This is a genomic window from Nostoc sp. XA010 (assembly GCF_020829625.1).
Lineage (GTDB): Bacteria > Cyanobacteriota > Cyanobacteriia > Cyanobacteriales > Nostocaceae > Nostoc.
Genome location: NZ_JAIVFX010000002.1, coordinates 517,893 through 575,563, shown reverse-complemented (window position 1 = coordinate 575,563; position 57,671 = coordinate 517,893). Strand labels below are relative to the sequence as shown.

50 protein-coding genes, 2 pseudogenes and 1 CRISPR repeat array (2 of these 53 cut by a window edge) are annotated in these 57,671 nt (G+C 42.5%); of the genes and pseudogenes, 24 read left to right on the top strand and 28 right to left on the bottom strand.

Annotated elements, in window-relative coordinates; translation table 11 throughout:
- The 3 genes in view from cobG to LC608_RS05475 are tightly spaced (at most 48 nt apart) and all read left to right on the top strand, a layout consistent with a single transcriptional unit that may run on beyond the window.
- Positions 1-932, top strand: partial view of a precorrin-3B synthase gene (gene cobG, locus LC608_RS05485; protein WP_374108370.1) — the 3' portion only. Its footprint begins 679 nt before the window's first position; the window shows 932 of its 1,611 coding nt (coding positions 680-1,611); the start codon falls outside the window, past its left edge; its stop codon occupies positions 930-932.
- A 48-nt stretch (positions 933-980) separates the two neighbouring features.
- A complete protein-coding gene (locus LC608_RS05480) occupies positions 981-1,607 on the top strand; it encodes a precorrin-8X methylmutase (RefSeq protein ID WP_229552550.1) in 627 nt (208 codons plus the stop codon).
- A gap of 2 nt (positions 1,608-1,609) precedes the next feature.
- Positions 1,610-2,314, top strand: a complete 705-nt coding sequence (locus LC608_RS05475; protein WP_229552578.1) for a precorrin-2 C(20)-methyltransferase — start codon at positions 1,610-1,612, stop codon at positions 2,312-2,314.
- Positions 2,315-2,761: 447 nt separating this feature from the next.
- Here LC608_RS05475 and LC608_RS05470 read toward each other — a convergent pair whose 3' ends face one another.
- From LC608_RS05470 to LC608_RS05455, 4 genes and pseudogenes are all read right to left on the bottom strand, one after another.
- A complete protein-coding gene (locus tag LC608_RS05470) occupies positions 2,762-3,769 on the bottom strand; it encodes an aldo/keto reductase (protein WP_229552549.1) in 1,008 nt (335 codons plus the stop codon).
- Complete coding sequence (locus LC608_RS05465; protein WP_229552548.1) at positions 3,736-4,107, bottom strand: hypothetical protein; 372 nt, start codon at positions 4,105-4,107, stop codon at positions 3,736-3,738. Before LC608_RS05465 ends, LC608_RS05470 begins: the two co-directional genes overlap by 34 nt.
- A 214-nt stretch (positions 4,108-4,321) precedes the next feature.
- Positions 4,322-4,495 (bottom strand): annotated as a pseudogene (locus tag LC608_RS36805) (SDR family oxidoreductase); the annotation flags it as partial.
- Complete coding sequence (locus tag LC608_RS05455) at positions 4,494-4,664, bottom strand: hypothetical protein (protein WP_229552579.1); 171 nt, start codon at positions 4,662-4,664, stop codon at positions 4,494-4,496. The pseudogene LC608_RS36805 and the gene LC608_RS05455, both read right to left, overlap by 2 nt.
- A gap of 181 nt (positions 4,665-4,845) precedes the next feature.
- On the opposite strand from LC608_RS05455, the gene LC608_RS05450 reads away from it, so the two are divergent.
- The 8 genes and pseudogenes from LC608_RS05450 (at position 4,846) to LC608_RS37470 (ending at position 10,259) form a co-directional block, all read left to right on the top strand.
- Positions 4,846-5,829 (top strand): AraC family transcriptional regulator, encoded by a 984-nt coding sequence (locus tag LC608_RS05450; protein ID WP_229552547.1) that lies wholly within the window; start codon positions 4,846-4,848, stop codon positions 5,827-5,829.
- Positions 5,830-5,928: 99 nt separating this feature from the next.
- Positions 5,929-6,255 carry a helix-turn-helix transcriptional regulator gene (locus LC608_RS05445; protein WP_229552546.1) on the top strand — a complete coding sequence of 109 codons (327 nt, stop codon included), beginning with the start codon at positions 5,929-5,931 and terminating at the stop codon, positions 6,253-6,255.
- Positions 6,256-6,374: 119 nt separating this feature from the next.
- Positions 6,375-7,146: pseudogene (locus LC608_RS05440) on the top strand (substrate-binding domain-containing protein).
- A 29-nt stretch (positions 7,147-7,175) separates the two neighbouring features.
- Positions 7,176-8,327 (top strand): ACR3 family arsenite efflux transporter, encoded by a 1,152-nt coding sequence (gene arsB, locus LC608_RS05435; RefSeq protein WP_229552545.1) that lies wholly within the window; start codon positions 7,176-7,178, stop codon positions 8,325-8,327.
- 176 nt (positions 8,328-8,503) lie between these two features.
- Complete coding sequence (gene arsC, locus LC608_RS05430; protein ID WP_229552544.1) at positions 8,504-8,917, top strand: arsenate reductase, glutathione/glutaredoxin type; 414 nt, start codon at positions 8,504-8,506, stop codon at positions 8,915-8,917.
- Between the two features lie 50 nt (positions 8,918-8,967).
- Positions 8,968-9,438: a dual specificity protein phosphatase family protein gene (locus tag LC608_RS05425; RefSeq protein WP_229552543.1), complete on the top strand. Its 471-nt coding sequence runs from the start codon at positions 8,968-8,970 to the stop codon at positions 9,436-9,438.
- The gene (gene arsH / locus LC608_RS05420; RefSeq protein WP_229552542.1) at positions 9,435-10,121 is read left to right on the top strand and encodes an arsenical resistance protein ArsH; all 687 of its coding nucleotides are present in this window, start codon (positions 9,435-9,437) and stop codon (positions 10,119-10,121) included. Before LC608_RS05425 ends, arsH begins: the two co-directional genes overlap by 4 nt.
- A 6-nt stretch (positions 10,122-10,127) precedes the next feature.
- The gene (locus tag LC608_RS37470; protein ID WP_374108375.1) at positions 10,128-10,259 is read left to right on the top strand and encodes a bluetail domain-containing putative surface protein; all 132 of its coding nucleotides are present in this window, start codon (positions 10,128-10,130) and stop codon (positions 10,257-10,259) included.
- Between the two features lie 127 nt (positions 10,260-10,386).
- Here the strand turns inward: LC608_RS37470 and LC608_RS05415 are convergent, their stop codons facing one another.
- The 6 genes from LC608_RS05415 to LC608_RS05390 form a co-directional block, all read right to left on the bottom strand.
- Positions 10,387-11,073 (bottom strand): PHP domain-containing protein, encoded by a 687-nt coding sequence (locus tag LC608_RS05415; protein ID WP_229552541.1) that lies wholly within the window; start codon positions 11,071-11,073, stop codon positions 10,387-10,389.
- A 466-nt stretch (positions 11,074-11,539) separates the two neighbouring features.
- Positions 11,540-12,676 carry an AIR synthase related protein gene (locus LC608_RS05410; RefSeq protein ID WP_229552540.1) on the bottom strand — a complete coding sequence of 379 codons (1,137 nt, stop codon included), beginning with the start codon at positions 12,674-12,676 and terminating at the stop codon, positions 11,540-11,542.
- A 69-nt stretch (positions 12,677-12,745) separates the two neighbouring features.
- Positions 12,746-12,952 carry a hypothetical protein gene (locus LC608_RS05405; protein WP_229552539.1) on the bottom strand — a complete coding sequence of 69 codons (207 nt, stop codon included), beginning with the start codon at positions 12,950-12,952 and terminating at the stop codon, positions 12,746-12,748.
- 297 nt (positions 12,953-13,249) lie between these two features.
- A complete protein-coding gene (locus LC608_RS05400; protein WP_229552538.1) occupies positions 13,250-13,852 on the bottom strand; it encodes a superoxide dismutase in 603 nt (200 codons plus the stop codon).
- Positions 13,853-14,588: 736 nt separating this feature from the next.
- Positions 14,589-16,193, bottom strand: a complete 1,605-nt coding sequence (locus tag LC608_RS05395) for a bifunctional pantoate--beta-alanine ligase/(d)CMP kinase (protein WP_229552537.1) — start codon at positions 16,191-16,193, stop codon at positions 14,589-14,591.
- 225 nt (positions 16,194-16,418) lie between these two features.
- Complete coding sequence (locus LC608_RS05390) at positions 16,419-17,522, bottom strand: septal ring lytic transglycosylase RlpA family protein (protein WP_229552536.1); 1,104 nt, start codon at positions 17,520-17,522, stop codon at positions 16,419-16,421.
- 898 nt (positions 17,523-18,420) lie between these two features.
- Between LC608_RS05390 and glsA the strand changes: the two genes are divergently transcribed.
- From glsA to LC608_RS05370, 4 genes are all read left to right on the top strand, one after another.
- Positions 18,421-19,404: a glutaminase A gene (glsA, locus tag LC608_RS05385; RefSeq protein WP_229552535.1), complete on the top strand. Its 984-nt coding sequence runs from the start codon at positions 18,421-18,423 to the stop codon at positions 19,402-19,404.
- Between the two features lie 494 nt (positions 19,405-19,898).
- Positions 19,899-20,216 carry a hypothetical protein gene (locus tag LC608_RS05380; protein ID WP_229552534.1) on the top strand — a complete coding sequence of 106 codons (318 nt, stop codon included), beginning with the start codon at positions 19,899-19,901 and terminating at the stop codon, positions 20,214-20,216.
- Between the two features lie 142 nt (positions 20,217-20,358).
- Positions 20,359-23,835 carry a PAS domain S-box protein gene (locus tag LC608_RS05375; RefSeq protein WP_308189835.1) on the top strand — a complete coding sequence of 1,159 codons (3,477 nt, stop codon included), beginning with the start codon at positions 20,359-20,361 and terminating at the stop codon, positions 23,833-23,835.
- 51 nt (positions 23,836-23,886) lie between these two features.
- Complete coding sequence (locus tag LC608_RS05370) at positions 23,887-24,273, top strand: four helix bundle protein (protein WP_229552532.1); 387 nt, start codon at positions 23,887-23,889, stop codon at positions 24,271-24,273.
- 41 nt (positions 24,274-24,314) lie between these two features.
- Here LC608_RS05370 and LC608_RS05365 read toward each other — a convergent pair whose 3' ends face one another.
- The 6 genes from LC608_RS05365 to LC608_RS05340 form a co-directional block, all read right to left on the bottom strand.
- Entirely contained in the window at positions 24,315-25,130 is an 816-nt protein-coding gene (locus LC608_RS05365) for a DUF1838 domain-containing protein (RefSeq protein ID WP_229552531.1), read from the bottom strand.
- Positions 25,131-25,234: 104 nt separating this feature from the next.
- Positions 25,235-26,419 carry an AbrB family transcriptional regulator gene (locus tag LC608_RS05360; protein WP_229552530.1) on the bottom strand — a complete coding sequence of 395 codons (1,185 nt, stop codon included), beginning with the start codon at positions 26,417-26,419 and terminating at the stop codon, positions 25,235-25,237.
- A gap of 41 nt (positions 26,420-26,460) precedes the next feature.
- A complete protein-coding gene (locus tag LC608_RS05355) occupies positions 26,461-26,616 on the bottom strand; it encodes a hypothetical protein (protein WP_229552529.1) in 156 nt (51 codons plus the stop codon).
- Positions 26,617-26,706: 90 nt separating this feature from the next.
- Complete coding sequence (locus LC608_RS05350) at positions 26,707-27,045, bottom strand: hypothetical protein (protein WP_229552528.1); 339 nt, start codon at positions 27,043-27,045, stop codon at positions 26,707-26,709.
- 651 nt (positions 27,046-27,696) lie between these two features.
- The gene (locus tag LC608_RS05345) at positions 27,697-28,065 is read right to left on the bottom strand and encodes a Lin0512 family protein (RefSeq protein WP_229552577.1); all 369 of its coding nucleotides are present in this window, start codon (positions 28,063-28,065) and stop codon (positions 27,697-27,699) included.
- A gap of 165 nt (positions 28,066-28,230) precedes the next feature.
- On the bottom strand, positions 28,231-28,599 hold the full coding sequence (locus tag LC608_RS05340) for a Crp/Fnr family transcriptional regulator (protein ID WP_229552527.1): 369 nt from the start codon (positions 28,597-28,599) through the stop codon (positions 28,231-28,233).
- Between the two features lie 316 nt (positions 28,600-28,915).
- Between LC608_RS05340 and ileS the strand changes: the two genes are divergently transcribed.
- Positions 28,916-31,798: an isoleucine--tRNA ligase gene (gene ileS / locus LC608_RS05335; protein WP_229552576.1), complete on the top strand. Its 2,883-nt coding sequence runs from the start codon at positions 28,916-28,918 to the stop codon at positions 31,796-31,798.
- Between the two features lie 648 nt (positions 31,799-32,446).
- On the top strand, positions 32,447-33,598 hold the full coding sequence (locus LC608_RS05330) for a histidine decarboxylase (RefSeq protein ID WP_229552526.1): 1,152 nt from the start codon (positions 32,447-32,449) through the stop codon (positions 33,596-33,598).
- Positions 33,599-33,671: 73 nt separating this feature from the next.
- On the opposite strand, the gene LC608_RS05325 is transcribed toward LC608_RS05330, so the two are convergent.
- Together LC608_RS05325 and LC608_RS05320 are read right to left on the bottom strand one after the other, a co-directional pair.
- Positions 33,672-37,052, bottom strand: coding sequence for an amino acid permease (locus LC608_RS05325; protein WP_229552525.1), 3,381 nt, complete (start codon positions 37,050-37,052; stop codon positions 33,672-33,674).
- A 279-nt stretch (positions 37,053-37,331) separates the two neighbouring features.
- Positions 37,332-38,216, bottom strand: coding sequence for a ParA family protein (locus LC608_RS05320; RefSeq protein WP_229552575.1), 885 nt, complete (start codon positions 38,214-38,216; stop codon positions 37,332-37,334).
- Between the two features lie 374 nt (positions 38,217-38,590).
- Between LC608_RS05320 and speY the strand changes: the two genes are divergently transcribed.
- Positions 38,591-39,766 carry a deoxyhypusine synthase gene (gene speY, locus LC608_RS05315; protein WP_229552524.1) on the top strand — a complete coding sequence of 392 codons (1,176 nt, stop codon included), beginning with the start codon at positions 38,591-38,593 and terminating at the stop codon, positions 39,764-39,766.
- A gap of 80 nt (positions 39,767-39,846) precedes the next feature.
- On the opposite strand, the gene LC608_RS05310 is transcribed toward speY, so the two are convergent.
- Positions 39,847-41,751 (bottom strand): adenylate/guanylate cyclase domain-containing protein, encoded by a 1,905-nt coding sequence (locus LC608_RS05310; protein ID WP_308189830.1) that lies wholly within the window; start codon positions 41,749-41,751, stop codon positions 39,847-39,849.
- 709 nt (positions 41,752-42,460) lie between these two features.
- On the opposite strand from LC608_RS05310, the gene LC608_RS36795 reads away from it, so the two are divergent.
- From LC608_RS36795 to LC608_RS05300, 3 genes are all read left to right on the top strand, one after another.
- Positions 42,461-42,592, top strand: a complete 132-nt coding sequence (locus tag LC608_RS36795) for a hypothetical protein (protein WP_267870963.1) — start codon at positions 42,461-42,463, stop codon at positions 42,590-42,592.
- Between the two features lie 299 nt (positions 42,593-42,891).
- Positions 42,892-43,251: a VOC family protein gene (locus tag LC608_RS05305; RefSeq protein WP_229552523.1), complete on the top strand. Its 360-nt coding sequence runs from the start codon at positions 42,892-42,894 to the stop codon at positions 43,249-43,251.
- Between the two features lie 89 nt (positions 43,252-43,340).
- Positions 43,341-44,657, top strand: coding sequence for a recombinase family protein (locus LC608_RS05300; RefSeq protein ID WP_229552522.1), 1,317 nt, complete (start codon positions 43,341-43,343; stop codon positions 44,655-44,657).
- Positions 44,658-44,808: 151 nt separating this feature from the next.
- Here LC608_RS05300 and LC608_RS05295 read toward each other — a convergent pair whose 3' ends face one another.
- On the bottom strand, positions 44,809-45,990 hold the full coding sequence (locus tag LC608_RS05295) for a hypothetical protein (RefSeq protein ID WP_229552521.1): 1,182 nt from the start codon (positions 45,988-45,990) through the stop codon (positions 44,809-44,811).
- 512 nt (positions 45,991-46,502) lie between these two features.
- On the opposite strand from LC608_RS05295, the gene LC608_RS05290 reads away from it, so the two are divergent.
- Together LC608_RS05290 and LC608_RS05285 are read left to right on the top strand one after the other, a co-directional pair.
- On the top strand, positions 46,503-48,122 hold the full coding sequence (locus LC608_RS05290) for a glycosyltransferase family 39 protein (RefSeq protein WP_229552520.1): 1,620 nt from the start codon (positions 46,503-46,505) through the stop codon (positions 48,120-48,122).
- Between the two features lie 258 nt (positions 48,123-48,380).
- Entirely contained in the window at positions 48,381-49,385 is a 1,005-nt protein-coding gene (locus LC608_RS05285; RefSeq protein WP_229552519.1) for a hypothetical protein, read from the top strand.
- A 140-nt stretch (positions 49,386-49,525) separates the two neighbouring features.
- Here LC608_RS05285 and LC608_RS05280 read toward each other — a convergent pair whose 3' ends face one another.
- The 3 genes from LC608_RS05280 to LC608_RS05270 form a co-directional block, all read right to left on the bottom strand.
- Positions 49,526-50,548, bottom strand: a complete 1,023-nt coding sequence (locus LC608_RS05280) for a zinc-binding dehydrogenase (protein ID WP_229552574.1) — start codon at positions 50,546-50,548, stop codon at positions 49,526-49,528.
- Between the two features lie 363 nt (positions 50,549-50,911).
- Positions 50,912-51,097, bottom strand: a complete 186-nt coding sequence (locus LC608_RS05275) for a hypothetical protein (protein ID WP_229552518.1) — start codon at positions 51,095-51,097, stop codon at positions 50,912-50,914.
- Positions 51,098-51,153: 56 nt separating this feature from the next.
- The gene (locus tag LC608_RS05270; RefSeq protein ID WP_229552517.1) at positions 51,154-52,224 is read right to left on the bottom strand and encodes a glycosyltransferase family 4 protein; all 1,071 of its coding nucleotides are present in this window, start codon (positions 52,222-52,224) and stop codon (positions 51,154-51,156) included.
- 458 nt (positions 52,225-52,682) lie between these two features.
- Between LC608_RS05270 and xth the strand changes: the two genes are divergently transcribed.
- Positions 52,683-53,465, top strand: coding sequence for an exodeoxyribonuclease III (gene xth / locus LC608_RS05265; RefSeq protein ID WP_229552516.1), 783 nt, complete (start codon positions 52,683-52,685; stop codon positions 53,463-53,465).
- A gap of 22 nt (positions 53,466-53,487) precedes the next feature.
- Positions 53,488-54,388: direct repeats of the CRISPR family, unit length 37 nt; unit sequence GTTTCAATCCCTAATAGGGATTTTGATTAATTGCAAT.
- 268 nt (positions 54,389-54,656) lie between these two features.
- On the opposite strand, the gene cas2 is transcribed toward xth, so the two are convergent.
- The 5 genes from cas2 to LC608_RS05240 all read right to left on the bottom strand — a co-directional run.
- A complete protein-coding gene (gene cas2, locus LC608_RS05260; protein ID WP_229552515.1) occupies positions 54,657-54,944 on the bottom strand; it encodes a CRISPR-associated endonuclease Cas2 in 288 nt (95 codons plus the stop codon).
- Between the two features lie 54 nt (positions 54,945-54,998).
- Positions 54,999-56,003, bottom strand: a complete 1,005-nt coding sequence (cas1d, locus tag LC608_RS05255) for a type I-D CRISPR-associated endonuclease Cas1d (protein WP_229552514.1) — start codon at positions 56,001-56,003, stop codon at positions 54,999-55,001.
- Between the two features lie 186 nt (positions 56,004-56,189).
- On the bottom strand, positions 56,190-56,783 hold the full coding sequence (cas4, locus tag LC608_RS05250; RefSeq protein ID WP_229552513.1) for a CRISPR-associated protein Cas4: 594 nt from the start codon (positions 56,781-56,783) through the stop codon (positions 56,190-56,192).
- Positions 56,784-56,814: 31 nt separating this feature from the next.
- The gene (cas6, locus tag LC608_RS05245) at positions 56,815-57,651 is read right to left on the bottom strand and encodes a CRISPR-associated endoribonuclease Cas6 (protein WP_229552512.1); all 837 of its coding nucleotides are present in this window, start codon (positions 57,649-57,651) and stop codon (positions 56,815-56,817) included.
- A protein-coding gene (locus LC608_RS05240) for a 2OG-Fe(II) oxygenase (RefSeq protein WP_229552511.1) crosses the window boundary here: on the bottom strand, positions 57,641-57,671 show its end. It continues 590 nt past the right edge of the window; 31 of the gene's 621 nt are visible here — the last part of the coding sequence; its start codon lies off the right edge, out of view; the stop codon is at positions 57,641-57,643. The genes cas6 and LC608_RS05240 overlap by 11 nt, the downstream gene beginning before the upstream one ends.

The following is a 57,671-nucleotide window of genomic DNA, read 5'->3' as shown; positions in this document are numbered from 1 at the left end:
GTAATACTACAGGTAAGCGTCGGCTACGTCTCTTAGAATTATTAAATACTTTGGGTTGTGAAAATTATCTCCAGGAAGTTCAGCAGCGTCTACCTTTTTCTCTTTTATGCAGTGAAACAATAAAAGACCTAACCCCCCAACCCCCTTCCCTAATAGGGAAGGGGGAGGAATTCTCTACTCTTTTGCAAGAAGAAGGGAAATATCAGCATATTGGCATCCATCCCCAACGTCAGAAAGGCTTATTTTACCTTGGTGTCGTATTACCCCTTGGGCGGCTGGAGAGTAGCCAAATGCAGGGTTTGGCAGATTTAGCAGCCAAATATGGTAGCGGCGCTTTTCGATTAACCCCCTGGCAAAATCTGCTCTTAACAGATATTCCTCAGCAATGGGTTGCTGATGTCCAGCGAGAAATTGCTTTCTTAGGATTAGATGCCTCAGCAAGCAACATCAAGAGTGCATTAGTTGCCTGTTCTGGAAAAAAAGGTTGCGCCTCTTCTGCCACGGACACCAAAAGTCATGCATTAGCATTAGCAGAGTATCTTGAAACTCGCGTTACTTTGGATTGCCCAGTTAATATCCACTTTAGCGGCTGCGAAAAATCCTGCGCCCAGCATAGCAAGAGTGACATTACTCTGCTTGGTGTCAGCATTGAGGCTGACAATGGAACTGTGGAAGGCTATCACGTTTATGTTGGTGACAGCAAGGAGAAATTCGGACGTGAACTATATCAAAATGTAACTTTTGCCGAACTACTGGCATTAATAGAGCGGATGCTATATGTATATAAAATTCAACGCCTAAATTCTGATGAGTCTTTTGGGAAATTTGCTAATCGATATGCGATCGCCCAATTACACCAGTTATTTAATATTATTCCTAAATCATTTGTAAACAACAAGATTCCCAACTTTTTAGAGAAGTCGGCAATCTGAACCTTTCGATTTTCATCAGTCAATCTAAAATCTAAAATCCCAAATCGAATGCCCGACTATATCCGAGATGCTAACGAAATTTACCGCAATTCTTTTGCAATCATCCGGTCAGAAGCGAACCTAGATGTGCTGCCGCCAGATGTAGCAAAAGTTGCTGTACGTCTCATTCATGCCTGTGGAATGACGGATATTGTCACTGACTTGGGATATTCACCAACAGCAGTACAATCTGCAAGGGCAGCACTGGCAGCAGGAGCGCCAATTCTATGCGATTGCCGGATGGTTGCTGATGGCGTTACCAGGCGGCGGTTGTCTGCAAATAATCAAGTTATCTGTACCCTCAACGAGCCGGAAGTGCCAGAAACTGCCCAGCGTCTGGGTACTACAAGGTCGGCAGCAGCTTTAGAATTATGGCGATCGCACCTCGAAGGATCGGTGATTGCAATTGGCAATGCGCCCACAGCACTATTCCGGCTATTAGAAATGCTTGATGAAGGAGCGCCGAAACCTGCAATTATCTTAGGCTTCCCAGTGGGGTTTGTCGGTGCAGCCGAATCGAAAGCAGCACTGGCAACAGATAGTAGAAATGTGCCATTTTTAACCTTACATGGTCGGCGCGGTGGAAGTGCGATCGCAGCCGCAGCAGTTAACGCCCTGGCAACGGAGGAAGAATGAATATGGAAACCAAAGGTCGTCTTTATGGAATTGGTGTCGGCCCAGGCGATCCCGAACTATTGACTCTGAAAGCACTGCGGTTATTACGTGCGGCTCCTGTGGTAGCCTATCAATCAGCCACAGATAAAGAAAGTATTGCTAGAGCGATCGTCGCGCAATATCTACCTGGGAATCAAATCGAGGTATTATTTCATCTCCCCCGCGCTTTGGAACCAGAAAAGGCAAAGTCCATTTATGATAAAGAAATTGAACCAATCGCCGACCATTTAGCAGCCGGTCGAGATGTCGTAGTGCTGTGTGAGGGCGATCCATTTTTCTATGGTTCGTTCATGTACCTGTTCACGCGGTTATGTGACCAGTATGAAACAGAAGTTGTCCCCGGAGTTTCTTCGCTGATGGCTTGTCCGGTAGCCTTGGGTGTACCTTTCACCTACTACACCGATATCCTCACAGTCTTACCCGCGCCATTGCCAGCAGAAGAACTGACTACACATCTGTTGATGACCGACGCAGCAGCAATTATGAAGCTAGGTCGCCACTTTACCAAAGTACGAGATATCCTGCATAAATTAGGGCTAGCATCACGGGCAAGATATATTGAGCGGGCATCAACATCACAGCAACGCATCATACCTCTAGATGAAGTTGATCCAGATAAAGTACCCTATTTCTCGATGATTGTGATTCCAACTAAGAATCGACTATAAACCTGTCAAAAGAGGCAAGGGGGCAGGGAGCGGGGGGCAGGGGGAAAAACTGAGACGGAGCTTGTACTCCGCGCCAGTTCAAGCGGACAAAGAAGGACGGGGCAACTCTAGGAGACCTCCGCGAACGTACCCGTGTTGCGCTTTGCTCCACGCATTTCTTGGAAGGACTTGCTCCCCCAAGCTTTTAGCTCCCTTCCAAGAACTGCCTCTTGGGTGACATTCTCAAGCCACGAAATCGGTGTAATGATTGGGCTATTTCGGTGAAAGTTAGACTTACAAGAGAAGGCAGGAGGCAGATAGCGCAGCGTAAAGCCAATTCTTGGAGACCCTGCGCGTAGCTTGCTTCCACGTTCGCGGAGCGTGCCGTAGGCAAGTGGTACGGCATAGCAACTCTTAGAGACGCTACAACGATGCGGCAATTGAACCAGAGAACACATTTTTTGCCGCTCAACGACCAGTCATTTGCTCCAGATTTTCAGGGTACCGAGCGCCTTGCACCGTGATCTTGGAGGCGGCGTCATCGATGTCACGCAGATCGTCGGGTGTGAGTTCAACTGAGACTGCGCCGATGTTTTCGTCCAAGCGATGGAGCTTTGTTGTGCCTGGGATTGGAACAATCCACGGCTTCTGGGCCAGCAGCCAGGCGATCGCAATCTGAGCAGGTGTAGCCTGCTTCTGTTCTGCAATGCTGCCAAGCAGATTAATCAGGGACTGATTCGCCTTGAGAGCGTCCGGCGTAAAGCGAGGCAGGGTGCTGCGGAAGTCGGAACTGTCGAAGGTCGTGCTTTCGTCCATCTTACCAGTGAGAAAGCCTTTGCCCAACGGGCTGTAAGGGACAAAGCCGATTCCGAGTTCCTCAAGGGTCGGTATCACTTCCTTTTCAGGAGTCCTCGTCCACAGCGAGTATTCGCTCTGAAGAGCAGTGACCGGCTGAACCGCGTGGGCGCGACGGATCGTTTGCACTCCTGCTTCCGAGAGTCCAAAGTGCTTCACCTTACCTGACTGAATCAGTTCTTTCACCGCTCCTGCCACATCTTCGATCGGCACATTCGGGTCAACCCGGTGCTGATAGAGCAGGTCGATTGTCTCGACCTTGAGTCGTTTGAGCGAACCTTCGACAGCCTGCTTGATGTGCTCCGGCCGACTATCTAATCCTGGCGACCCCTTCATCCCACGGGGATCAGAATTAGGACTGATGTCGAATCCGAATTTGGTGGCAATAATTACTTGCCCACGGAAGGGAGCGAGGGCTTCGCCCACAAGCTCTTCGTTTAAGAATGGACCGTAGACCTCGGCAGTGTCAAAGAATGTCACGCCGCGTTCGACGGCAGCCCGGAGAAGATCGGTCATCTCCCGCGTGTCTTTGGGTGGGCCATAAGAAAAGCTCATTCCCATGCAGCCAAGCCCGATAGCCGAGACTTCTAAGTTACTATTTCCAAGTTTGCGTTTTTGCATTGTTTTTCCTCATTATTAATGTGGAACTGAAATTTTTCGCCGTCCATCGATCCGGTCTTTGTCAGTCGCCTTCGCTGCGATCGCTGCTCATCGTGGGGTCGCTGATGTGGGACGGGGCGTTCCCGTGACCCCAGCGAGGCCAGAGATAGAAGAGGTTGAGGAGAATGAAGAGCAGCACCGCCAGCCAGGGCACGACCAGCGCGACTACGGTGGCGATCGCATAAACGATCGGCCCGACAAGGAACTGCCGTTCGATCTGCCGTACCTTTTTCGCCGTAAGCTGGGTGTCGAGCAACCGATACCCACGAGCCGCGTACCGCCACATGGCGTATCCACACTCACCTCGTCTGCCAGCAGTCGTTGCTGTTGTCAAGTTTGCGCTTTTGCATTGGTACTCCTTCGAGATTCCGCTCGGTTATTCAGATTTCAGGGATGCCATATCAATCACAAAGCGGTACTTCACATCGGACTTGAGCAGGCCATCGTAGCCTGAGTGGCAATATGAGTCATTGCCGTTGGTGGTGAAGGTGGTCAAGGCAACTGCTCTGAGCGTTACTGCACTGTTTGGCCGCCGTCGATGACCATAGCGTGCCCAACGACGAAGGCAGCCGCGTCCGAACACAGCCAAAGGACCGCCGCAGCGATCTCCTCGGGCTTACCAAGTGTGCGTGCTGGATCGTGCGCCTCGAACACGGGGTCAATGCGGACAGTGCCGGTAAAATACTCAGCCGATCCTTTGGCGGAAGGCTGTGAGCCACTTCTTTTGATGTCCATTTCTTAATTCCTTCACTTGATGCCATTTTGGTGGCTGTCCCAATCGTAAAGATTGAGCAATTATCGCTTCTCTATCGATAGGGATGGATTTTTTCAGAAGCAAGGTTAGCCTTGATGCCATTTTGGTTGTCAGTAGGCGAGTCTCTTGCCCTATCAAAACTGAGTTTTATCTTGAATAAAAATCCAGACGCTTGCAAGAAGCCGGAATCGTTTTTTATTGCTTTAGCTTCATCTTAGGCATTTTGGAGGACAAGCAATAAAACGATCGTCTAAGATCGTTGTACAATCCTGCAAACTTAGAAATGAACGCTGCGAAAACGAGTGAAAAGTCCGATATCTATTTAATGAACGACCCGCAGGCAAAGCGCGAGGCAGACAGAGCGCAAGCCAACAGAGACGAACTGAAAGAGCGGATTGCACAGGCTATTCGTCATGATGGGACGATTGAGCCGCTCAAAGGTTTGCACTTCAACCGCTCCTCTTCGCCTTCGGAATGCGTTCATAGTGTCTCTGTCCCTGCATTTTGTGCGATCGCTCAGGGCAGCAAAGAAGTTCTTTTGGGTAGCGATCGCTATCAGTACGACCCAATGCATTATCTGCTGGCTACGGTCGAACTGCCAATTATCAGCCAAATTCTGGAAGCGTCAAAGGCGCAACCTTACCTTAGCCTCCGCCTCGATCTCGATCCCACCCTCGTTGGCTCAGTGATGGTCGAGGCAGGGTATCCCTCATCACGCAGCCGTGCTGATGTGAAAGCGATTGACGTAAGTCCATTGAATGCAAATCTATTGGATGCTGTAGTACGGCTCGTCAGGCTTCTAGATTCCCCTGCGGAAGCTCATGTTCTCGCACCACTGATTAAGCGAGAAATCATTTACCGACTCCTGATGGGAGAGCAAGGTAATCGGCTCCGTCATATTGCAGTTCTGGGTGGCTACACCTACCACATCGCCAGAGCCGTCGAGCGACTTCGTAAAGACTTTAACGAGCCGATCAAGATTGAAAGCATCGCACGAGAGATGGGAATGAGTGTTTCGGGCTTTCACCATCACTTTAAGTCTGTCACGGCAATGAGTCCCTTGCAGTTCCAGAAGCAACTGCGGCTTCAGGAGGCTCGCCGTCTGATGCTGGGGGAAAACCTTGACGCTAGCAGTGCTGCCTACCGAGTGGGGTACGACGATGCCTCGCACTTCAACCGAGAGTACAAGCGGCTCTTTGGTGCACCACCGATGCGCGATGTGGAGCGGCTGCGAGAAGCTGCTAGGGAGATTGCTAGTTCAATATAATCTCCTCAACAATACCTTAGCCAAAATAAGAGGAAGAACAGAGAGATTGTTAACCCATCATTTAGACTTTACCATAAAGGAACACTTCAATAAAAGTTGATGGCTTTTAATAGCACCTTCACTCCTGATACGATCGCTGCTGGCTTTCATGCCCTGTCTGACCCCCTACGGATTAAGGTATTAGAACTTCTGCGCTCTCAAGAACTATGCGTGTGTGACCTGTGCGACTACCTGGGAACCACTCAATCTAAATTATCTTTTCACCTCAAAACCCTGAAAGAAGCTGGTTTAGTTCGCGCTCGTCAAGAAGGGCGCTGGATTTACTACAGCCTCAATCTGCCGCAATTTGTTGTCCTAGAACAGTATCTAGCAGAATTCCGCCGCTTTAGCCCAATATTACCGATTCGTCCCCCCTGCGAGACTTAAAAATTCATCAATTTTTTTTGTAATGTTTTGTTTACTTATAGTTATCTACGGATTGACAAATCAATTTTTTTTGAAATGATAGAGATATACTCTTGATATAACTCACAGGGGTGGGGTCAATGAACACAACAGCAAAGAAATTGGCTCTTGCACTCAGAATGTTCGCTTTGACAAACAGTTGTACAGCAGCATCCAACACATCTACTCAAACTCAGGAGTCACCTTCTGTAACTGAGGTAAGAGATTCTGGTAAGGTTGCAACAACAAAAATTGATGGTTCCAGCACGGTCTATCCCATTACACAGGCAATAGCTAAAGACTATCAAGCTGACCCAAAGAATCGGGTGCAGGTTGCAGTTAACATTTCTAGTACTACTGGCGGATTTGAAAAATTCTGTGCCGGAGAAACCGATATTAGCAACGCTTCCCGACCGATTTTGAAGGCAGAGATGGAAACTTGCAAACAAAATGGTGTGGCGTATATGGAGTTTCCCATTGCTTCCAAATGCTTTGGGTTACTTTGGCTACGCCTATTACTAAAAACACCAAGATAAGTTAAAAGCCCTGGCAATTAACAACGGTAAAGGTGCAGTACTGCCATCACGTCAAACTGTAGAGAAAGTTCAGTATCAGCCCCTTGCTCGACCTTTGTTTATCTATGTTAATTTTCGGGATAACCAAAACAAGGGATTAGTAAACAAATTTGTCGAATTTTACATTGATAAAGCACCAACAATAGCAAATGCTGTGGGCTATATACCTTTACCAAATGAAAGCCAACAGCTCAATTACGTTCACTTGTATCAAGGCAAAGTGGGAACAGTATTTGAAGGCAAAGCAGAGATGAACCTAACAATTGGGGAGTTGTTACGGAAAGAAGGCAAATTTTAGCGATTTCTTTTATTTTTAGGTTTATTCCAATGAGTCAGAATTCACAAGGTAGTACAGCCCGGATACAAGCAGGAAGCAATCTAAGTTTTTTTGAAAAATATCTCACCGTTTGGGTATTTTTGTGTATCTTTGTTGGAATTGCACTAGGTAGATTGTTTCCAGGGATAGCGGTAGCTCTTGATGCAATGAGTGTGTATCAAGTGTCTATTCCCATCGCAGTATGTTTGTTTTTCATGATGTATCCAATCATGGTGAAAATTGACTTCACACAAGCAGCAAATGCTATCCGCGCCCCAAAACCAGTTATTCTCACCTTGGTAGTGAACTGGTTGATTAAACCATTCACGATGGTAATATTTGCTCAATTCTTCTTAGGATGGTTATTTCGTCCTTTGATTACCGGAACTGAGATCATTGGTGGTAGTGAAGTAGCACTGGCAAATTCTTATATTGCTGGTACCATCTTACTAGGAATTGCTCCTTGTACAGCAATGGTACTGTTGTGGGGATATCTTTCCTACGGCAACCAGGGACATACCTTAATAATGGTGGCAGTAAATTCTCTGGCGATGCTGTTCTTATACGCACCATTGGGTAGATGGTTATTAGCGGCGAATGATTTAACCGTACCTTGGCAAACTATTGTTTTGTCAGTAGTAATTTATGTTGGGTTTCCCCTAGTGGCGGGAATGTACAGCCGTTACTGGATTTTTAAATACAAAGGTACAGAGTGGTTTGAAAGACGGTTTTTAAAGTATCTGACTCCAGTTTCAATTACTGCTCTATTGCTAACTTTGGTACTACTATTTGCATTCAAGGGCGAATTAATTGTTAAAAATCCCTTGCATATCTTGTTAATTGCCGTACCACTGTTTATCCAAACTAATTTTATTTTCTTGATTAGTTATGTAGCAGCATTGAAGTTAAACTTAACCTACGAAGATGCCGCACCCGCAGCATTAATTGGAGCAAGCAATCATTTTGAAGTTGCTATTGCCACTGCTGTGATGCTATTTGGGTTAAATTCAGGTGCAGCACTGGCTACAGTGGTAGGGGTTTTAATTGAAGTGCCTGTAATGTTGATGCTGGTTGAGCTTTGTAAACGCACAGCAGCTTGGTTTCCACGGGAACCGGAAAAAGCGACATTGCAAGATCCACGCTGTTTTGGTGTCTTAAAATAATCACAATTTTTGACACTAAAGATTGTGTAATCAAAGTAATAGCTGATCTTCCTAAATAGAACTGCCTTTACTAATTAGCACAGTACGGCAAAAACATGATTACTAATTACGAATATTTCGTAACACCTGAATCTCGCAGCTTATAAATTTAACGACATTATTGGGGGAATCGAATTATGAAACGAGTGATGTTTGTCTGCAAAAAGAATTCTGCTCGTTCTCAAATGGCGGAAGGCTTTGCTAAAACCCTTGGTAAAGGAAAAATTGAAGTGATTAGTTCTGGGTTAGAAGCAAGTCAGGTCAGACCAGAAGCGATTGCAACCATGAAAGAAATTGGTATCGATATTACCGATCAACACTCCAAACCCGTGAGTGATTTCCAAGCGAAAGACTTTGATGTAGTGATTTCTTTGTGTGGCTGTGGCGTGAATTTACCGCCAGAGTGGGTTATGCAAGAAGTATTTGAAGACTGGCAATTAGACGATCCAGCAGAACAACCGGAAATTTTTCCTAGAGTCCGCGATGAGATTAAAGAACGGGTGACTCAATTGATTGAGTCTGTAAATAAAGAAATCACACCTGCTCGATAAAGATTGCAACGTCAAATTGTAGTACTGGAATTAAACTAAGGCTCGAACCAATGGAGCAAGAAACAATTCAACCAATTTCAGAGAACCTGTGGTGGGTGATTCCAGGGAAACTGGCAGGTGTTCGGAAGCCAATGGCAGAGGAATTGACAGAGTTACAGGCTACTGGTGTAGGTGCGATCGCCTCCGTTATGGATGACCCCTCTAACCTAGATTTGTATCAAAAAGCAAATATTCCTCATCTGTGGTTGCCAATCAAAGGTGGCACTGCACCCAGCCTAGAGCAGCTTCAGGAATTACAAAAGTTCATTGACACTCAAAAAGGCATTGGCAACGCTGTTGCAGTTCATTGCACCAGTGGGAGGCGAAGAACGGGAACGATACTGGCTTCTTATCTAATTTACACTGGCTCCTCTTATAAGGACGCAATACAGAAAATCCAACACGCAAATCCTGATGTTGAGTTGCGAGAAGCCCAAAACACTTTTTTGCGAGAGTTGGAGGAAAATAAGCAATTACCATGACGACATTTGAGCATCCCCCCAGAATTTTGTTTTTGTATGGTTCTCTGCGTGAGCGTTCCTATAGCCGCCTCTTGGCAGAGGAAGCAGCACGCATCATTGATGAATTTGGCGCAGAGGTAAAGTTTTTCAATCCCTGTGAACTGCCGATTTACGGCAGCGTACCTGACACCCACCCAAAGGTACAGGAGTTGCGCCAATTAAGCTTGTGGTCAGAGGGGCAGGTCTGGTCTAGCCCAGAACTGCACGGTCAGATTTCTGGCATTATGAAAAACCAGATCGATTGGATTCCCCTCACTATCGGAGCCGTTCGCCCGACTCAAGGGAGAACTTTAGCTGTCATGCAAGTGAGTGGTGGATCTCAGTCTTTCAACGCCGTCAACACATTAAGAATTCTTGGGCGCTGGATGCGGATGTTCACTATCCCCAATCAATCTTCAGTGGCTAAAGCATACGAGGAGTTTAATGAAGACGGGACTATGAAAGATTCGCCCTACCGCGATCGCGTTGTCGATGTCATGGAAGAACTTTACAAATTTACCTTGCTATTGCGTGACAAAGTTGATTATCTCACAGACCGCTACAGTGAACGTAAGGAAAAAGCTACTAAAGAGACAATCAAGATAGCTTCTCAAGCTCTTGAAGTTAACTCTAATATAGTTTTCCAACACACTGGCTCCCCTTAACTCAAAATAACAAGTGGAGCGATCAACGATAGCACTGCTGGTTTTCAGTCTAATAGTGATTTGTTAGTCAATTTAACAGGATTAACGGGTACTTTACCCGCGTTGGGAAATATTGCAGTGAGCAGTTTCTTTGCTTAGTTAGCATCATGATTTTCAAACCAACCTGCCGAATATGGGTTGATATCAGGCTTGATTATTGAAAATCCAAAATAGAATAACCTCCTGGCAGATTTAACCAGGAGAGTTCAAAAAAATTGATTCATCTTTACAAGCGTTGTAGCAGGCTCAAACCGTGGGTATCAGTACCACAAGTATTGAAAAGAAAGTATTCATCAGCCAACTTTTGTACTTGTTCTGATTCTACTACGCTGGGTTTCCAGGGGTTAGGGTTATTGTAGGCGTAAAAAGTTTCCACACCATCAATGCCTTTTTGGGACGCGGCTGGAATTAAGTCAAAAAGCGATCGCTTATAACGAGCCGGATGAGCCAAAACTGCCAATCCCCCAGCTTCATGAATAGCAGCAATCACGTTACTTGCCTGATATTCTTGCCCTGTAGTCGTCCTTCTTTGGAGATAAGGCTTCATGCTAGGGTGTTCTGGTGTAAAAGCGTAAGCCAAAATGTGAACTTCTATATCCAAAAGGTTGGCATTAATTTCCACACCACTCCACAGGTAAGGAGTGCTTGCACCAGGATTATTCCACTTCCAGTCTTCTAACCAAGCAAGTGCCGCTTGATAGCCAATAATACCATGATGATCGGTGATGGCTAAACCTTTTAGTCCAATCGCGATCGCCTGCTCCATCAATGCACTCGGCTGCAACCTACCATCCGAGTAGACAGTGTGCATGTGAAAGTTGAATAACTTTGGGCAACTTTGTGCATCAATGTTTTGGAATACTTGCTTCAAAAGTTCTGTGGAAGCAGTAGTTCGGGCCAAATTTACAACCATAACCCCCTCTGAACAAAAATATATCTTTTTAACACACTAAAACGGCACATCTAGAGATGAGAAAGACTCAGCACTCTAAATTAGTTTTGGCTGCTACTTTCTCAGCTTTCTCAGCAAATTTTTCAATATGTTAAGACTACGTTAGCAAATCTTAATCTCAGTAGTCATGGGTAATTTGTACTACTTTAAAGATAAGTAGTAAAAAATATTGCATGGAAATTTATATAAATACGTTTATAGCATTTATGCTAAATGACTTACTTTTAAAGACTTAAGAGAGTAATTATCTTTGATAAGCCTGCAATTCAATTAAAGATTACGTGTAAATAAATATAAAATTCCCAGTAATTACACTAGTATAGATAACTAGTAATGATTTCAGCGCAGGCATCGCATCAGTCAGCCTACAATAGCTTCAAGAAAACTAGCGATGTCTACGACGGGCTATGCCTACGCTCCTGAATCACTATACTCCTCGCGCAATTCCAAAAGAATCTCCCTTCAAGGTGACTCCAAGCGGTTCTATTACCACCTCGCGGCTAAAAGATGCTTCAACCCTTCCAGCAATCACAGCCGTAAGCTTATGTTCTCTTGCAAGGATGACGATCCTCTCTGCATCCTGCTCCGACTCTGTATAGAATGCAAATCCTGCACCGTAATTGAAAACAGAAAGCATCGTCTCAGCCCCGCCTTCAAGATGACCCTCGACAAACTTAAATATCTCCGGCACTGGGAGCATTGTGTCGATAACATACCGGAGCGGCTTCACTGAGCGCATCAGCTTTTGCCATCCATGTCCAGTGATGTTCTCCATAGCGGTGGGACGAATCCCCTCGCCAAGCACCGCCTGCACAAGGGGCGTGTAAAGATACGAAGCAGCATTCATCGCTTCCCAGAACTCCTGCCCACTTGGAAGTTTTGTTCTGTAGCCATCAGGGAGTGACTCGGCGAGCTTTCGCAGTGGGGTAAAGCCGTTCTCATGGGGCCCCGAACTCTCGACCAGAACAATGGTATTTCCGGCATCTAGACGCGAGCTATCAATGGGAGCGACACCAGTCGGCATAACCCCAAAAACCGAGCCTGCGATGTCGAGCCGACCTGGAATCATCTTCGTTTTTAGTTGAGGAGTTTCTCCTGAGAGGTAGACACACCCCACTCGTTTGCATCCCTCAACCACTCCATCCAGAAACCCATCAAGGAAAGCGGGGGTGAAGATCGTTTCAGGCGTACTTGACGGCAGATATAAACCGAGAAGTATAGTCTGCATACCTGATGTTGCGGCATCGTTCGTAAGACACGAGATGATCTTGATACCAATATTCCACCAAAATCGTCGAAGTTCTTCTTCGGAAAGGTCGTCAGGTCGAGTATCGTCTGCTGTACCCAGCCCTTCGGGGACAAGTGTCATCGAAAGTTCTCTAGCCCCCGCCTCTAGAAACGGAGCGAGATTGAAGCTGAAAGCGTTAGCACTTGCTCCAAGACCCGATGCGGGCACGATGCCATAGGCGCTTGCAAAGCCAAGGGTGCGTTTTGCGGCATCGATGAAGCGTCGTTTTGCGGCATCGAGAGTATCGTAATCGACTTGATCGAGAGCTTGAGCCATCAGGTTGCGTTAAAAGTTAAAAGTGAAGAGTTAGGAGTTAAAAGTTAGGAAAATTCATAACTCCTAACTTTAAAATACATCATCTTCAATACCACGCCACCATTCCCCCAAATTCATCATGTCTTGGTAAATGTCCTTTAATTCTTTGTTGTAAACATCGTCTGTAAGGGTGGCTCGACGCTCTTGCAATTTTTTAAGGCGCAGTTGTACCAATAGCCAAGGTTTAGTGATGCTATTAGTTGCTTCTATGTATTGTGCTAGTTCTGTGCTATCCATAATGTTTTATATTTTGATTTTCACGGCACTACTTTTATTCAAGGAACTTCCAGAAATTAAATTATTCAATTTTGCGAGCGACTATGATCGTTAGATTCTTCCTCCCCTCGTTCCCCTGCTCGCCAAAGCGTACCCTTTGGGGAAGCAAGCTACGCGTAGCGTCCCGCAGGGATGGAATATTTTTTAATTGGAAGTCCCCAAGCTACTGTCCGTCCCGCCATTTAATAACAGAAAAGGGAGAAATTCTTTTTAATTTCTCCCTTTTCTTGGTGGAACCAGTTCAAAACTGACAGCTAATTAAGCTTTGGCCAAGTTTTCAGCAGCAAAGTCCCAGTTGACCAAGTTATCTAGGAAATTCTTGATGAACGCCGGACGGGCGTTTCTATAGTCAATGTAGTAGGCGTGTTCCCAAACATCCAAGGTTAGGAGTGCTTTCTTGCCATGAGCTAGAGGGTTTTCTGCGTTTGGTGTTTTGATCACCTTCAGCGTACCACCATCATCAATGAGCCAAGACCAGCCACTGCCGAATTGAGTTGCGGCTGCGTTCGAGAACTCTTCCTTAAATTTGTCAAAGCTACCAAAATCTTTATCGATTTTGGCTGCGAGATCACCAGTGGGTGCGCCGCCACCTGCTGGTTTCAAGGAATTCCAAAAGAAGGTGTGGTTCCAAACTTGGGCAGCGTTGTTGAAGATTCCCGCTTTAGAGGAGTCGTTGAAGGAAGTTTTAATCACCTCTTCCAGAGACTTATTAGCAAGTTCTGTACCTTCAGTGAGCTTGTTGAGGTTGTCTACATAAGCTTTGTGATGCTTGCCATAGTGATACTCAAAAGTTTCAGCTTTCATGCCATGTGGCTCTAGAGCATTAATCTCGAAGGGTAGTGGGTCTTGTACAAATGCCATCGTGTCAAATCCTCTCTTTACCGGTTTCCAGTTTTAAGCTATTACAGAAGCTTAGGAAATTAACAGCTTTTATTTTTAAGGTTTTATGTCTTTAATGATGAAACATAAAACTTAACATCGTCATTTTACTACCAAAGTGAAGATAAAAACAAAGTACTCGTCTAATAAGTAAAATCACTAGGAAATAATCATTATAAATAAAAATGGCTAATATTCCCTAGCTAAAGACCACAAGACTTACGCAAAAAAGCAGTGAAAGCATTGATTTACTGTAGGGGCAATTCATGAATTACCCCTACATTTCGTACCTGATGCGTAAGTCCTAAACCAATAAGTAATTAAGTAGGTAGGAATAATTAAACGTAAAATACCAACGAGTGAAATCAGATTCCTGAGAAGCTTTTAACTTTTGGAGGCGGTGCGGTCTTCTTTACAAGAAGCTACCCGAAGAGGTAAACTCCAATCAACAAAAACTGCCTTTTACTTAGCATTTAGCAATTAAAGCTTTCAGGCTTCTATCTGTGGCAAGATTAATTGCGATGTGAAAAATCAGTCGAAAGCGTGATGATTTAGTACTTAAAAAAACTAATATCTGCAATACCGAACTAAAATTTTAAAATTATTTATTTTGCATCTGGGCTGTTTCTGGTAGGTACAGTTTTGAGGATGGTAAGTGGATAATGACTCACCCACCACCCTTTTAAACTGAAAAACTAACCACAAATAGTGATGATTACTACTGAGATAAACGCTGCTGGTAGTAGTTCACAATTTGTGCTGTGACTTCAGAAATATTCAGACCATCGGTTTGAACTTCAACCGCATCGGCTGCTTTTTGCAAAGGGGAAACTTTGCGTGTACTATCTTTCCAATCGCGTTCAGCAATGTCCCGTTCGAGTTGCTCTAAACTCATTTTGGGTTGACCTTGTTTGTTAAAGTCTTCCTGGCGACGACGGGCGCGTTCACTCACAGAAGCGGTTAAGAAGATTTTCACTTCGGCATCGGGGAATACATGAGTACCGATATCCCGACCTTCCGCTACTAAACCACCTTTCTTTCCCCAATTCTGCTGCTGTTTAACCAGTGCTTGACGGACAGCGCTTTGTGCAGCGATCGCAGATACTTTAGATGTTACCTCAATCGTGCGAATTTCCTGGGTAACATCGATACCGTCAATCCAAACCCGCACCGACGATTGTAAATCCTGGTTAGGGGTAAGTTCAATTTTACACTGGCTAGTTAATTGGGCGATCGCACACTCATCATCAATGGCGATACCCTTTTGCAGAACTAACCAAGTTACAGCCCGGTACATAGCTCCTGTATCTAAATATACTAGATTTAGATTTGCCGCTACTTGACGCGCCACTGTGGATTTTCCAGCTCCGGCTGGGCCATCAATGGCGATAATAGGTTGACGATCGCGCAATATAATATTGTCAATCAAACGTGTAGACCCAAGACGAGCTGCGATCGCCAACATTCCTTCCTCCTGAACTTTTTCTAAAGACATTAACGTAGTCGGTTCAACCAATTCTATATATTCCACTAAAATCGTGCTGACTATAGCCACTTCTTGCTGTACTAGTGCTATCAACTTGTTACTATTGCGATCGCCTGCAAAGAAACCAGCTTCAGCGCGTCGCAAGCCGCGATATAATGCCGCCGCTTGCTCTTTTGCCGTTGCAGTCAAATATTGATTACGAGAACTGAAGGCAAGACCCGAAGCTTCCCGCACTGTTGGACAAGCAACAATTTCTACTGGCAAATTTAAGTCAGCTACTAAGCGTTTAATAATTGCCAGTTGCTGACCATCCTTTTGACCAAAGTAGGCACGGTCAGGCTGTACCAAGTTGAAAAGTTTGGTCACAATCGTAGCGACACCCTGAAAGTGACCTTGCCGAGAACGACCACACAAGCCTGTTATCATAGCAGATGGGGGGATAACTTGTGTAACCTTTGATTCTTGTATACTCTTCTGGGGAACTGCCATTTCTTCCGGAGTCGGCGCAAAAATTGCATCTACCCCAGCTTGTTCGCAAAATTGTTGGTCTTGCTCTAAAGTGCGGGGATAGCGTTGATAATCCTCATTGGGAGCAAATTGCAGGGGATTGACGAAAATACTTACAATCACCGTAGAATTTTCTTGCCGCGCCCGTTGAATCAAGCTTAAATGACCTTGATGCAAATTTCCCATCGTTGGCACCAGACCGACTGCCGTCTGATACCAGCCAGTCATCTCATCTAGTCTTAGATCCTCAGTAACCGCAATTAGCTTGTTTTCTGAGCAGCGTTTAGTTAAATAGCAGCGTAAAGCTGCGACTGTTGTCAGCAGGCGCACAAAAATACCCCTAGTTATCGATCCCTCCCCCGTTAGTTTATATCTGAAAGAGAGGGAAGAGATGATTGAACTAGGGGAATTGTTATGGGAAGTGGGGAATGGTGAGTGGGGAGTGGGGAGTGGGAAAGAGGAAGCAGAAGTTCTTGAATTTTGAATTGATTTCTCCCCCTGCTTCCTCTGCTTCCCCTGCTCCCCTTGCTCCTCTATTCCCCACTCCCTACTTGATTATTTCCCCAAAACTTCAATATGTACTGGTGCTACGCCACTGCCCATCATTCCCAAAATTCGAGCTGCACCAGTAGACACGTCAATGACTCGACCCCGAATGAATGGGCCTCGGTCATTAATTCGCAGCACTACAGAACGACCGTTACGGGTGTTGGTTACACGGACTTGTGTACCAAATGGTAAGCTGCGATGGGCGGCAGTCATTGCTTCTGGGTTGAATCTCTGGCCGCTAGCAGTACGATTACCAGAAAAGTCATAGCCGTAAAAAGAAGCTATACCTCTCAAGGTGGTTCGCACTATTCCGACGGCAATCTGTTGAGGCTGCTTTGGCATTGCTACTGGCGAACGCACAGGTAAATTAGCAATCTCTTTTAAGGGAGATGCATTGCCTAGTAGCCTCCGTAGGCGATTGGTTGCTTGCAATGCATCTTGCGCCAGATTGTTAGTACTATCTGCTAGTCGGGTACCTTCGTTGATTTCGACTAATTCTTCGCCATTAATTTTGATTACATAGCGATCGCCATTTGGTTGGACTGGGGCGCTTTTGTTTTGCGCTTGATTGTCAGTCGATTTTTCCCCTGCTTTCCAACTTACGGTAATCTTACTCCCGTCCACATTTTCCCGATTCAACTGGTTGATCTTTGCTGCTATTACACCAGCTATCTGAACCGGGTCATTGTCGGCGGAGCTAACCTGGTTACTTACATCTGTTAAGCTCCCACTATCCAGTCCATTTGATGAATTGCTAGCAATAAGGGCGTACTGTTGTACGCCCTCAGGGTTTCCAATTGCACCAACTTTTTTAGTTTCAAGATTCGTATTTGATACAGAACTCAAAAAGGTGAGGACAGGTATATTTCGGATAAAAAGGGTTGCCGCCTTACGTCCTCCAACGTTGTGAGGATGAATTTGTGTAATCACAGCATCCAAGGTTTGTTTCCCTGCTCTGGATTGGTACTCTCCCACCTTCACCACATCAGGGGCGGGTGATTTCTGGGAAGCTAGCGCATTTCCCTTGGTGGTTTGAGTGCAACCAACCGAAGGTATGCCCAAAACAGCCATAGACAGGGTAACAATAATCCACAAATGTCTTTGATTCATGCGTCCGTTTTTTAAAGCGACTGTAGAATTTAAGTTTCATGATTCGCGGGATTCTTCACTTTGTGAAAGTGACTTCCCTCCTGAAAAACTCGAATTCGTTCCGTTTTCACTTTGTTGTTTATAACTGCAACAGACTAGCACGAACCTTTTGGCTTGGGGATCAGGGTTTTAGCGTAATTCTTGGCAGCTTTCTCAATTTAAATTCCAATTTTCAGGGCGAAACCTTTCTCAATTGAGGACTTTGGCTATGTAACGCTTTTTTTGGCAAGTCCAAAAATTATTAAAAAAGCTTTACGCTTATTGCACCCTAAAGCGACGATACCCTATTCCCATCGGCTCTAAAGGCTCGTTGCTACCCATGTATTTTATATTACATCGATTTTGGCTATTTACAACTAGAAGATAATATAACTTTAATTGAATGGCATCGGCATAAATACTTAAAATGACTTATTTCATGAAATCTTTAGATTTCTCTACGAATAAGTCATGATATGAGTTACATCTTAAATAATTATGTAAATTAATTTGGGTTTAATATCTTTTTTCAAAGTTTTTTCCACTTAAATTAATCATGACTTTTATTTTCCATGACTAGACTAAAAATAGTGATATATATAACTTGACATTACAGTATTACTGAGTATAAAAAAAAGGAATATACTCAACCTAATATTTTTCAGGATGAATGATAAAAAAATTAGTAAATCTTTGCGATCGCTTGTAGCTCCATTTTGTGGCGTATTATAAAGCACATTAGTCTTTTTATGACCTAAGTACTTGCTTAAATATGATTTTTTAGAGCAAGCTATCTGTTCAAAAATCTTTGTGGTTGTAAGGATGTACAGCTGCACCCCTACTATATATAGTAGGTATTTTGGGAAATCCTATCAGCCTGATGACAAACCAAGCACATCAAGGAGATTTAGAAATAAATCCATCGCCATTAAAAGCTTTTCTCAATGAGTTGCATTCTCAGTACAAGTTACTGGGGGAGGGTGCAGTAACGAAATTTATTCCCGAACTGGCAAAGGCAAACCCGGATTTGTTCAGCATTTGCATTGTGACAGTAGATGGTCAGGTTTACAAAGTTGGCGATTACGATCACCTCTTTACCATTCAGTCAATTTCCAAAGTATTTGCTTATGGACTTGCTTTAGAAGATCATGGACTGGATTACATATTGACTAGAGTTGGCGTAGAACCAACGGGTGATGCATTCAACGCGATTGTTTTGGATGAGCAATCGAAGCGACCTTATAATCCAATGGTAAATGCAGGTGCGATCGCAACCACCAGCTTAATTAAAGGTTCTGGCCCAACTGAACGCCTCAACCGAATGCTGGATATGTTTCGGCGATATATTGGCCGCGATGTGTTCGTTGACATTTCTGTTTTTACCTCAGAACGCAGTACAGGGCATCGCAACCGGGCAATGGCGCATCTGATGCTCAACTTTGGCATGATTGACCGGAATATAGAAGAGTCGCTGGATCTTTATTTCCAGCAGTGTGCGGTGATGGTGAATTGCCAAGACTTAGCAGTGATGGCGGCTACCCTTGCTAACAAAGGGATTAACCCGATTACCACAGAACAGGCGGTAGATAAGCATTACATCAAAGATATTTTGAGTGTTATGTATACCTGCGGAATGTACAACTTTGCAGGTGAGTGGGCTTATAAAATTGGGATTCCGGCGAAAAGCGGAATTTGTGGTGGGATTATCGCCGTTGTGCCCAATAAGATGGGCATTGGAGTTTTTTCGCCTCTGTTGGATATGCGTGGTAACAGTGTGCGCGGGGTAAAGGTGTGTGAAGAACTTTCCCAACGGTTAGGGCTACATTTATTTGACTGTTCTGGTCAGGAGGCGAAATTCCAATAAATTTTGCTTAAAAGCTACTCAACATTAACCTTCTTTAGGCTAGACAAATTTGCCAGAATCTGATTCATAAGCTCTCATTGTGGTTTGAGAACAGAAATACTACCTCCCGTTTTTGAAACTTTAATAGCGATGCCTACGGCTGGCTACGCGCAATACGGTTCGGTTAACAAAGTCATCTGTTGAGGCAAGCTGTTCTTGAGCAGGGGGAGAAGAGAAGCAGGGGAAGAGAAATTGCTTAATAATAACTCTCTTTCCTCCCCTGCCTCAAAAGCTTATCCGAACCATATTGTGGCTACGCCTACGCGGCAGTCTGAAGGATTAGTTTAAACGCCAATCTCATCCACCTTTAGCTAGTTTGCGAGGTTTTGAATAGTATATAAAATGTTATTAGAACATGAAATTTTTATACTAGTAACTTTTTAACGAACTGTTACAGATAAGCGAGATAGCTCCTATTTGATAGTTTTTTTAAGGCGATAGTCGGGATTAAGATTATGCATGAAGTTTCAAAGCAGACTATAGAGACAGCACAAAAACATGCTCAAAAATCAATTGAGCATAGCAAAGAGATACAAGAGTTGGGTAAGAGTTTACAAACAGATGACCAAATCGAGCCGGAAGAAAAAGAACGTATGGAAGCCTATGGAGAAACCATGCACGAGCACGCGCAGAAATTTCAATATTTGGCGCACAGACTAACAGAAGATCCTTCAGCAGATGTGTTTTCAGAAGCAGTAGAGGAGCATATAAAGGTAAATCAAGCCCATATCGAAGCAATTAAAGAATTTCAAAAGATAGAGCCGCCAGCTTAAATGAGATATTAATTAAATATTAAATTTATTTGCTTTTAGCTGGATGCATTATTGAGCTTGTTATAAGTCTAATAACTACTTTTTGAGCCTTTTGATTTCAGTTAAACACAGCGATTTGCCTATATATTATTAATTAATAATGATGTGTTTATCCTCAAACAATACTTCAGCAGTCACGGAAGCGGATGTCTTGATTACAGAGGCTCTGGCTGGTCGTCCAGCGAGACAGCCAGATTTAGCGTCTGAAAACCGAGCGCTCCACATCCTCGGTCAACAACTCATGGACGATCCGCAATCCATGCTCAAAACCCTGGTTGAGATTGCTGTCGATTTATGTCGAGCCGATACTGCTGGAGTCAGTTTACTGGAAACAAATTCTAATGGTGAATCCAGATTTCGCTGGGTAGCGATCGCAGGCGCATTAAAATTTTTAGAACAAACCACCACCCCAAGTAATTTTAGTCCCTGTGGCACCACACTTCAATCTAGGCAGCCGCAACTGTATGCCCATCCTGAACGTTATTTCAACTATCTGCACCATCCGCAGTTTCCCATTGTTGAGGGATTGGTAATTCCGCTAAGTGTAAACAATCAACCATTAGGCACTCTTTGGATTGTGTCGCACCATGAGGCGCGACAGTTTGATGCTGAGGATCATCGGCTGATGACGAGTTTGGCAGGTTTTACTGCCTCTGCTCTACAAAGTATCCATCAAGCGCATCAGGCAACTCTTGAAGCTGTACGCCACGAGCAAGGGACTCGTGCAGCACTCCATCATAGTCAAACGCAGTTCGAGGCGCTAGTTGCCAACGTGCCAGGTATGGTCTTTCGCTATTTGCCCTGCACAGATAGCCCCCATCGCTTTACCTTCGTGAATTCTGGCTCCCGTGAACTGTTGGAATTGGAGCCAGAAACAATTCTCCGAGACGCTAATTCCTTTGTAGAACTAATTTACTCAGAGGATTTGCCGTTATTTAAAACCTCCATTGCTGACGCTATTAAGAACTCCTTACCCTGGCGTTGGGATGGGCGTATCATGACACCATCGGGTAAACTCAAATGGGTTCAGGGTACTTCCCGCGCTGTGCAAACGCCAGAAGGATACGTGTGGGATGGGTTACTGATTGACGTTACAGATCACAAACAAGCAGAAGCGGCGTTGCGCCAAAGTCAAGAGTTCAATCGGCCGATCCTTGACAGTAGCGACGACTGCATCAAAGTATTGGATTTGTCAGGGCTAATCGTGTATATGAGTCCAGGCGGTCAGGCGGCGCTCAACATCAGTGATGTCAGACCGTTCCTCGGTTGTTCATGGGTCGAGTTTTGGCAAGGAACCGATAGACAAGCCGCACTGAACGCAATTGATTGTGCAAAAGCAGGCAAAATCAGCACTTTTCAAGGCTATCGCCCAACTCAAACAGGCGAACCGAAGTGGTGGGATAACAAAGTTAGTCCGATTAGAGGAGCCGATGGGCAAGTCGAACGGTTGTTATGCATATCTCGTGATATCACCGCTCGCAGGCAAGCTGAAGCAGCCTTGCGGGAATCCGAAGAGCGTCTGCGTCGGGCGTTCGCAATCGAAACGGTCGGTGTCATTTTTTTCAAAACCAACGGCAATATTACCGAAAGCAACGATGCTTTCTTGCAAATGAGCGGCTACAGCCGTAAGGATATTGAGCAAGGATTGGTGGGGTGGGACAAAATGACACCACCGGAGTGGATGCCAGATTCCCTCAGAGCAATCGAAGAGTTTAAAGCAACTGGGAGCATTAGTCCCTACGAAAAGGAGTACATTCGCAAGGACGGCTCACGGTGGTGGGGATTGTTCTGTGCCAAATGTCTCAATGAAGAAGAGGGTGTGAAATTTATAATTGACATCACCAATCGCAGACAAGTCGAACTTGAGCGAGAACACTCTCTTGCTCGTGAACGACACTATGCCGAACAATTGCAGGGATTGACAACAGCAGCGTTGGCAATTAATTCTGCCCTTTCTGTTGCAGAAGTTCTGCAAGTAATTACCACGCAGGCAGCATCGATTATTAGTGCCCATCAGTCCGTCACCAGCATGAGCCTTCACGAAAATTGGGCACAGTCAATTAGCTCTATTTACCTATCCGATAAGTATGCCCAGTGGCGAGACTACAATGAAAAGGCAGATGGATCTGGAATTTACAGCTGTGTATGTCACCTGAATCGATCAATGCGAATGACACAAGCCGAACTTGAAAGTCATCCCCGTTGGCGAGGCTTTGGTAAGGAGGCAAAGAACCACCCTCCGATGCGGGGCTGGCTCGCAGCACCTCTAGTGGCACGAGACGGACGTAACATCGGATTGATTCAGCTTTCAGACAAATATGAAGGTGATTTCAACGAAGCGGATGAAGCTATCCTGGTGCAGCTAGCGCAAATGGCATCGATCGCAGTTGAGAATGCCCGATTATACGAAGCAGAACAGCAAGCACGGTTGGCAGCAGAAGCATCACGGGAAGAAGCCGAAGCCGCAAACCGAGTTAAGGATGAGTTTTTAGCAGTATTGTCACACGAGTTGCGATCGCCTCTCAATCCAATTCTGGGTTGGTCTAGTCTACTTCAGAGCCAGAAGTTGAATGAAGCGAAGATAGCATACGCTCTAGGAGCTATTCAACGCAATGCTAAGTTGCAATCAGAATTGATTGAGGATCTTTTGGATGTTTCCCGCATTCTGCGGGGCAAACTCAGCCTGAATGTTGCTCCAGTCGATCTTGCTGCGACGATTCAAGCAGGGATGGAAACCGTGCGGCTAGCAGCCCAAGCCAAGTCAATTTCAGTGCAGACAGTGCTTGAACCCAACGTTGGTAAAGTTTTGGGTGATTCAACTCGTTTGCAACAAGTGATTTGGAATCTGCTCTCAAACGCGATTAAATTTACGTCTGAAGGGGGACAGGTAAATATCTGTTTAGAGCAACTTGGCTCTGTTGCTCAAATTACCGTCAGCGATACAGGCAAAGGTATTCATGCTGATTTTCTTCCCTATGTGTTTGATTACTTCCGCCAAGCAGACGGCACTACCACAAGAAAGTTCGGTGGACTGGGATTAGGGTTGGCGATCGCGCGTCATTTAGTCGAACTGCATGGTGGCACAGTTGAGGCAGAAAGTCCAGGTATTGGGCAAGGAGCAACCTTTACAATCCGGCTACCGCTAATGTCCACTCAGCCAGCAACAAATCAGGACAGTAAGCTGCTTGATTCCTTTCTAGATTTGAGTGGTATCAAAGTTTTAGTAGTAGATGATGATACTGACACGCGGGAATTGACTGTTTTTGTGCTAGAGCAGTATGGGGCAATTGTCACAGCTGTGTCTTCAGCTTCCGAGGCATTCTTGGTTCTCACCCAGTCCAAACCCGATGTGCTGCTGAGTGATATTGGGATGCCCGATGTAGACGGTTATATGTTGATACAGCAGGTTAGAACCTTGTTGGCACAAGGCGATCAGATAAAAGCGATCGCCCTGACAGCCTACGCCGGGGAGATGAATCAACAACAGGCACTAAAAGCAGGTTTCCACAAGCACATCTCTAAGCCAATAGAGCCAACGACATTAGTGCAAGCAATCTCTAGCCTGGTTCGATCTACTTAGCTGTCAAAAAGAGGAAAAGGGGCAGGGGGCAGGGGGCAGGGGGAAGGAGGAATGGAAAAAGAACCAATTAAAAGTCATGAAGACTTGGAAGTATACAAAATGGCGTTTGATACAGCCATGAAAATATTTGAACTATCCAAGAAGTTTCCTGTAGAAGAGAGATATTCGTTGACCGATCAAATTCGTAGATCGTCACGTTCTGTATGTGCAAATCTGGCGGAAGCATGGAGAAAACGTCGCTATGAAGCTGCTTTTGTGGCTAAGTTAAATGATTCGGAAGCAGAAGCCGCAGAGACTCAGACTTGGTTGAAATTTGCTGTCAAGTGCAGTTATTTAGATGTTGATACAGGTAGAGAACTTTATGGAAATTACAACCGGATTTTAGGCATTCTAGTAACCATAATCAACAATCCATCCCCTTGGCTCATAAAACGCTAATTATCCCCCTGCCCCCTGCCCCCTGCCCCCTGCCTATTCGGTTAAAATTCTTCTGCTTGGGGAAGCGGGAAGATTTCACCTGCTAAGTAAGCTTGAAAGTGTTTTTGGAAGTATAACCAGGAAGTCATATCTTCTCCATCTACCAATGCTTTTGGGGCTTTTTTATATAGAGGAATACGGTTATTAATTTCGTCTTGCAGCACTGGAGGCAGTTCTGTTAAACCATTGATTTTGCTGCCAACAGCACTGTAGATCAGTTGACCGGGGCGATCGCCCATTTTCATCCAGGGAAGCCATTGACCAATTCTATCCCAACTCAGTTTGAGTTCAGAAACTGATTTAAGTGCTGGGTTGAATAAATCTGCGGTTGGCACAGTTAACTTAAACAATTCAGCTGCCTGATAAATTGGATTTGGGCTGTATTCGGCAAATTTGGGATCGTCTGCTAAGGGATTGGGGTAATGGGGAAATATATCAAAAACAAAGGTTGTGCTGTCACCATCTACTTGTGCGGGGAAATTTCCCTTAAACTTACCCTGCACTGGATTATTAGCAACGTGAATCACCGGAACTGTCTCGCCTGTCCAAGGATTCTCCCATTTGGTCAAAACCTCATCCGTTTGTGGGTTGAGGTAGTAAGTTAATTCCCTGGAAGTAAAATCCCAGCTACCCTCATCTGTGGGAATACACCTGCTAACACTCAATCCCAGCATCTTAAATAGGAGCTGTCTTTTCTCACCGGGGATAAAAGCGTAAATTTTACCTTTCCAAATCAGGAAAGTAGATTCGCTAGGGTCGAGAGAAGAACGAGTTTTAACCCAGTGCTGCGCTTCAAGTTCTTGGATTTGGGCAACCATCTAAAACATCCTTAGTATTTAAAAGGGAGTGGGGAGTTAGGAGTTAGGAGTTAGGAGTTAGGAGTTGGGAGTTTTATCTCGCTTCTGCCTAATGCTTTTATCAATTAAACTGATTCAGAAAGTTGCTCATCTAGACGGTGAAACAAATACAGCCAAAGCGGTAGAGAACTATTAATCGCAATTAGTCGCACTAAATGACCAGTTGTGACAATTTCAACATTATGATTCAATGCTAAAGAAACTAGGATCATTTCTGCTGATCCTCCTGGTGCTGTGACTAATAGACAGGTTAACCAGTCCCAAGAGGTTAATTGCATCGCAAGTATAGCAGCGATCGCTCCCGCTATTAGGGTCATTCCCACGGACATCAAAGCATAGCCGATAGTCCGCTTTCTAAAGTTGGGTTTGTCTCCCCAATACTCACCAATAGTAATTCCCAGGAGCATTTGACCCAATAGGTTAATTATTGGCGGCGGACTAAAGCTAATATCACCTACAAAAGGTAGCCAATGTAGCAAAGGATTAAACCCAATACCAATCAACAATGCACCAAAGAAATCGCCAGCCGGAATTTTAAATAATATAGCTGGATAAACTACTAATCCAGTAATTACCAGTACTAACAAAAGTAATTCTAATTGAGATGGATCGAAATTGAGCCAAGCAGCGTTGATTGGGAGTGTTTGCGGAGAGTAATTACCAGTTGATGTTTTAGCGATGAAAGGAATTAGAATAACTACTGAGGTGACGCGAATTGCCTGCACTAAGGCAACCAAACTAACATTTTTGTTGTAATCGGCGGCGATCGCTGCCATAATTCCAACACCACCAGGAACTGTAGCCAACATTGCTGTCAACAGGTTGGTTTTGCTAAGGCGCGAGTAGATATAACCAATACCAGTTCCACTCAGCAGCAGAAACAAGGTAAGAAAAATAAATATGGGAATATTAGAAGCAACACTAGCTAGATTCCCGTGAGCATTGGAAGCGCCAACAGTTAAGCCTACAAGTGCCATTCCCACTTTTCTAGCAGCGCGGTTAGGTTGAGGAGAATATTGATAAAAAATTCGACACCCTTGAAGAACCACTGTACCAGCAGCAATCCCGCCAAATATCCAGGCAATTCTACCAATTTGGAATTTTGCCAGAACTAAACCCAGAGGTAATGCCAGAAGCATTTCCAAGACAAGGACAATTAATTGTTTCGTAAATAGCTGTTGTTTGGTAACAACGGGATTTTCATGAGTCTGTTCTTCCAGGTTGGGAGCAACACTTAGACTTTGATTCATCTATAATGGGCTTTTTTATTAATTTAACTTATGTACTTAAGTTAGGGCGATCGCATCAAACAACTAGTACAGCGCGGCGTAAATAAACCACCATTCCAAATCAATAAAACTCTTACGCTGTATTCATTTTGACTTTTGACTTTTGACTTTTGCCTTCCGCCTTGCCCTACTAGGTCTAAATTTAGCGCGTGTTGCATTTAAACAAAAATGCCTATAGAGAGAGGATAGGGGCACAATGATCGTTGTGCCCCTACAAATAATTTATATTCTTTCAATGATTCAGCCGTTTAATCTTCGTCAAGGGCTGGGAAAGCTTCTTCAAGCTGCCACAACCTATCTTTATTTTCAACGAACCAAATACGAGTTTCTGGAGTTAATTTACTCCAAATGTCTTCAACAGGGATGTGAGGAGATGCATATTGGTACTGCTGACCAAGTGATTTGAGATTTTCTGCCACATCACGGGGAATTCCGAATTGTTCCCAGTTAACTGTTATGTGTCTTCCCGAAACTCCGGCTGTGGGGTCGAAAACCAATTGTGCTGATCTGACTAAATCAGCAAAGTGTTTCGGTTTTAGTTTGGTGATCTCCTGAATTTGGAGTGATTCGTTATGCTCTTGAGACATTATCGCCGCAGTGGTAAAGATTAGTGATTCAGTTGAACTTACTGCCAGAGATTTTTATCCCAATATTTTTACTTTAGCGCAGAGCCACTAACTTGAGCATCACTTAACCACACAAAGAGTTTGAGCAAATTGTTTAAGGGAAACAGAGATAAAAATTTTAGGGTAAAACTTCAACAATTAACAATGAGAAAGCAAACTGGGGTTTGAGTAAGTCAAAGCTGCTTTTGCTTGCGGAAAACACTGAAATGAGAAAGCAAACTGGGGTTTGAGAAAGCAAACACAGCTTTTGAGTAAGTCAAAGCTGCTTTTGCTTGCGGAAAACACCAAAATGAGAAAGCAAACTGGGGTTTGAGTAAGTCAAAGCTGCTTTTGCTTGCGGAAAACACCAAAATGAGAAAGCAAACTGGGGTTTGAGTAAGTCAAACCTCATTTTGAGAAAGCAATTTAAGTATTTTGATAAATTAAATAGGTATTTTTATAAAGCAATGAGGCTTTTTGATAAAGTAATCGGCAAATATACTTAACGATTAAAAATCGCGTCTGTACAAATGGAGTCCTACTGGAAAACTGCTGTATGTCACTTAATTTTCAACGATCGCGCGATTTACTCTATAACTTTCAATTTAATGATTTGTTTATAGAAGAATTACCTCAGCTACCATCTTCGATAAGAACTGTAACAGCTGCGATCGCAATCAACATTTCGTCATTTTTATCGTTGAGTTCAGGAATCGCCCGCCCTTGAACGATCATCCCGCCAGATTCTACGGTGAGGGTTTTCCGACCAAATGGTAGTACAGCGAGTACTTCTTCTTCTCTAACTTGTTCGGGGTATGGAACTGCTACCTGAACCTCTATAATCATTTCATTGGGGTGACTCAAACCAGCAACTTCCCAAACACCAGGTAAGGCATTATGAGCGATCGCATTTCGTACTGCCCTAGATGCTGCTACTGTCGGTTCTTGTCCATGCTGATCTATTCCCATCCCCATCTCAATAATCAACCGTTTACGTACCATTGCTACCTCCAGTAATTTCTGCACCTTTCTCCAAAAAAACCAGAAGGCTGGAGGCTCACTTGTAATACTACATCCCATCGCTACGAGAACCTTCACTTAGAGTCCTGCAATGAGAACCAGACATGCTCATTGCATCCCCCTGCTCCCTGCCCCCTGCCTCCTACCTCACAGCATACGCTGCAAGCGACTTAGACGTTCTGAGTAACTTTTCATTACCTGTAGTGCAAACATGGGTGTTTCTTGAACGGCAAAGAGAAACCTTTTCTCATCAACAGAAGCAAGTTTGCTGTCCACCTTGGCAATAGCTGTGTAAGTTCTATTTTTTACTCCTACAAGTACCCCAACACCAAAAACTTCGCCTGTATTAATGGTTTCTACAACCTTGCCATTGACTAATATATCTACTGTTCCTTCCAGAATCCCGTACATGTGCTGGCCTGGCTGTCCTTCTTCAAAGATGACTTGACCTGCTGAAAATGCTTGAGGGTCGGGTTGTTTTTGAAAGATACTGACTGTTACTACAGGACTTAACATTAGAGCAACCCCAAAATTTTTGGTTTTTAGACGAAACTTTTAGATAGCTTTACGCGAACCCACAAAAGTATACTACTTTCTGTTGATTAACTCTCAACCTCCGCAAAATTCCTGATTAGTCTCCTAATTGCCTAGAAACCTCTCCCTGATTTTACTACGTAAAACCGTCCCTCTCCGAGTCGGAGAGGGAGAGACTTAAAGGAAAATTCAAAGTAGGGAGAGATTTATCAAACTCACGTTCAAATAGCAAATTTTGGTTTTCATGTCATCTTCTATAATTAATAAAACCTGCACACCTAATTCTAGGCATGAGACTGTGACCGAATCAGGAAGTTACAAAGATACTGTAAACCTACCCAAGACTAATTTTGATATGCGGGCAAACGCCATCAAGCGTGAGCCTGAAATCCAAAAATTTTGGGAAGAAAATAAAATTTACGATCGCCTTTCCGAAAATAATCCTGGCGAATTATTTATACTTCACGATGGGCCTCCCTACGCTAATGGCTCACTCCATATTGGTCATGCCTTAAATAAAATTCTCAAAGATATTATTAATCGCTACCAACTGCTACAAGGGCGTAAAGTTCGCTACGTTCCTGGTTGGGATTGTCACGGTTTACCAATTGAGTTAAAAGTTTTGCAGAATATGAAGTCAGCAGAACGGCAAAACTTAACATCTTTACAACTGCGGCAGAAAGCAGAAGAATTTGCTCTAACTACGGTAAACGACCAGCGCCAAAATTTTCAACGCTACGGTATTTGGGGTGATTGGAACCACCCTTATTTAACTCTGAAGCCGGCTTATGAAGCGGCTCAAATTGGCGTATTTGGTCAGATGTTCTTAAAAGGCTATATCTATCGCGGTTTGAAGCCAGTCCACTGGAGTCCTAGTTCTAAAACCGCTTTGGCTGAAGCTGAGTTGGAATATCCAGAAGGTCACGTTTCCCGCAGTATCTATGCAGCTTTTGCAGTTACAAGTTTGGCGGAAGCTGTAAAACCACTGTTGGCGGAATATCTGTCAGATTTGGGTGTGGCTATTTGGACAACTACACCTTGGACGATTCCGGCGAATTTGGCTGTAGCGGTGAATGCAGATTTGAATTATGCAGTGGTGGAAGTTTCACCTTCAGCAGGACAGGCGCAAAGTAATTTCAAATACCTAATCGTTGCTGCTGATTTAGTAGAACGTTTATCTTCTACCTTGGGACTTGAGTTAACTCTAAAAGCCACCTTTAAGGGGAATGATTTAGAACATACTACTTACCGTCATCCTCTATTTGACCGGGAAAGTCCGATTGTTGTGGGCGGTGATTACATTACTACTGAGTCAGGTACTGGGTTGGTACATACTGCACCCGGTCATGGTCAAGAAGATTACATTGTTGGTCAACGCTACGGTTTACCCATCCTTGCACCAGTGGATGACAATGGCAATTTTACCGAAGAAGCGGGACAGTTTGCTGGGTTGAATGTGCTGGGTGATGGGAATCAGGCGGTGATTGATGCATTGGCTGCGGCTGGTTCTTTGTTGAAAGAAGAACCATATCCCCACAAGTATCCTTATGATTGGCGGACGAAGAAGCCGACGATTTTCCGCGCTACTGAACAATGGTTTGCTTCTGTAGAAGGATTTAGAGAAGAAGCACTTCATGCGATCGCCACTGTAAAATGGATTCCAGCCCAAGGTGAAAATCGGATCACGCCAATGGTCGCGGAACGTTCCGATTGGTGTATCTCTCGTCAACGGAGTTGGGGTGTACCCATTCCCGTCTTCTACGATGAAGCCACGGGAGAACCATTGCTGAATGAAGAAATTATCAACCACGTTCAAGGAATTATTGCAGAAAAAGGTTCCGATGCTTGGTGGGAATTATCAGTGGAGGAGTTATTACCCGAATCTTATCGTCAAAATGGCAAGTCTTACCGCAGAGGTACAGACACAATGGATGTATGGTTTGATTCTGGTTCATCTTGGGCGGCTGTCGTCCAACAACGTCCCGAGTTACGCTACCCTGCTGATATATATTTGGAAGGTTCCGACCAACATCGCGGCTGGTTCCAGTCAAGTTTGCTCACCAGTGTAGCGGTGAATGACATTGCACCTTACAAAACTGTGCTAACTCACGGCTTCGCTTTGGACGAACAAGGGCGAAAGATGAGTAAGTCAGAAGGAAATGTGGTTGACCCAAATACAATCATTGAAGGCGGGAAAAATCAAAAAGTAGAACCGCCTTACGGTGCAGATGTATTGCGATTGTGGGTATCATCGGTAGACTACTCCGGCGATGTCCGCATTGGCAAAAACATCATCAAGCAGATGAATGATGTTAGAGGCAAAATTCGCAATACGGCGCGGTTTTTGTTGGGTAGCTTGGATGATTTTGACCCGGAAAAAGATACAGTTCCCTTCGAGGAATTGCCAGAACTTGACCGTTATATGCTGCACCGCATCACCGAGGTATTTGAAGAAGTAACCGTTGCCTTTGAGAGTTTCCAATTCTTCCGCTTCTTCCAAACAGTGCAGAATTTCTGCGTGGTGGATTTATCCAACTTTTATTTAGATGTTGCCAAAGATAGGCTGTACATCAGTGCAAAGGATGCTTTCCGCCGTCGCAGTTGTCAAACGGTGCTAAAAATAGCTTTAGATAATTTAGCACGAGCGATCGCACCAGTACTATCCCACACTGCCGAAGATATCTGGCAATATCTCCCCTACAAAACACCTTATAAATCGGTATTTGAAGCCGGTTGGGTGCAGGTTGAGGAAAAATGGCGTAATCCAGATTTAGCAGAATTTTGGTCAGCACTGCGACAACTTCGCACTGATGTTAACAAGGTGTTAGAACAAGCCAGGATAGAAAAAATGATTGGTTCTTCCCTGGAAGCCAAAGCTTTGATTCATATCCCTCACAAACAGTTAGGCGATGCTATCAAAGCCTTTAATCCGGTTAAGGGTAACGGGATTGACGAACTGCGATATCTATTGCTGACTTCCCAAGTGGAATTATTAGATTCTGCTGAAGGGTTGCAAGGATTAGAATATACAGCGCAGACGGAAGATTGGGGAATTGGTGTGGTGAAAGCAGATGGGCAAAAGTGCGATCGCTGTTGGAACTACTCTACTCATGTGGGAGAATCAGCAGAACATCCCTTAATTTGCGAACGATGCGTTGCAGCCTTAGCCGGAAAGTTCTAGTAAATATACGTTAGTTCAACAAACCTCTCCATACCTTCAACAGTTCAAGTTTTTCCCTCTCGCCCGTCAGAGAGGGAATTTTTTGCCTAGTAAAACCTCTTAATAGTCTTTTCAATTCAGCTAATTAGATAGACACTACATCATCCGTGGAATTTACGTTAAATCAGGTTCCAGTCACCACCTGAAATAGATATTTAGCGTAATACACATTATGGTTATAGGACTCATATTTGATTTTTGAACAAAACTCAGTACACCTTTATTCCTTCTTCCCAGTCCCCAGTCCCCAGTCCCCAGTCCCCAGTCCCCAGTCCCCAGTCCCCAGTCCCCAGTCCCTTATTTCTACGAGTGATTCAGAAATCAAAGACGCTCGATAGCGCAGCGTTAGCGACGCAGGAGCGTCTGACTCGCTACCGCTTCGCTATCGGATTGCTATATTTTCTTCAGTACGTAAGTTCTAAGTGTAATAGACATTTCAGCAAAAAAAATGGGTATTGTTACTGAAGTATCCTCAGTATTTTTATGGATGGTTCTTAATTTAAGAGCCGCATAGGGAGATTATTAAGAAAATATGAAGGTATGGATTAATACCTAGATTTTAGACTACAACATCCATTAAGGTAATTAAAATTCAAGAGACACAAAGATATGTCAAATAAAGTTGCTAAAGACTTGGCAGATTTTTTGGTGCAAATAGAAGAGCGATCGCAGTTTCATGCAGGGTATCCATATAATTTAAGTTGTGATTATAGTGCGATCGCACAATTTTTTAAATATCTGTTAAATAATGCTGGAGATCCTTACGTAGAACCAGATTTTGGTCTTCATTCTCGTAAGTTTGAGCAAGAAGTATTATCTTTTTTTGCTAACCTCTATAAGATTGCAGAAGATCAGTTTTGGGGTTATGTTACTGCTGGCGGAACTGAAGGTAATTTATATGGAATGTTGTTAGGAAGGGAAATCTACCCGAATGGTATTCTTTACTCATCACAAGATTCTCATTACTCAATTCCCAAAGCAGCTAAATTATTCCGTATCCAACATAATGTTGTTAATTCGCAAATTAATGGAGAGATGGATTATGACCATTTTGAACAACTACTTAGCGAAAATCGTAGTTATCCAGCCATCATAAATTTAAATATTGGAACTACCGTCAAAGGTGCAATTGATAACTTAGACAAAGTTCTAGAAATTTTAGAGCGCAATCAGATTAAAGATTACTACATTCATTGTGACGCTGCACTTTCAGGATTAATATTACCGTTTTTAGATGGGGCACCGCAAGTTAACTTTCAAAAACCCATAGATAGTATAGCAATTTCCGCTAAATTCATAGGTTCTCCGTTACCTTGTGGTGTAGTTTTAACGAAGAAAAAATGGGTAGAAAAAGTTGAAACAGCAATTGAATATATTGGTTCAACAGATACAACTATTCTAGGATCTAGAAACGGCCACACTCCTCTAATTCTCTGGTATGCAGTGCAAACAAGAGGTTATGATGGATTAGCTAGAGAAGCAAATACTTGTATTGAGAATGCTCAATATCTTTTCCAACAACTTCAAATAAGAGAATATCCATGCATGTTAAATAAATTTTCTAATACCGTAGTGTTTCAAAAACCTTCTCAAACGTTAATTAAAAAGTGGCAGTTAGCAGTTTTTGAAGATTGGGCACACATTATAGTCATGCAGAATATTAATCGAGATAAAATCGATATTTTTATTAATGAACTTTTGCAAGAAGAAGGGTTACTTAATAACGCCGAGGATTTCCAGCTATACCCAGCACTACACTAATGTAGACTATCAAGTAAATTTAATCGCCCAATTTTACAAGGTGTTTCTTTAAACAGAATTTGATTCCAAGATTTTATCTCTTTAAAAAGTTTTTGTAACACAAGTTAGTAGCAAGTAGTATTTCTACTTCTGCACCTTCCATAGCTGGTAAGAAAAAATACCCTTGTCCATAATCACATTGTAAAGCCTTCAGTTGGGCTAATTGCTCTACAGTTTCTATCCCTTCTGCTGTTACAGACATATTTAAATTATGAGCTAATGTCACAATAGCTCGAACAATTTCTAAATTTTCTCCTCGACTACCTATATTGCTGACGAAAGAACGGTCAATTTTAAGGGTTTTGATTGGTAGGCGGTGCAGATAATTCAAGGATGAATAGCCAGTACCAAAATCATCCATGTGCAATTCGACATTCAGCGTTGTTAACTGGGAAAGTACAGTGGTAGCTAATTCAAAATTATCCATCAACAAGGTTTCAGTAATCTCCAATTTCAAACTGCATGGCTTCAGTCCAGTTTGCTCTAAAATATCTTTAACTTGTTTAAACACATCAGGTTGGGTAATTTGTTTCCCAGAAAAATTAACGCTCATTGTCAGGGGTAATGAGCTAGGAAATTGTTTATGCCATTTGTGCATCTGATGACAGGCTTCATAAAGCACCCATTGCCCGATACTAACAATCATTCCAGTTTCTTCCGCTAGGGGAATAAAATCTTCAGGAGAAATAAGTCCCCGTTCTGGATGATGCCAACGTATTAGTGCCTCAAATCCAATAATTTTGCCAGTTGTCAGTGAAATAATTGGCTGGTAATTAAGGCAAAATTCTTCTTGCTTGAGCAGTGCATTTCGCAGAGCAGTTTCTAACTCCAAGAGCAAAGATGCACTCTCATGCATCTTCGGATCAAAAACCTCATAGCGTGCCTTACCAAGTGATTTGGCGCAGTACATTGCCATATCGGCATCGCGTAAAATCTGCGCTGCTTGCTCATAATCTGCTTTACTTAAAGCGATGCCAATACTAGCATTAGTAAACACCCTATGCTCATTTAATTGAAATGGTAAAGCTAGCACTTTTTTAATTCGCTCGGCTACTTGTATGGCAGTGCTAATATCCTCAATTTCCTCAATTAAGATTGTGAACTCGTCTCCGCCAAAACGGGCAACTATATCTCCAAGTCGCAGAACTGATTTTAGCCGATGAGAAATTTCAATTAAAAGTTGATTTCCCAGTAGATGTCCAAGGCTGTCATTAACAACTTTAAAACGGTCTAAGTCTAAGAATAGTACGGCAAATAAATATTTATTTTGCTCTTTAGTACCTTCTATTGCTCGCTGCACTCGCTCCAAAAATAATCGTTGATTAGGTAGTCCGGTTAGCCCGTCATGAAGACTATTGTGCAGTAATTGTTCTTGTGCTTGTTGACGCTTGATAATGTCTTGCTCAAGTTGTTGATTCACTCTAATAAGTTCAACAGTGCGTTCTAGAACCATCTGCTCAAGCTGATGACGATACTGAACTAATTCTTTTTCTACTAACTTACGCTTAGTAATATCACGAATAATAACAACATACTCTCGTAGCTGGGAATTAAATGGCTGTGAAATAGTCGATTCAACAATTCGTAGACCTTGGTTTATTTTTAAGGTTTGCTCACTTCTAATAGACCATTGCTCCGGTTTGCCTCGATAGCATATTAAGAGTTGATTCAAGTTCTTGCCAATTAGCTGCTGAACAGTTGTTTGAAATAATTCTTCAGATGCGGCATTTGTCTCGCAAATTTTACCGCTTTCATCTAAGACTAAAACAGTATCGGGGACGGTATCGAGAGTAGTAATAAATAGGCTTTTTGCTTGTTTGCGTGCGTTATCAATAGCAACGATTTGTGGTAAGGTTGTCCAGCAAGCGATCGCAACCCCTGCAACAGAAAGCGTCACTAACAGAATAGCTAGCAAAGAATTATGAATGTTATGATAATTTTTGTCTAATAAATCGCGGAGAAGCCAACTGCTTGTGGCAGTAATACAAATTAATGATATTAGGACAATTACCTGTAGTACGACAAAATCCTGATTGTTTCTACTAGACCTAACGTTGTAATTCTGTCTCCACCATTTGAGGTGTAATGGTTCTAAATTTAAGCGACGTAGCGGGACATCTCCTATCATCAGAATAATGGGTAATAATAAGCCCACTAAAAAATCTCTCCAATTCCAAGCTAAACCTCCTACTATTAAAACTACTGCTTCTATACAGAAAAAACTAAGTGACCACCAAGGCCATAACACCTGCGGTTTGCCCCGACACAGCCATAATCCTAGATGTAGACCCATAACCGACACAAGATAACAGGTGCCTGCTACCGTGACAAGTTGAGGTACATTTCCCAAATTTAGACAAAGCAGACTGAGTAGAAAGGTAACTAAGATAGCGGGCCCAAGGACACCTTGGGGGGAAACTAATGCAAATAGAGGAGAAAGCTGATCGTCTAAAGCAAGTTGATATAATATCCGAGGAGAGTTGGAAACTGCCGTAGCAGCACTTAAAAAGCAGGATACAGTAATAAGAAGTGTGACTATAAAAAAGGCAGATTCACCCCAAAAAGGCTTAGAAGCCGTCACCAGAGTTAAGAACGCATTGTCTATTGTTGGATTTGGAGCCGAACACATTAATACCCAAGAAGCACCTAAAAACACCGCAGGAATTAGCCAAGCCGCTACGGTTAAGAACTGCAAAGTTTTATATGGGTGGCGGCTATCAGCAACAAAAGAAGAAGTGGTTTCACAAGCATAAATTGAATAGCTAGCCAGAAAAAACCACTTTGCCCATTCTTCAAAGCTCAGGCTATCTGTGCTAGTTAGGATAAGTTTAAAACTAGTGGTTGAGAAGGCTGACCATACTACGCCTTGAAAACAAAACAAAAGTAGTAATAAGATGGCTGGGAATACAAAAAATAAATGCAGGAGTGCTAAAGCACGAGTGCCACTGAATGCCAAAATAAAAGGAATTACTGTAAAAAGAACTTTTAAAAAAGTTTCTGGACAAGAAATACCTAATGTTTCAAAATTGACTTTAATTAGGTCTGTAAGAATAATTGCATATAGTGCTGGTGCTGCTGCCCAGCTAAAAAAGTATCCTAATGCTACGTAACGGCCTAAGCTAGGGAAGTTCTTTAGTAGCCTTGTGGTATAGTTTGGTGTTCCACCAGCGACATCTGGCCAATGTCTACCTAAACTTTGTACCTGCAAGTTGAGTAAAAAGGAAATGATCGTGCCAAACAACCAAACTAAGATAGCTTTAGGCCCTAACGCTGCATGAATAATGGGGGCAGTACCAATCCACCCCACATGACCTGTTAAGCCAAAGCCCCAGGTTTCGAGATAACTCAAAGTCCGTGGTAAAGGCATTACCAAGCGTTGATTTTTCTCTGCCTGTAGAGGATTTTTAGTAAGCATTGTTTCTTAGCGAGATTTACTGGCCTTTTCACTCAATAGCCGAATATTGCTGTACTTAGCTTCAGTATAAACGCTGGACTTGTCAGAAAAATTACTTAATTATTACCACTTTTTATCGAGCAAAGCAGGAGGCAGAGTGCGACCTTTGATAGGGTTATTATGGGGTCAGCCCTTTGCCTACGGGACGCTGCGCGAACAGGGAAGCCAAAAGTCATTCCCGTGCCCCCTCCTTCCTGCTCCCTTCTCCCTGCCTCTTCGTTGAAATCACGACTTCTGGAGCTATAGCTTTTGCAACAACTCCTGAGTTAACTGAAAGAACGCTTTTGAACCAGCTGATTGGGGAGCATTTAAAACAGCTGGCATAAAACTATCAACAGCCTTAGCAACGTTGACATCAACTGGTATTTGTACCTTACAAATTTTTTCTACACCGAAATCTTCAACAACGCGGTGCATCACTTGTTTATAGTATCTGCCAGTGAGGAGGTTAGCGCTAGACATGCTGAATACAATTCCTAGCATTTTTATATCTATTTTGCTTTCATGTCCGTGACTGTCTTTTAATTGAGCAATGCGTCTTTCTAGTAGTTGAATACCCACTACAGATAGGGGTTCTGGTTTAGCAGGAAGTATGTAAAAATCACTGGCAGCTAAAGCACTACGAGTCAATAAATTATATCCAGGCGCACAATCCAAGAGGATAAAATCATATTCTTGACGTACAGGTTTTAAAATATTATTTATCAAGACTCTTTCAAAGCGATTCCAAATTGTTTCAAAGTCTTGTTCGCCCAAAGCAGTTGCTTGCTGATGCAGCATTTCTGACACAACAAATTCATCATATAAGTCGATATCTCCTGGCAATAAATCCAGTCCGGGAAGATTACAAACCTGGGATTGAATGATATCTTGAATTGTCAATTTTGCTTCTGGTTCTGGATTGATAACTTGATCGATCAGATACCTAAATGTCTTACTTTGTTTACGACGCTTGGCAAAATCTAAAGGCGACATCAAACTGAGTGTGGCGCTAATTTGGCTGTCTAAATCAAGGACAAGCACCCGTTTACCATGATTTTTAGCTAAACAGGTAGCTAAGTTGACAGTGAGGGTGGTTTTACCAACGCCACCTTTCATATTTGCAGTAGCAATTACATATCCCATTGGTTGAGTCCTCTGTTGACGCATTTCCATGTAGGTAGCGTACACCTGTCTCGATCTATTAAATCTTCCATTAAATTTAATCTTTTCAGAATCTCAACAAAGAAGCAGAGGGCAGGGGGGAATGACCAAAGAAGCGGAGGGGAAAGGGGAAGGGGGCAGGGAGCAGGGGGAGCAAGCCCTTTCCCAGAGCTGTGGAATGAAGGGGAGAACATGGGTATCAAGCTCCGTCCAATCCTCCCCCCTGCCTCCGGCGATGACCTGTTGTTTGTACCGTGCGTGGATTTACGCGGTGCTGCACTAGTAAAATTGCTGTCACTTTGGTTGAAAGCTAGATACTATTAGATTCGGCGTGTTTACTGTTCGGGAGTGCCAAAATGTCTAAACAGCTGGGTCAAAAAATCGCACCTACACCTATATCAAATGATATCAATGTGGTGGATTTGATTGATCAATACTTCACCGCTTACAACTCAGCACGGTTGCGGGAAATCTGCCAACTACTGAGTCGTGACGTGCTAACGGAAGGTGTCACGGTGGGAGTTAGCCTTTCCGGTGCGATGACACCAGCAGGATTCGGTGTTTCAGCGCTTGCACCCTTAATCCGCAACGGCTTTATTGACTGGATGATTAGCACTGGTGCAAATCTTTACCACGATATGCACTACGGTTTAGGTTTTGAACTTTTTGCTGGTAATCCGTTTTTGGATGATGTGAAACTGCGCCAGGAAGGCACTATTCGCATTTATGACATTATCTTTGGTTACGATGTACTGCTAGAAACTGATGCGTTCATCCGCAAGATTCTGCAAGGAGAGGCGTTTCAGAAGCGGATGGGAACTGCTGAGTTTCACTATTTGCTTGGTAAGTATGTTCGGGAAGTAGAAAAGCAACTGGGTGTACAGCATTCCTGTTTGCTTGCTACAGCTTATGAGTATGGCGTGCCTATATATACGTCTTCTCCAGGAGATAGTTCAATTGGGATGAACGTGGCGGCTTTGGCTTTGGAAGGTTCGCAGTTGGTGATAGATCCATCAATTGACGTAAATGAAACGGCTGCGATCGCATATAATGCCCGTGAATCTGGAGGTAAAAGTGCGGCTGTAATTCTCGGTGGCGGTAGTCCCAAAAACTTTTTGCTACAAACCCAACCGCAACTTCACGAAGTATTGGGATTAGAAGAACGAGGACACGATTACTTTATACAGTTTACCGATGCGCGTCCAGATACAGGCGGTTTGTCTGGAGCAACCCCATCGGAAGCTGTCAGTTGGGGTAAGATTGACCCGGAAGAGTTACCTAACACTATTGTTTGTTATACCGACAGCACGATCGCTCTACCATTGGTAACAGCATACGTCTTGAACAAGTGCGAGCCTCGTCCACTGAAGCGTGTGTACGACAGGCGAGAAGCCATTTTGGATAAACTGCAAAAAGACTATCTAGCAGCCAAAGCCCAATCATCGGATCAAATTCCAACAGCAGTGGCTGAAAGTGCCCAAAATCAAACAGCGACTTATCCTTGTGGGCGTTTGATTCCGAATACTCCGTAGGGGGCAGGGGGCAGGGGGCAGGGGGCAGGGAGCAGGGGAGAGGAATTTCCCCTCTGCCTCTTTTCAATACCTCATGCCCCTCATCTCTTTTGCCCAATTAACAAATAAGTGGTTATTTTCCCTTTGCCTTGAACTTCGATTTTGCCCCGCTTTTCAAATAAAAATTCATCACACAAACGCTTATAAGTATCTTCTGTAACCTGAATTTTACCAACAATACCTTGGGATTCCATGCAGCTAGCGATGTCTACCGTATCTTTACAGAGATCATAAGTAAAGTTGTTGAGGTCAATTACTCTCGCCACTACGGAACCAGTATGGATGCCGAAACGGATGCTAAAGTTTTGGTTATTCTCAGTATTAAATAGAGCGATCGCAGCTTGCATCTGGAGTGCCATTTGAGCGATCGCTTGAGCATGATCCCGGCGGCGTATGGGTAAACCACCAACTACCATATAAGCATCGCCAATAGTTTTAATTCTCTCTAAACTATGTTGTTCGGTGAGACGATCAAAAGTTGAAAAAATCGAGTTGAGTAAGTTTAGCAGTTGAATTGCACTCATAGAAGCAGCAATTTCGGTAAAGCCGACAATATCTGCAAATAAAACTGTAACATCAGCAACGTCTTCGACAATGTTAGCTACTTCATTTAAGGGTTTGGAGATTGCTGCTGGCAAAATATTCAGCAATAAACGTTCGGTTTCTTCTTGCTGATGGCGCAGCGCTTCTTCTGTTGCTAGTCGCTGGGTGATATTGCGAAAAATGCCGCGAGTCGCAACTGGATGACCTTCGACAAATTTACAGTTAATATTACCTTCTAGAAAGATTGTTTGACCGTCTTTAGTAACAAATGCAGCTTTTACTTGCCCGATCTTTTCTCCTGACAGCACCCGATAAAACCTTTGCAAACAGTCTTGTTTAAACTCTGGATGTATAATATCAAAAATATTCATATTCACAATTTCAGCTTCGCTATATCCCAAAGCTTCTCGCCATGCACGATTGACATACAAAAAACGACCATAGGCATTGACGCATTGAATCAAATCATTAGCATTTTCAAATAAATCTCGATATCGTTCTTCACTTTCTACAAGAGCATCTTCTGCTTGTTTGCGTTTGATAAACTGGGCGATTTGACTACCAATAGAACCCACCATTTGCAATAACTCTTTATCCTTTGGCTGTACATCCCGGCTAAAGAAAACCATCACTCCTAAGATTTCACTATCGTCTAAGATGGGGAAGCCAAAAGCTGCGTGCAATCCAGCCTCAGCAGCAGGTTGCGAACGCCGAGTGTCTCCATCGTCTGTGATATCTTGAATCCACAGAGGCAAACGTCTGATCCAAATTCGGCCAGGTAAGCCAACACCGGGTGTATATGTAGTTTGCCAGGTGATTGCTTTAAACTCTCGCGCAGAAATTACCCGACTTGACCAAATTTCCACACACCTTAATACTGCATTGAGGCTATCTCCTTGTACCGAAGTGCCAATATATTGACTTGGTGCCCAAAGTTCGCCTAAATCCCATCCTAAGTTTTGACAAATCGACTGCAAAATTTGCGGAATTACCTGTTTTACAGTTTGGGATTCTGATAATATACGAGTGATAGCATACTGGGCAGTTGTCCGTTGTTCCCGTTGCTGGCGAGCAGTGATATCCCGACCAATGTAGACAATCTCTTCTAATCCTTTTATTTTTTTCGGAATTACTGAACAAGAAAAAGCAATCAACCGCTTTTCTCTATTCTTGGTTCGGCAAACCACCTCTAAATTTTGAAGATTTTTCTGATATAAAGAATGCTGGTGAATGGCTTTTATTAAAACTTGCTCATCATCAATTATTAATGATATTGGTTTATTAATTAGTTCTTCTTCACTAAAACCAAATAATTTTTGAGCAGCACGATTTACTTTTTTTATTTTCCCTATATTATTAGTTATAAACAAAGCATCTGCCATTGCAGTAATTACTTGTTCCATGTAATTTTTGTATTAAATTAAAGAAGATAAATTTTCAAGATATAGTAATAGCAAATTTTCACCTGCCTATGAGGCAATTATCACACTGAAAGTAATAACTTAGTAATTATAAATAACAATTAATGATTTAGTACTAATGATGATTATTTTAGTTATTCTTTCAAATGTTTGAGCAAGATACAAGCTTGTTTGGGTAAATTTTTTAGAAGTTGATATTAATTGATTAGTTGTGCTATTTTTTCACATCAACCCCGTGTGGTTGAGCGAAAATGACCATAAGCAATCTTTTGATTTGGTTGCTCAAAATTAACTAAGTAAGCGGAAATAACATGTATTCTACCTTTTGGAGGATTGACAATTAAATATAATTCTGAATTATGTTAGAGAATTATACTTAATAGTGCGGTTTATAAGCGATCGCTATTTTAACAAAACTACTTTTGTGCAATCCAGCGCTGGGTAAGGCTGAAAGTTATATTGTTATCCATTTTGCTAAAATATAATATATTACAAAGGATTGCCAGATCAAAAAGTAAACTTTTATTAAATGAAAAATTGCACTGCGATCGCCTAAAATTTAAGCTTGAGAAAGTCGGCTCTATAAAGTTAGTGAAAACCCAATGAATCACCAGCGTCCTAATACTCTCAAAGCTGCACGTTTAAGTTTTTAATGTTGAACCGCTAGAGGGTGCAGACATGGACTGGTACTATGTTCCTTTTGTTAGGAGATGCCTATGTTAAACTCCGAGAAAAATTCCCTCAAAATAAAGGTTTATTGATTATTTTTGACAACATGGATCGTGTACCACCGACGATCGCAGAAAATTTATTTTTTGACTAAGCGGCTTAGTTACAAAAACTATACTGCACGATAATTTATACAGTTCCAATTTCTAGTTGCCCAAAATTTGCGCCCAGAGTTAGATTTAACCGCCGAACAGATTTTCCAAGCTGATGCATACCCTGCATATAGCAATCCAATTTGATTTCTGAATCACTCGTAGAGGTAAGGGACTGGGGACTGGGGACTGGGGACTGGGGACTGGGAAGAAGGAATAAAGGTTTACTGAGTTTTGTTCAAAAATCAAATATGAGTCCTATAGTTATTTATTTAAATAAACGCGATCGCACTTACCGACAATGCAGATTACCCAAAGTCTCCATACAGCAATTCTCGTGACTGACTTAGAACGCTCTGAACACTTTTATGGCAAAGTATTGGGATTATCCAAAATAGATCGTTCCCTAAAATACGCTGGTGCATGGTATCAAGTCGGCAACTATCAAATTCACCTGATAGTTGCACCTACAGTCCCCACCGAAAACCCAAACGAAAAATGGGGACGCAACCCCCACGTCGCTTTCTCAGTCGCTAACTTGGACGCTGCCAAACAAGAGTTGCTCAATCATAATTATCCTATTCAACCCAGCGCTTCAGGCCGCCCTGCCCTATTCACTCAAGATCCTGATGGAAATATTATCGAGTTTAGTCAGCAGTGAGAGGGAAATCAATTAAAAATTAAAAATTCAAGAACTTCTGTCTTGTCTACGACACGCTGCGCGATTTGCCTCCTCTTTCCCAATGACTAATGAAAATAATTGCCTATTCTTACACCAATCCGCTATTAGAATCTGCTCCCGATCAAGCTGATTGGGGATGGGAGGTGGATGGGGTTTATGAAGATTTGGGTAAGCCAGAGTCTTCTGGACACGCTACGCGAACGCAATTACAACAATTATTTACCGATTGCGAAACTGAACCAGCAGATTATCTTTTGATTCGGCGGTTGGAAGAATTAGGGGATACTGTAGAGGAAATTAGCGATCGCTTACATAAACTCGAAGTAATGGGAGTAGCGATAATTGCCACAGAACAACCCTACACTTCCGAAAATTACCCTCTGGGTGCTGACTTGCTGAATTTGCTACACGCAATCCAACGTCAGCAACGTAGCCGTCGCATCCGTCAAGGACACGCCCGTAATCGTCTTGAGGTTGCACCGCCACCCGGCAAAGTTCCTTACGGCTATCGCAGAGGTAAGGGAAAATATACTATTGATCGTAGTACTTCACCAGTAGTCAAAGATTTTTTTGAACACTTTTTACTCTATGGTTCCCTGCGGGGTTCAGTTCGTTACTTGGCGAAAAAATACGGCAAAAAAATCTCTGTCACCACAGGAAGACGCTGGCTAACTAATCCAGTTTATCGCGGCAATACAGCTTATCAAAATGGTGAAATTATCTCTAATACCCATATTCCGATAATTTCTAAAGAAGAAGCTGCCCAAGTTGACCGACTTTTACGCCGTAACAGCCGTTTACCACCCCGAACTGCTAGTGCTAGGCGTTCTTTAGCTGGGTTGGTTGTCTGTGCTGAGTGTCAGTCACATCTAACAGTTACTCGTGTTACCCAACGCAACCAAGATAAGGAGTATCTTTATTTACGTTCTACTAGCTGTCCTCAACGCCCCAAGTGTAAGGCTATTCCCTACCAAGAGGTTTTAGAAAATACAATTGAAACCGTTTGCCGTGATTTACCCTTAGCTGTAGCGGGAATAAATTTTCCTCAGTTGGATACACTCAAGAATAGTTTAGGGCAAGCGATCGCTCGTCAGCAAGAAATACTTGCTCAGTTACCCGCGTTAATTGAAACTGGAATTTTAGATGTTGAAACAGCAAAATTAAGGGCTTACAAACTCCGCACAGAAATTTCTACACTCGAAGCAAAGTTGGCGACTCTTCCCCCAGTTAACTTGCGTTCTGTTGCTCAAGCTGTTTCAATACCACAATTTTGGTTAGATTTGTCGGAAACAGAGCGACGATTTTACTTTCGAGAGTTTATCAGGCAAATTGACATTACTGTTGAGAATAAAGAATTAAAACTCCAAGTTATTTTTATTTTTTAATTTAGAGAACTCCAAAAAATAAATTATCCGATTTCTGGACTTCACTACGATTTTCCCTCCCCCTACCTCTATAACGTACCCTTTGGGAAGCAAGCTACGCGTAGCGTCCCGCAGGGATGGTATATTTTTTTATTTGGAAGTCTCTTAAACGCTATTTCTGAGGTGGTTGATCCTTAGTATACGCAACAGGTTTTGGCCCTGCATTTCGCACATTGACAAGTTTATTCAGGATATCAAACCAAAAAGGCGCACCCATCGCAATAGCTAAACCACTTACAATCCAACCGCAAATTAATTTCCAACCCTGCCAAATTCTGATTAATACAACCTTTTCACTGTTCGAGTCTTTAACATCTAATAACTCAAACTGCTGATTGATATTTTGCCATCCAATGGGAACAGAAGCATCTGCTAAAAGTTTCTCAATTTGCCTTCTGGCTTCTGGATCATTAATAAAATCGGCTCGTTGGCTTGCACTTTGAGTAATAGCAGAGCGGATAGCTGAATCCTGCGACAATCTATTAACTAGGTGAAATGTATCAGTATTGGTGAATATGGCAACTGATATCCCAATTAAAATTGCAACTCCTTTTGCATTGCGCTTATAAACGCCACTGGCTCGATCCATAGAGCGATCAAACCATGTTTCCACTTCCTTTTGAAACTGATTTATTTCTTCGGTGAGGTCGCCAATCTTTATCCTACTCCGTTGAGCAATCACGCCAAGACTCTTAATTAAATTATCAGGGATATCATCCGGCAAATCTTTATTAACAAAATCTATAAATTTTTGGTCAATATCTCCATAAATCGCTTGAATTTTTTTGTATTCTTCACTATCTTGATTATTAACACCTATTTTAAGCTCTTTGTATAATGCTAATATTATAGGTAAATTAGTTTTAGCATCTTCACTAGGATGTTTAACATAATTAATTAACTGGGGAATTTTTAAGCTATCTAATAAAGTAATTGCAAAGGTTTCCGAAGGAAGATATGAAGGGCCGCTTTGTTTCCCTCCTAGTCCCTTTGTATCAATAGTTTTACTAATTCCGCGAAACTGCTTTTGTATTCTTCCTTTTACTTGTTGGTTCAAGGTATTAATTAAAGGATCATTATAAAGTTTATCTACCAATTTTTCTGCTTTAGTAATATCTAATTCTTCAGTTTCACTACCCCCCGCTAAAAGTAATTCGATTGATTGTTTTAAATGTTTAGCTCTCCATTGTAAACATGTAGAAATTAGCTCTTGAATTTCAGAAGCTATTAGGCTCAAAATCAAGTAAATAACAACTAAACCAATAGCAATATCCACAACTATAGGTAAATTCATTGACTGCCTCCCATAATTTTATTAGGGTTTATTATTTAAAAAACATTCTAATGAGATTTTATAACATAGACAATTCAATTATATAATTACTTAATTAAATTTAAAAGTATGAAAATTATTTAATTAAAAAACTATTTTAATAATCATTTTATTAATTAAAAAAGCTTATTAATTTTTGATATTAACTAAACTGTATTGGAATTTAATCAGATAAAAATTAAGTATATAAAATTTAAACACGTATCACATTCAAATAAATACAAGTTATTTACGGACTATCAAAGAGGTAATAAATAATTTCTTGCTTGTATTATTTTTATCATCTATTAGCTAAAATGTTATTTAAGTAACCAATATAAATTTTTCAAGAAATAGGGCTAATTAGAGAAACTTGAGTTAATCTTGGAAACTAGCAATTGTTAATAAATACGTTGTTACTGGGTGACAACATTGGAGATTCGCTAGATGTCTCTATGTAATCAAACCAGAAAGTAAAATGATTAACATAGAATATGCAAGAAGGAAGTTTTATTTGGAGTCATCTAGAAAAACAGGATCGCACGGTTGGCAGATGGATTGATTGGGTATGGCTAATGATATTGCTATTGGCAGCAGTGTTACTGTTTAGCATCAATCTGGGAGGCTTGCCGTTGCGAGATTGGGATGAAGGGACTGTGGCACAGGTTGCTCGTGAAATTTGGCACGCTCCAGCAGGATCAATGCGTTGGCTTTACCCAACGTTAGGAGGTGAACCATATCATAACAAGCCGCCTTTGATGCATTTGCTAATTGCTTGGACTTATTCTTTAGGAGGCGAAAATGAGTTTACAACGCGCCTGCCTGGAGCAATTTTAACAGCGACATCTGTACCTTTACTGTATTGCATTGCTAGAGAGATATTTCGTCAACGTTGGGCTGCTATTTATAGCGCGTTGATTTATTTAACAATGCTACCGGTGGTGCGTCATGGGCGGTTGGCAATGTTGGATGGGGCGATGGTAAGTTTTTTGATGGTGATGATGTTGTGCGTGTTGCGATCGCGCCGGGATTTACGTTATTGCCTTGGTATTGGTATTAGTTTTGGGCTGATTTGCCTGACTCAAGGATTATTAGGCGTATTACTAGGTGCGATCGCGATCGTATTTCTGTTTTGGGATACGCCACGACTGCTCACTTGTTACTATCTGTGGATAGCAATCTTCATTGGCATTCTGCCTGTAGCTGCTTGGTATAGTGCCCAACTAATTCACTATGGTTACACTTTTGCCCAAGTTGGGCTTGTAAACCCATCACTAGGCCGAATTGGCTCATTTGTAGAGGGGAATCCTGAACCACCTTGGTACTATGTTATTGAACTTCTCAAATACACATGGCCGTGGCTATTATTCTTACCGCAAACTATCCGCTTAACCTGGGAAAATCGCAACCTTAGTTGGGCAAAACTAGTAATGGCGTGGAGTGGTGTTTATCTGCTGGTAATTTCTTTCATGATTACCAAAGTTCCTTGGTATTTATTCCCGATTTATCCTAGTTTAGCCTTAGCTTTTGGTATCCAATTATCAGATACAGAAAATTCACCTTTACTTTCATCCTATCCCCGTGCTTGGGTTGCTGGTTTGGCAATACTTGCTGTAGCCGCTTCTGCTGGTAGCATTTATTTTAGTTGGGGTACAACACCGAAAATAGACTTACAACTAATTTTTGTAGCAGTAGCTTTAACTATGACCTTAGCAGCTATTTTGGCAGAACGAGGTGATGGACAATTTCTGAAGATTTTGTTTTGGGGAAGTTATATTTCGCTGTTACTGTTAATGAAATCTAACTACTGGGTTTGGGAATTATCTGAAGCTTATCCAGTTAAACCAGTCGCCGCGATGATCGTGCGGGCAAATCCAGCTACGAGGAAGATTTACACATCTTTTCCCTATCATCGTCCGTCGTTGGATTTTTATAGCGATCGCACCATCATTCCCGCTTCTGCTGGCGAACTTGAATATTATTGGCACTACAACGGGCAACCCTACTTTCTCCTTCATGCATCTGCTTTCAACAATCTCGAACTAGAGTCAATGAAGCTAGTTGATCAAGCTGAAGGCTGGAAGTTAGTTACAAAAGATACTAATCGTCTTTAAGTTTTAGGCATTGAAAAGAGCTAGAGGGGCGGGGTACTGCTCTTGCTGAGGGAAAAATTCTCCCTTGCCCCCTGCTCTCCACTCCCTACTCCTCTGATCTGGCGATCGCCTGCTTCCAAAAAGTGTAAAAAACTGGAATTTAGTTTGAAAAAATGATGAAATACGTAATCTTGCGGTTTTACTGGTTATATTTATTTTTCTATACTTAATAGATTACGAAATATTTCAGTTATTAAATTTAGCAATTAGGTGTTTAAAATGCCACACAATCTTTCATTGTTACCAGAACCAGTAAGAAGGCTTGAAACAGTAGCAAATCAACCATTTTCAGAAGCGTGGGCGAAGAAGTATTTGCGAAATCTATCTGAACAGGATGATCGCATCGAAGCCCTCAAGCACAGTGAAATCGCAAGTGAGGTTGCAACAACGTTAAAGCAGGCACTCCGAACCACGAGTCTGCAAGCGTGGGGAAGGACAGAAGCGCTTTTGTCTCAAGAGATGATTCGACATCAAATTGACCCTGAATTAATTGATCCGTGGGAAGTTGCAAAGGATACCCACAATATTTATCAAGCTGCCCTCTCAGCCTATGCCCAACAGGTTCCCCCAGCGAAGTTTTCTACTAAGATTGCCAGGGATTTGGGAAAAATTCGGCAGAATTACACAGAAAATGATCCTAGAGTTATCGGGTTCATTAGTATGCAGTTTCACTACGGCGGACAAATACTACTCAACTTGACACCGCCAACGCAGCAAGCATCGCTGAGTGCTTACTTTAAAGTGATTGATGACCATCTCTATATGCCACTCCAGCGTGCTTACCAGGCAGCAGCAGAATATGCTTATGATGCGCCACCGTTAAAAGCTGTCCAGCAAATTTTGCCGTTGTGCAGCGAGATTGCGACCAAAATTGCGGAACGGGTGATGCAAATGTATCCCAACTATCAAAGCCATACAGGTCGTTTAAGTAACACTAACGTTCAGATTTCGAGTGTTCGTGATATAGAGATGTTTCAGGTGTATCTGTGGGTCTGTGTTTTAGAAAACAACATTAGCGCCATACAACAAGAGCTATTTCCATTGTGTGTCATGTTGTATCCCCGATTAAAAGTACGCTGGGAATTGGTACGGCAATTGATTCACTTGCTCGGCATTGAGATCCGCTCTCGTCTCGAACCCGAACAGGCTGCTTATTTTGTCCCCTACTATAACTCGTTGTGGGCAATGTTTTCACCCGAAGTATTGCCGGACGAGAAATTGTAGCTCCTCTAGTGTCCAGATTTTCCACATTAGACATCTGGTGAAATTAAATATGCGTTACTTAGAATCCTTGTAGAGACTTAGCATTGCTAAGTCTCTATTGTTTAGCTAAACCCAGAGCATTTGCTGTATTTTGCAAAAAACTAAGGAATCATCGCTACCTTAATTACCTGACGCGCTTTCATCTCACAAAACACTTGTTCTAAATCTTTTAATGGCCGCTGTTCACTAATAAGTAACTCAAAGGGAATTTTGCGGCTAGCGATCAGTGCCAGCGCCTGCTGCACATACTCTGGTGTATTATGAAATACGCCTTTGAGGGTAAGTTCGCTGTAGTGTAGCTGTTCTGTATCAATGGTAATGCTGCTATCCCGTGGACATCCACCGAATAAGTTGACAGTTGCACCAGGACGGGCACAGGCGATCGCAGTTTCCCAAACACTTGGTACACCAGTTGCTTCAATCACTACATCTGCGCCCCATCCTTGGGTAAGTTCTTTCACTACACTGGGAATATCTGGGATTTGATGATAATTAAAGGTTTGGGTTGCACCCAATTTTTGACCAATTTCTAGCCTGTGGTGATTACCTCCCCACAGCAACACCTCAGCTTTCTCACTCAACGCCGCCACAAACATCAACCCGATCGCCCCATCTCCTAAGACCACTATTTTATCTTTGGCTTTGACGTTAGAACGGGCTACACCATGCAATACGCAAGCTAAGGGTTCCGTCATGGCCGCCAATTCCCACGGCAACTCGTCGGGAATCTGCAATAAATTATGCTGTACTATCGATGCGGGAATTTTCAAGTATTCGGCAAAAGTTCCATTATTCCAGGTCAGATTCGGACATAATGAATACTCTTGACGTTGACAAAAAAAGCATTTCATGCAAGGTGCGGAATTATTCGCGACGATGCGATCGCCTACTTGCCAATTTGTAACCCCTGCACCCAAGGCAACAATTTGCCCAGCCCCTTCGTGACCAAACAGCGTGGGTGGTATCAGCATTTTGGCATGACCACCACGCCGCCAGACTTTTAAATCTGTACCACAAGTTGTTGCTGCCCCCACTTTAATTACAACTTCGCCAGCTGCCGGAGTGGGGTCAGGAACTTGCTCTAGGCGTAAATTTTCTTGCCCATAAAGTAATGCTGCTAACAAAGCTTTAAACCTATTAATTAGCTCCATCCGATTTTATCAGTTGAAGCTAATGGTCTGTCTCATTAATTTGATGAGTTCGTAGTCAGCATAAAGCGTGCTTAAAAATCCACGACTAAAGTCTTTACTACGAACTTGTTTACTCCTCGTAACTAATGAGAAAAACCACTAGTTGATAGGTTTAAAGTAAATTAGTTTGGATTTCTATAGGAATCGTATTTGATTTTTGAAATTATCTACGTGGGCGGGGAGTGGGGAGGAGGGAGTAGGGAATAAGGAATTAGGCTTTTCGATCTGTACCGAGCTTTTTCAGAAATCAAACATTAGTCCTATAGTAGGCTTTTATTAATCTAAAATGCCGTAAAACTAAGAATTTACCGCAGACTGTGGAACTACTCCGGTGTTCCGGGTTTCCACATTAGGCAAGCGAGTAGCAGTTAATAGCGGTACTTCTTGTCGGCACGACAGGCAAAACCAATATAGTTCACCATGTCGGGCATGGCGCAGGAGGGAACCACCGCAGCATGGGCAGGTGTTGGCTCTCGTACTCATACTAATGTCCTCCTTGAAAAAAGTTATTGTTGAAGTTGGATAAAAAAAGCAGTTGATTAAAACTGGATGTTAGGTGCACAAATGCAGCCATTCGATTCTATGCGGTCTTTAATAATTCGTCTGTAAACAGCTTCATATCCGTTAACCATTTGGCTAACACTAAAGTTGTTTTCTACGTGTTTTCTACAGGTTTGACGATTGAGTTCCAAAGCTAGTGGAATCATTGCCGCCATTTCTGAATAGCTTTTACAGATAAAACCTGTTTTACCGTGAGCAATTACTTCAGGTACGGAGCCGAAATTCATGGCAATTACTGGTGTACCAGTTGCCATTGATTCAATCATTACTAACCCAAAAGGTTCTTGCCAGCTAATAGGGAAGAGAGTTATGGCAGCATTGCCCAGAAGATCAGTCTTTTCGGCGTGGTTGATTTCGCCTAGATATTCAATTTGCTGACCATCTATGAGGGGGGCAATCTCTTGTTCAAAAAATTTAGAGTCTTGGATATCAACCTTTCCTGCTATCTTCAAGCGCCAACCACTCTGTTTAGCAATAGCGATCGCATGTTGTGCCCCTTTCTCTGGCGAGAAACGACCTAAAAATGCCAAATACGGAGGTTCTGACGGTTGGGCTACGAATGGATAATCTGCTAGCTCAATTCCATTATAAACCGTATCAATATAATTGAGATCGATTTGACGCTGCGAGTTACTAATGCTGACATAAGGTTGCTTTTTATGGTAGCTAAATGCTTTACGCTTGTCTGTTGTAAAATCATTGTGCAGGGTATGCACTGTAGAACTTGCTGTTATCAAACTCGCTAAAGGTAATGCCGAAATCCCTACATGAGAATGGATAATATCGAATTGGGCAGCACTCTGGTAAACTTGGCTTAGTTCTAGCATTTCGTACACTGCATACTCTTTGACATTTGGATCTAAGCGCAATGCCCGTGGATAAACTGCTTCTAAATGAGCCAAAGTTTGAGAATCGCCAGAGGCAAATAAGGTTACCTCATGACCGCGACGAACAAGTTCATCAGTCAAGCAACTCACTACCAATTCTATTCCTCCATAATTAGGAGGTGGAACCCTTTCCCATAAGGGGGCAACTTGAGCGATTTTCATAAGTTTTTTTGGTTCAGTCTATGAATTGTCCTCAGTATAATGAGTTGCATCATTATTTTATGAGGAAAGAGCATTTGTACTTACTCTTTTGAAATTTAAATTAACCTAACAGGCTACGAAAAGCGCAATAAATAATGGTTAACCGGGCTGGGAATTTTTTACTGACAAATTTAACGGACTATCGGCTAAACTCAACTCTCACCTAGACTTCTAATTTAGACTAAATCAATTACTTGTTACATCTGCCTTGGGGATCATAACGAGGTAGAATATTTTGTAGTAGTACTTACAAAAATGAATGTTTTGTAGCTAAAACTACTAAAATATCCAATGGGATCAAGCCATTAAAGCTTGGTTTAAATGTAATTGGGAAAGGGAACAGAAATTATAAATATTAAGTAACTGTACAATAATTACATAATTTGTAATTATTAATTTACAAAAAATTCTGATAACTAATGAAAATCGCTACTTGGAATGTCAACTCAATTCGCACTCGTCTAGAACAGGTTATCGATTGGTTAACTGCCAATCCTGTTGATGTTCTCTGCTTGCAAGAAACCAAAGTTGTGGATGCTGAGTTTCCGCGATCGCCTTTTGAGCAGTTAGGCTATAACCTTTATGTATCAGGACAAAAATCTTATAACGGCGTAGCCATAATTAGCCGCCAGCCACTCGTAGACGTAAGTACAGGGTTTAGGGCGATTTTGCCAGTTTTACACCACGAATGGGATGAGCAAAAGCGGGTGATTACAGGTGTAATTGATGGTATTCGGATTGTTAACTTATATGTTCCCAATGGTGCAGCAGTCGGAACTGAAAAATATGAATACAAATTACGCTGGTTGACAGCGCTACGCGAGTATTTACGATTGTTGGTGCTGTCACAATCTGCAATTTGTGTGTGCGGTGACTTCAACATCGCCCTAGAAGATAAGGATATTCATGAGCAAGTGAGTACAGAAAATCACATTATGGCAACAGAATCAGAGCGCCAAGCCTTACGGGATATTCTGGAATTAGGATTTGCTGATGCTTTTCGCAAGTTCACCACAGAAGGTGGAAATTATAGCTGGTGGGATTATCGCGCCGCCGCCTTCCGTCGCAACTTAGGTTGGCGGATTGACCATCACTATCTCACACCTATTCTGTATGAGCGTGCTACAAGTTGCATTATCGATGTCGCGCCCAGGAAATTAACGCAACCTAGCGACCATACGCCGATAATTGTGGAATTTTGAATGGGGTATTGGGTATCGAGCAAAACAAATCCCTAATAGGGATTTTGATTAATTGCAATCTTTCCATGCTTGCAAAATCCCGTCTAGTTGCTCGTGTTTCAATCCCTAATAGGGATTTTGATTAATTGCAATTTGAGATTTGCGACTGCCGGAGGCACATAGAATAGTGTTTCAATCCCTAATAGGGATTTTGATTAATTGCAATTGTTGCCACTCGTGTAGACTCTTTACACGTTATACGTTTCAATCCCTAATAGGGATTTTGATTAATTGCAATTCGAGATTGTAGGCGGCAACGTCGGTAAAATCGGCGTTTCAATCCCTAATAGGGATTTTGATTAATTGCAATCTGGAACTAGGGGAAGTAGCAACGCAAATCATCAGTTTCAATCCCTAATAGGGATTTTGATTAATTGCAATTCATATGGTTTGTGCCTTTCAATTCATAGAGCAAGTTGTTTCAATCCCTAATAGGGATTTTGATTAATTGCAATGAATTAATGTATTTTTACCACCGCTACCTTTATTGTTTCAATCCCTAATAGGGATTTTGATTAATTGCAATTGGTTTCCATCAATTGCTTTGTTGCTGAAATTCGTGTTTCAATCCCTAATAGGGATTTTGATTAATTGCAATCATTGGTCGATAGAATTAGATGGCAGAATTATCTAGTTTCAATCCCTAATAGGGATTTTGATTAATTGCAATTTCCACAAAGTATCGCAGGAACTCTTGCCATCATGTTTCAATCCCTAATAGGGATTTTGATTAATTGCAATCAGGTGAAGCTGTATTTTCGTGAGAGATATACTGTTTCAATCCCTAATAGGGATTTTGATTAATTGCAATTTGCCAATCTTACCCACTTTACCTGCTGTCATTTCAGTTTCAATCCCTAATAGGGATTTTGATTAATTGCAATAGCGGGAGCCTGAAACCCAAGCTATATTTAGTTTTCAAGGTGCGGTTGCGCGATTCAAGGGCAATCATAGCATTAGACAATTCGTTTGGAAAGAGCGCCAGGAAAATTTAAAGGCTGAAATCGCATTTTGGTAAGCATTTCAGAGGTTGCGCGGATGAGGATTAGGCGACTAATAGGTTGAAAGCCTTACTGGAGTTGGGATAGAAGCATTTTTTTGGGGCTGTGGAATTTGTACACCTACCCTTCCGCGCATTTGAGATGCAGGAACCTAGTCAGAAGAAGACTCAGCAAAGAAAATTGTTTCGTCTCGTGGCTGTTCTCCACCAATACGCTCGACTTTTCTCTGACAACAGCCACAGAGAAAATAAAAGCGCACACTATCGGTGTCGGGTTTAATCAATTTAGATAAACGCGATCGCAGTTTAGCATACTGAGTGGAAGTGATATCGCACTCAAACACACTCAGTTGCATCCATTGTCCGTAAGACTTGAGAACAGAATGGATTTTAGTACGACGCTTATCTTCTGGAATGTCGTAGCTGACAACAATATACATGGGGGGAGTGGGGAGTGGGGAGTAGGGAGTGGGGAGATAAGGGAGAATGGCTAATTACTTGAGAATTAAAGGGGGATATTTATCGATTTCGTTCATGAGGTATTTACTTAATAACCTCGCTTGAATTTCAAAGGATTCTTGGTAGGTGCATTTGTTTCCCATGACTGGATGTTTAAAATTCGATAGTTTCTTTTGTTGGTAGGCGCGAAGAAATGTATGCAGTCCTTCTTTGGTTAAAGTTACAGCACCACTGAGCGGTTCGGTGGTAAAGTCAGTTAGGGTTAGCGATCGCTTGTTAATCAGCGACAACACTACAGCATCCACTATTAAAGGACGAAATTCTTCCATCAAGTCTAAGGCCAGGGAAGGTCTACCATAACGTTCAACGTGTAAGTATCCTAGATAGGGATCAAAGCCAACAATATTTAAAGCACTTTGCACATCATGACGTAGCAATGAATACCCAAAACTCAGTAAAGCATTAACTGGATCGGTTGGTGGGCGGCGGCGTCTGGCTTCAAAGCGAAATTCTGAGGTTTTGATTAGCTGTTGAAAACAACTGAAATAGGCTGCACTACCAGCACCTTCTAAGCCTCTAAGAGAATCAATACTGCTAGTTTTTTCGATTGGTGCGATCGCGTTTTCCAATCGAGTGATGTTATTATTCAGGTCAGTATCAGGATGTTCTCGCTGAGTGCGAAGTAAGCTATGGCGGTAATTTTTCAATTTACCCCGCACAAATCCTCTGACTAAATGTATTGCTGGTTCTGATTCTCCCACAGCTTGCCATTGGGCTTTCCGAACAAAGATATTTTTAGTAGCTTCTGGTTCTAAACGTCCTAAATATCGTCCATTTTGTGTAAGAAATGTTAAACAAATGTGACGTTCTAAAAGTTCACTGACGACGGCGGGAGAAATAGTAGCCCGTCCTAGTACTACAATTCCCTCTATTTTAATTAAAGGGATATCCAAGATTGTTTTTTGTTCAGCTTTGACGGTGAGACGTTCGTCAACTTTGCCGATAAAAGCATCGGCTTGTGTTACGTAAACTGTTCCCATTTTTGATGATTCCTAGTAATAATTGGTGCTGAAGTTTGAAAAGTATTAGGCGAATAGAATTCGCTACTACACAAGCAAAGTCTACTTCCGTGGACTAATAATCAAGGGTTTTCTAACCCACGGAGGTGGGTTTTGTCTCTGTAGCCGCGACTTCCAGTCGCCAGGGCTAGTAATAAATTGGATGATTTAATTTACTTCTTGATAACTTTTGACTTTATCAGTTGCTTTGGGTAAACATTGCGAATAAAGACTGCATCCTTGGCAGCGTTTGCTGTAAACTGGTTTTGGCATTGTTCCTGTCTCTAGAAGATTTGTGACAGATTGAATAGTTGCGATCGCACTTTGCCGTAACTCTGCATTAATCTCTACTAATTGCCGTTGATGGGAGTGGGCATAATAGATATATCCGGTATTAACTGGTTCTCCTGTCATCTCTTCTAAACATAAAGCTTGGGCACAAACTTGCAACTCATCGTTATCCCATTCGCCCTTGCGTCCTCGTTTGTATTCCACTGGATAAACTTGACCAGATTCGGCTTCAATTAAGTCAGATTTGCCGATGAGTTTGTATTGCTCCGACTTTAGCCAAATTGCTCGAATTTGCCAAGTTTCTCCTCGCTGTACATCGCTTGTCGTGTGGACGCGATCGTGTAAAGTTGTACCTTCAATTGTGTATTGATTATCGGTAAACTCCCCTGCACAAAACATCCGCCAACAGCGATGCGGACAATAGGCATATTGATTCAATGCCGCAATTGAAATATATTCGGTTTGGTTCATAACTTAGGTAGTTTTTAAATGATGTTTGAAATTAGGGAGAATACAGCCGTCGCGTCATTCCCATACCCATTGTTGTTTTTCTGCCGACACCAGTATATAAAGCAAAGTCAGCTAAAGCGTTAATTTGCTTAATTTGTATTGGTTCAACTGCCCCTAAAATCTTGTATGTAACTTCGCCAATAATGCCAATAAATTTGCTGCGAGAATCAGCTAATATTTCTGTATGAATATTGACAAATGAAGGAAATATTGACTCGATCGCAATATGATTTAATTCTATACCACTGTATTTATTCCATCGTGAAAGTAGGGAATTGAAAACAGATTCTCTGGTAGGAAGGGTAGTATCATACTGTCCTTGACGGAAGGCGGTAGGCGTGGAAAAGCTAAGGTTAATGGAAGAGTTGCGATCGCTTGCTTCTTCGTATAATTGAGCGTAAGTACTGGCGTTTGCCCAAGGTTGAATAGATTGGGGTGTGCCTTGAATGCTGGTAATATACAAGTCAGCCGGGCCAAGATGCCAAGGGCGATTGGGATTAAGATTTAGCCAAAGTTGAGTAAGTTTGCCAAATAGAGTGTCATCTAATAAAGAGATGCGCCACCAACAAGGAGTTCCGGCGGGAATGGGTTGTTGATGTGAGTATTGCAATTTAGATCCCCCTTTACCACCCTTCAAAAGGGGGGAATTAATTTGTAAGGGAGAGAGGGTGAAAGCTTTATCTGCGGTGGAATCGTGCAAGCGATCGCCTAATGTGCTATCTACAGAACTAACGAGGGTTAAAAATAAGGCGTGGAGATGTCTACCTGTGAGATATTGTGGTGGAATAGGCGATTGAGGTAGCAAATTCAACACTAAACTATGAGGCATACTTTCTCTTTTTGGTTGTA

Excerpts from the sequence above, each read along its gene's own strand:
- LC608_RS05445 (WP_229552546.1), top strand. The coding sequence starts at position 5,929 with ATGGCTTTTAATAGCACCTTCACTCCTGATACGATCGCTGCTGGCTTT.
- LC608_RS05455 (WP_229552579.1), bottom strand. The coding sequence starts at position 4,664 with ATGGCATCAAGGCTAACCTTGCTTCTGAAAAAATCCATCCCTATCGAT.
- LC608_RS05350 (WP_229552528.1), bottom strand. The coding sequence starts at position 27,045 with ATGTCTCAAGAGCATAACGAATCACTCCAAATTCAGGAGATCACCAAA.
- LC608_RS05405 (WP_229552539.1), bottom strand. The coding sequence starts at position 12,952 with ATGGATAGCACAGAACTAGCACAATACATAGAAGCAACTAATAGCATC.
- LC608_RS05310 (WP_308189830.1), bottom strand. The coding sequence starts at position 41,751 with ATGGAACAAGTAATTACTGCAATGGCAGATGCTTTGTTTATAACTAAT.
- LC608_RS05340 (WP_229552527.1), bottom strand. The coding sequence starts at position 28,599 with ATGTTAAGTCCTGTAGTAACAGTCAGTATCTTTCAAAAACAACCCGAC.
- arsH (WP_229552542.1), top strand. The coding sequence starts at position 9,435 with ATGACGACATTTGAGCATCCCCCCAGAATTTTGTTTTTGTATGGTTCT.
- LC608_RS05270 (WP_229552517.1), bottom strand. The coding sequence starts at position 52,224 with ATGAAAATCGCTCAAGTTGCCCCCTTATGGGAAAGGGTTCCACCTCCT.
- LC608_RS05400 (WP_229552538.1), bottom strand. The coding sequence starts at position 13,852 with ATGGCATTTGTACAAGACCCACTACCCTTCGAGATTAATGCTCTAGAG.
- LC608_RS05295 (WP_229552521.1), bottom strand. The coding sequence starts at position 45,990 with ATGAATTTACCTATAGTTGTGGATATTGCTATTGGTTTAGTTGTTATT.
- LC608_RS05325 (WP_229552525.1), bottom strand. The coding sequence starts at position 37,052 with ATGCTTACTAAAAATCCTCTACAGGCAGAGAAAAATCAACGCTTGGTA.
- LC608_RS05410 (WP_229552540.1), bottom strand. The coding sequence starts at position 12,676 with ATGGCTCAAGCTCTCGATCAAGTCGATTACGATACTCTCGATGCCGCA.
- LC608_RS05375 (WP_308189835.1), top strand. The coding sequence starts at position 20,359 with ATGTGTTTATCCTCAAACAATACTTCAGCAGTCACGGAAGCGGATGTC.
- LC608_RS05475 (WP_229552578.1), top strand. The coding sequence starts at position 1,610 with ATGGAAACCAAAGGTCGTCTTTATGGAATTGGTGTCGGCCCAGGCGAT.
- LC608_RS05380 (WP_229552534.1), top strand. The coding sequence starts at position 19,899 with ATGCATGAAGTTTCAAAGCAGACTATAGAGACAGCACAAAAACATGCT.
- LC608_RS05365 (WP_229552531.1), bottom strand. The coding sequence starts at position 25,130 with ATGGTTGCCCAAATCCAAGAACTTGAAGCGCAGCACTGGGTTAAAACT.
- arsB (WP_229552545.1), top strand. The coding sequence starts at position 7,176 with ATGAGTCAGAATTCACAAGGTAGTACAGCCCGGATACAAGCAGGAAGC.
- LC608_RS05450 (WP_229552547.1), top strand. The coding sequence starts at position 4,846 with ATGAACGCTGCGAAAACGAGTGAAAAGTCCGATATCTATTTAATGAAC.
- LC608_RS05415 (WP_229552541.1), bottom strand. The coding sequence starts at position 11,073 with ATGGTTGTAAATTTGGCCCGAACTACTGCTTCCACAGAACTTTTGAAG.
- cas1d (WP_229552514.1), bottom strand. The coding sequence starts at position 56,003 with ATGGGAACAGTTTACGTAACACAAGCCGATGCTTTTATCGGCAAAGTT.
- LC608_RS05360 (WP_229552530.1), bottom strand. The coding sequence starts at position 26,419 with ATGAATCAAAGTCTAAGTGTTGCTCCCAACCTGGAAGAACAGACTCAT.
- LC608_RS05300 (WP_229552522.1), top strand. The coding sequence starts at position 43,341 with ATGAAAATAATTGCCTATTCTTACACCAATCCGCTATTAGAATCTGCT.
- cas4 (WP_229552513.1), bottom strand. The coding sequence starts at position 56,783 with ATGAACCAAACCGAATATATTTCAATTGCGGCATTGAATCAATATGCC.
- LC608_RS05330 (WP_229552526.1), top strand. The coding sequence starts at position 32,447 with ATGTCAAATAAAGTTGCTAAAGACTTGGCAGATTTTTTGGTGCAAATA.
- LC608_RS36795 (WP_267870963.1), top strand. The coding sequence starts at position 42,461 with ATGTTCCTTTTGTTAGGAGATGCCTATGTTAAACTCCGAGAAAAATTC.
- xth (WP_229552516.1), top strand. The coding sequence starts at position 52,683 with ATGAAAATCGCTACTTGGAATGTCAACTCAATTCGCACTCGTCTAGAA.
- cas6 (WP_229552512.1), bottom strand. The coding sequence starts at position 57,651 with ATGCCTCATAGTTTAGTGTTGAATTTGCTACCTCAATCGCCTATTCCA.
- LC608_RS05275 (WP_229552518.1), bottom strand. The coding sequence starts at position 51,097 with ATGAGTACGAGAGCCAACACCTGCCCATGCTGCGGTGGTTCCCTCCTG.
- cas2 (WP_229552515.1), bottom strand. The coding sequence starts at position 54,944 with ATGTATATTGTTGTCAGCTACGACATTCCAGAAGATAAGCGTCGTACT.
- LC608_RS05390 (WP_229552536.1), bottom strand. The coding sequence starts at position 17,522 with ATGAATCAAAGACATTTGTGGATTATTGTTACCCTGTCTATGGCTGTT.
- LC608_RS05470 (WP_229552549.1), bottom strand. The coding sequence starts at position 3,769 with ATGCAAAAACGCAAACTTGGAAATAGTAACTTAGAAGTCTCGGCTATC.
- LC608_RS05425 (WP_229552543.1), top strand. The coding sequence starts at position 8,968 with ATGGAGCAAGAAACAATTCAACCAATTTCAGAGAACCTGTGGTGGGTG.
- LC608_RS05290 (WP_229552520.1), top strand. The coding sequence starts at position 46,503 with ATGCAAGAAGGAAGTTTTATTTGGAGTCATCTAGAAAAACAGGATCGC.
- LC608_RS05320 (WP_229552575.1), bottom strand. The coding sequence starts at position 38,216 with ATGGGATATGTAATTGCTACTGCAAATATGAAAGGTGGCGTTGGTAAA.
- speY (WP_229552524.1), top strand. The coding sequence starts at position 38,591 with ATGTCTAAACAGCTGGGTCAAAAAATCGCACCTACACCTATATCAAAT.
- arsC (WP_229552544.1), top strand. The coding sequence starts at position 8,504 with ATGAAACGAGTGATGTTTGTCTGCAAAAAGAATTCTGCTCGTTCTCAA.
- LC608_RS05355 (WP_229552529.1), bottom strand. The coding sequence starts at position 26,616 with ATGCAACACGCGCTAAATTTAGACCTAGTAGGGCAAGGCGGAAGGCAA.
- LC608_RS05285 (WP_229552519.1), top strand. The coding sequence starts at position 48,381 with ATGCCACACAATCTTTCATTGTTACCAGAACCAGTAAGAAGGCTTGAA.
- LC608_RS05370 (WP_229552532.1), top strand. The coding sequence starts at position 23,887 with ATGGAAAAAGAACCAATTAAAAGTCATGAAGACTTGGAAGTATACAAA.
- LC608_RS05480 (WP_229552550.1), top strand. The coding sequence starts at position 981 with ATGCCCGACTATATCCGAGATGCTAACGAAATTTACCGCAATTCTTTT.
- LC608_RS05345 (WP_229552577.1), bottom strand. The coding sequence starts at position 28,065 with ATGGTACGTAAACGGTTGATTATTGAGATGGGGATGGGAATAGATCAG.
- glsA (WP_229552535.1), top strand. The coding sequence starts at position 18,421 with ATGACAAACCAAGCACATCAAGGAGATTTAGAAATAAATCCATCGCCA.
- LC608_RS05305 (WP_229552523.1), top strand. The coding sequence starts at position 42,892 with ATGCAGATTACCCAAAGTCTCCATACAGCAATTCTCGTGACTGACTTA.